We start from the raw sequence: 44,670 nt of genomic DNA on the forward strand, positions 1-44,670 counted from the left end.
GGAGCGATCAACGCCCAAGACTCATCCGTCAGTTCATGTCGCCGCACCACGAACGGAGTAACGAGCGATCGACTTTCCGGACACGGCCTAGGGCCTCGGCTACAGGGTTCGCGCCTACGGGGTTCGCCTACGGGGTGACGGCGGCCGCGGCGCTCCGGCGGTCGGCCGCCGTCGCCGCGGCGTGCTCGACGACGCCGACCAGCACGTCCTTCACGGACTCCTTGTCCCGCGCGTCGCACAGCAGCACGGGGACGGACGGGTCCAGGTCGAGCGCCTGGCGCACCGTGTCGGCCGGATAGCGGGCCGCGCCGTCGAAGCAGTTGACGCCGACGACGAACGGGATCGCGCGCCGTTCGAAGTAGTCGACGGCGGCGAAACAGTCCTCCAGGCGGCGGGTGTCGGCGAGGACGACCGCGCCGAGGGCGCCGGTGGCGAGCTCGTCCCACAGGAACCAGAAGCGGTCCTGTCCGGGCGTGCCGAAGAGGTAGAGGACCAGGTCCTCGCGCAGGGTGATCCGACCGAAGTCCATCGCGACGGTGGTGGTGTGCTTGCCCTCCACACCCTGGATGTCGTCGACGGGCCGGCCCGCCTCGCTCAGCAGTTCCTCGGTGCGCAGCGGCCTGATCTCGCTGACGGCGCCGACGAGGGTGGTCTTGCCGACGCCGAAGCCGCCGGCCACCAGGATCTTGAGCGTGACGGGCTCGACCGGGGCCGCGCCGCGCGCGGAACGCCCGAAGATCATGGGGTGTCTCTCCTGTCGGGGTTGTGTTTCACAGGGCCCGCGTGGCGTTCCGTGGTGTTCACAGCGCGCGCAGACCGTTGATCACGTCGCGCAGAATGCTCTCGTCGGGCAGCTCCGCCGGCGGTACGGGGCGGGTCACATGGACCAGCTCCTCGTCGACGAGGTCGCCTATCAGCACTCTGACAACGCCTATGGGGAGGTCGAGTTCGGCGGCGAGCTCGGCCACCGACTGGGGCCGGTCCCGGCTCAGACGGACGATCTCGACATGCTCGGGCGACAGGGTCTGGTCCGTCGCCGGGTCGTCGGCGCGGGGTTCCGCGACGACGACCGCGATCAGGTCGAGGCGATGCTGGGCCGCGCTGGTGGTGCGGCCTCGTGTCATGGCGTACGGGCGCACCACGGGCCCTGCCTCGTCGTCGAACCAGTGGTGCGTCTCCTGCGTCCCCTGACCGTCTGCACTCATACCGACCCGTTACCCCCCACCGGGCAGATCCGTGCGCGGCGCGGCCCCGAGATGTGCGCCGACCCGCTTGACCAGCAGGGTCATCTCGTACGCGACGAGGCCGACGTCGGAGTCGGCGTCGGACAGGACGGCGAGGCAGCTGCCGTCACCGGCCGCGGTGACGAACAGGAAGGCGTCGTCGAGCTCGACGACCGTCTGCCGGACACCGCCCGCGTCGAAGTGCCGCCCGACGCCCTTGGCGAGGCTGTGGAAGCCGGAGGCGACGGCGGCGAGATGTTCGCTGTCCTCCCGGTCGAGGTCCTTGGAGACCCCGGTCGGCAGCCCGTCCCCGGAGAGCACGAGCGCCTTGCGGATACCGGCGACACGTTCGACCAGGTCGTCGAGGAGCCAGTTGAGCTCCCGCGAGCCACCGTTCGTGGTCGGTGCGGCGGCCTTCGGTGCGGTCATCGACCGTCCCCCTCAGATGTCGTTCCCTGTGCTGTGCCGTCGGAGCCGGCACTCGCGGCGTTCTCCGCCCGGCCCCGCCGCCAGCCGCGCTGGAGCGAGGCCATGCGGCTGCGCACCTCGTCGGCGTCTCGGTCGGCGGGATCGGCGGAGGCGGTCTCCTCGCGGCCGGGGGCGCGGTCGCCGCGCCGGTCCGGTCCGTCCTTCAACTGCGGTGCCAGGCTGGCCTGGCGGACGCGGCGCGGCAGTGACCCGGAGGTCTGCTCCTGCGGGCCCTGCGGGTCCGGCGCCGGGGTCTCCTGGGCCGGTTCGGCGGCGCGGGCCCGGCGGCGGGGCAGGTCGCCGAGCGGGGCCGGCTGCGCCGCGGCGCGGGCGGGCCCGCCGCGCAGGGGCTCCGGGCGGCGCCGGTCGCCGTCGCGGTCGTGCCGCTCCCCCGGGTCGGCGGCGCGCTCGCGGTCGCGGTCGCCCGGACGGTCGTGCGTGACGGGGCGGCCGTGCGAGCTGACGAGCTTGGGGGTGCGGCGGCGGGGCAGCGCCACCAGACCGCCGGGCGCGTCCGCGCGCTCGGCGTCCCCGGCCCGGTCCTGCTCGGGCTCGTCGGCCTTCTGGTGCTGTTCGCCCTTGTGGGGCTGCTCGCCGGAGAGTCCGGCGACGGGGCGGCGCGGGCGGAAGAGGCCGCCGCGCTCGCTGTCCTCGTCGCCGAGGGCGCCGGGGAACTCCGTCATGTCGGCGGTGGCCAGCGGGGCTTCGAGCTCCACGGGCCCGTCGAGGACGGAGGGCGGCAGGCCGGGCAGTCCCTCGCGGCCGGCGGTCCGCTCGCCGCGCTTCACGCTCTGCGCGCGGCGCGCCGCGTCGGGCCGGTCGAGCCGGAAGCCGACGCCCTCGGTGTCCGGGGCGTCGTCCGTGAGCAGCGCGTCAGGAAGGAAGACGACGGCCGTCGTGCCGCCGTACGGGGAGGGCTGGAGGGAGACGCGGACGTTCTGCCGCTGGGCGAGACGGCTGACGACGAAGAGACCGAGCCGGTCGGTGTCGGAGAGCTCGAACTCGGGGGTCTCGGCGAGCCGCAGATTGGCGTCGAGGAGCGCGTCGGCAGGGATGCCGAGGCCGCGGTCGTGGATCTCCAGCGTGAACCCGTTGGCGACGCGCTCGCCGAGGACCTGGACGGCGGTGTGCGGCGGGGAGAACACCGTGGCGTTCTCCAGGAGTTCGGCGATGAGGTGGGTGACGTCGGCGACGGCCGGTCCGGTCACGGCGACGCGGGGCAGCCGGCGGACCTCGATGCGCTCGTAGTCCTCGACCTCGGCGACGGAGGCCCGCACGATGTCCATGAGCTGGACGGGCTTGCGCCACTGGCGGGAGGGGGCGGCGCCGGAGAGGATGACGAGGCCCTCGGCGTGCCGGCGCATGCGCGTGGTGAGGTGGTCGAGGCGGAACAGGTCGGCGAGTTCGTCGGTGTCCTCGGTCCTGCGCTCCATGGTGTCGAGCAGGGTGAGCTGCTTGTGCAGCAGAACCTGGCTGCGGCGGGCGAGGTTGACGAAGACCTCGGAGACGCCGCGGCGCAGTTCGGCCTGCTTGACGGCGGCCTCGACGGCGGACCGCTGGAGGGTGTTGAGGGCCTGGCCGACCTGCCCGATCTCGTCCTTGTCGTACTCCAGGCGCGGAGCCTCGGTCTCGATGTCGACCTCCTCACCGGTGGCGAGCCGGCGCATGACGCTCGGCAGCCGGACGCCGGAGGCCTCGTGGGCCTCCAGGCGCAGGCGGCGCAGGTCGCGGACGAGGCTGCGGCCGATTCGGACCGACAGGAACAGGGAGAAGAGCAGGGCGAGGAGGCCGAGCACCCCGGCGACGCCGGCGAGGAAGAAGATCTTCAGGACGGTGGGGCGGGCGCGTTCCTGGTAGCGGTCGGCGGCGGCCTGGTCCCGGTCGACGAGGTCGCCGAGCACGGTCCCGGCGGCCTGGTCCCAGCTCTGCGCGGTGACCCCGCGCGGGACGCCGGGGGCGCCCTTCACGACGGCGTCCTCGGCGGTGCGCAGGGGGGCGGTGTCGGGGCTCTTCCAGTAGCGCTCGTAGCGGGCGCGCTCGTCGCCGGGCAGGAGGGCGAGGCTGGTGTCGTACAGCAGGGTGCGCTGGGCGGCGAGGTCGGAGACCTGGCGCAGTTCGACGCCGGTCAGACGGCGGGCCACGAGGCCGGAGCCGACCAGGGCGTCTTCCTGGGAGAGGAGTTCGCGGGCCCGCACGAGGCCGGCGAGGGCGCGGCCCTCGCGTTCGAGGACCGCGTCGTCGAGCGCGGTGAGGTCGAGCAGGAAGTCGTAGGTCGGCGCGATGAGGCGGGTGTAGAAGTCGAGGGCCTGGACGCGGGTGACGGTGCCCTCGTCGACGTTGCGGCGCAGGGACTCGATGCCTTCGAAGCCTTCGACGGCGGCGTCGAGGGTGGCGCGGGTCCGGTCGTCGAGGTCGTCGCGGGCGTCGGCGTCACCGGCCCGCTCCTTGAGGTCGGACAGGGCCTCGTCGGACGCGGTGCGCTTGGCGCGCAGGGCGGACTGGGCCTCGGAGGCGCGCGGGTCCGCGAGGTACACGAGGGTCTGGCGCCGTTCGTCCTGGAGGAAGCGGCTGGTGTCGACCAGCGGGATCGCCAGCGAGTCGGTGATCCTGCCCGCCGTGACGAGCTGTACTGCGGCGCGGCCCGTGATGACGGTGGCGAAGGCCCAGACGGCGGTCAGGGACAACAACGGCACCAGCAGCAACGCCACGATCTTCCGGCGGATGGACTTCCCGCGAAAGCGCATGGCCTCCCCCAAGATCGCCCCCGCGGTCAGGGGGCACATATGTGCGTCAACAAACGGCGCGAGCCTACTACTGCGACGGCACCATCTCGAAGGCCTGTCCGGATGGTGTTCGGCCGAACACCCTTGGGGGCATCGGGAGTTGTCCGGGCATTGCGGTAGATTGCGGCCCGTGATCCACTGCGACTGATCGAACAAGATCCGTCCGCTTGTCCGGCCGGTTGGCCGGAATCCTTCGCTCCTCTCGTGTCGAGCAGGCCAGTTGTCCGAATTCGGGAATCTTTCGCGGGCGCCGGTCGTCGTACCTCAGAGATCGCGAACACGGATCACGGGCGCGGGTCACCGGCACAGATCACGCGCGATGCGGGGCAGGGGCCGTCCAGGCGGCGTGAATCGGAGCAAACCGGGCAGTCACTCAGCAGAGCCGATGCGCATCATCGGCTCGGGCGGCGGCGTCCGGACGTGGTGGGGAGTGACGTGGCGATGGGCACGGCAGGGCGCAGGGAGCTGTGGGTCGAGGAGCCGGCGACACGGCGGCGCATGCCCGATCCGGTGCGGACGGCCGCCGTACGGGCCGTGCTCATAGTGGCGCTGACGCTGATCCAGGCCGTGACCGCCGTGCTGTGCACGCTGGCCGACTCGTGGCTCGCCTTCCCCATGGTGCTCAGCAGCGTCGGCAGCACCGTGGTCGCGACCTGGGGCGTCCTGGACGTCTGGGTGACCCGCCAGGTGTGGAACCAGCGGAACGGGGTGGTGTCCGCCCCCGCCAGCACGGCCCGGCAGCTGCGCAGAGAGCGGCGCCAGGCGCGGCGCGCGGCCCGCCGCACCCCGGAGAACATACGGGGGCACGGCGGGGCCGGGCGGCTGAAGCACACCTGACGGCGAGGCGGCCGGGCGGTCAGCCCGCCTGCGGCTCCGGCTTGCGGTACATGCGGGTGGCCGTGATCTCGCCGTGCACGGTCTCGCCCTCCGGGTCCTGCTGCGGCAGTCCGGGACGCAGGTGCTCCTCCACGCTGATGTACTTCAGCCCGGCCCTCAGGTCCGCGTCGTTGCGCAGCCTGATGACGAGGGGGAACTCGGCGAGGGCCGTCGTGTCGAACAGGCCGGTGGTGTAGAGCAGTTGCACACCGAGCGCGTCGGACACGGCCCGCTGGAGCTCCAGCAGGTACGTCGCGTTGGCGCGGCCGATCGGGTTGTCGAGGAACAGCGTGCCTGCGTGCCGGTGCTTGTCGCGCCCCCGGTCGTTCGACCGCAGCGCCGCCATCGTGCAGTACAGGGCGATGGCGGCGGTGAGCAGCTGCCCACCGGAGAACACGTCGCCCATCTGCCCGACCGGCACGCGCTCGGCACGCAGCACCGCGTCCGGCTTGAGGATCTCGACCGCGATGCCCTTGGGCTGGAGGGCGGCGCTGACGCCGCGCAGCAGCAGGGACATGCCGTCGCGGCGCAGGTCCGAGTTCTTCTTGACGGCCGCGCGGGTCGCCTCGTCGATCACCTCGCCGAGCCGCTCGGTGAGCGTGGCCTGGTCCGGCTCCTCGAAGCGGATCCGCAGGAACTCCTGGCCGGACCACTCGCCGAGACCCTCCGGCAGCCGGGACAGGCGCTGGGCGGAGCGCAGGGTGGCCAGCGAGGACTCCACGAGTCCGCGCAGCCGGTCCACGATCGAGTCCCTGTTGCGCTCCAGCTGGGCCAGTTCGTCGGTCAGGACGCGCAGCCGGGGTGCGAACGCGTCGGCCCACTTCTGCGCGTGCTCCGGCAGCGCCACGGCGGGCAGCTCCCGGATCTGCTGCCGCGCGGGCGTGCGCACCTGCTCGTACCGCGTCGAGTTCGCGTGCCGTACGAGGATGTCGCTCGCCTCGCGGACGGCGGCCTCGGCGGTGGACAGGTCGGCGGCGCAGCCGCGCAGCGAGCGCCGGGACTCGGCGGCGGCGCGGCGGGCCTCGTCCAGGGAGCCGGGGTAGGGCTCGGGCTCCTCCTGCTCGTCGCTCTCCGCGGCATGGTCGCGGAGCAGGTCGCGCAGGAGGGCGGCGGTCTCGTCGAAGCCGCCCGCCCCGTCCTCGGCGGCGCGGTGGGCGTCGAGCAGCTCGGCGTGGGCGGCGCGCGCGGCGCTCAACGCCTCGGTGTGCGCCGCCAGTTCGCCCGTCGCCGTCCGCAGCAGGGTCTGGGCGTGCTCGGTGCCGTCCGGCACGAGCTCCTCGGGGAGCTCGGTGTGTGCCTCGGCGTCGCCCTCGGGGGCGTGCCGCTCGGCCTCGCCGCGCAGCCGGCCAAGCTGCTCGCTGGCGCTGGAGGCGCGGGTCTCCAGGAGCTGGACGAGCTCCTCGGCGCGGGCCGCGGCGGCCTGCCGGGACGGCCCGTCCGAGCCCTCGGGCGATTCGAGGAGCGCGGCGGCACGGGTGCGGACCTTGTTGCTCAACCGGTCGAGCTCCGCGAGGGCGGCGGACTCGTCGCTCTCCGCGCGGGCCTGCTCGGCGCGCAGGTCGGCGCCGACCCCGACCTTCTCGTAGACCTGGGACGCGGCCCGGTACGCCTCGCGCAGCGCGGGCAGCGAGGCCTGCGAGGTCTCGCCCTCCGGTACGTCGTCGGGGGCGCCGGCGATCTCGGCGCGCTCGGCGCGCAGGGTGCGGGCGGTGCGGTGGGCGTCGTCGGCGGAGCGCTGGGCAGCGCGGCGGTCCTCGTCGGCGGCGCGGGCGCGCTCCAGGCAGGTCTGGGCGCGGGCCTCGGACTCGACGGCCTCGTCCGCCAGTTCGCGGACCTTGGCCTGCCAGGCGGCGCGCTCGCGCAGCCGGTAGGCGAGTCCGGCGAGCGCGTCGGCGGCGCGGCGGGCCTTCTGCGCGGCCTCCTGACGCTCGTCGCGCACATGGGTCGCCTCGGCGGCGCTCTCGTCGGCCTCGGCGCGCGCGGTGCGGGCCTCGGCGAGCTCGGCTTCGGTCTCCTCGGCGAAGGCACGGGCGTCGCGGGCTGCCGCCGCCAGTTCGGCGAGGCGGCCCGCGGGGCAGCCGGAGCGCCAGGAGGCGAGGCGGGCGGCCAGCTCCCGGTCCTTGCCGAGGCGGGCGGCGAGCACCCGGATGTCCTCGTCGCGCTGCGCGGCGCGCTCGCGCAGTGCCTGTCGCTCCTCGTCGGCGGCGTGCTCGTCGTGCATGGCCGGGTTCGGCGGCACGAGGAAGACGCCGGTGTCGTCGGCGCCGGGCGCGGGCTCGGCCGGGGTCGGGGCGAGCAGCGCGGCGGCGGTGCCGACGGCGACGGCGGAGCGGGGCAGCAGGGCGGCGCCGGCGAGGGTCTCGCGGGCGCGGGCGTGCGAGTCGGGGTCGGTGATGATGACGCCGTCGACGAGCTCGGGCCGGGCGGCGAGCACGCGCGCGTGGTCGGCCGGGTCGACGGCCTGGGCGAGGTAGCGCCAGCCGGGGAGCGCGGGGATGCCGTGCTCGCCCAGGTACTCGACGGTGGCGAGGACGTCGGGGCCCGGCGGCAGGAGGCCGCCGTCGCCGAGGGCGCCGAGGATGCGCGCGTCGTCGGCGGCGGCGGTGCGCAGCTCGAACAGGCGGCGCTCGGCGGAGGCCACCGAGTCGTCGAGCAGCGCCTTGAGGTCGTCGGCGGCGCGGTCGACGTCCTCCGCGGTGAGCCGGCCCTCGGTGCTGGTCGTGCTGTCGGTGCGGGGCTGCGGGACGAGGCCCGCGACCGCGCGGGCGCGGACGGCGCCGGGGAAGCCGCCGCCCGCCGCGCCGAAGTGCTCGTCCTCCGCGAGGGAGGTGCCGCCGGTGCCGAGCAGCGCGGCGAGGCGCTCCTCCTCGGCGAGGGAGGCGGCGGTGCGCTCCTCGTCGCGGTGGGCTCGCTCGGCGGCGCTCGCGGCGTCGGCGGCACGGGCCGCGGTGAGCTCGGCGCGCGCCTCCGCGGCGGCGGCCTCCCGGGCGTGCTCGGTGGCGCGACGGGCGGCCTCGCGTGCGGTGTCCCAGGCGGCGACGGTGGTCTTCTCGGCGTCCGCGGCGGCGAGTGCGGCGCGGGCCGGGTCGACGTCGGGCGCGCTGTCGTCGATCCAGCCGGCGCGGACGGCCTCGGCGGTCTCCTGCTCGACCTCGGCCAGGCGCTGGCGCAGGTGCCCGAGTTCGCTGCGGGCGCGCTGGGCCTCGGTGGCGGCGGCGGTCGCGTCGCGGTGCGCGGTCTCACCGGCCTCCTGGAGGACGGCGGAGCGCGCCTCCTCCTCGTTGGCGTGCTCCTCCGCCTTCCCGGCGGCGCCGTGCAGGGCCCGTACGAGATCGGCGGCGGCCTTGGCGCGGGCGGCGAGGGCGGGGGCCGCGTCGCGCTCGGCCTCGCGGATGGCGACGGCCACGCGCGCGGAGCGGTCGGCGGCGGCGCGGTGGCGCAGCACGGCCTCGGCGGCCTGCCAGGCGGAGTACAGGGTGCGGGCGTCGGCCAGTTCGCGCTTCTGGGCGGCGGCGGCCTTCTCGGCTCCGGCGAGCGCCAGGGAGGCGTGCCGGTAGGCCAGTTCGGCCGCGATCAGGGCGCTGCGCTCGCGGGCGGTGTCGGCGCCGGTGACGGTGTGCGCGGCGGCGGTGACCTGCTGGGCGAGGTCTCCGGCGCGGCCCCGCTCGACGGCGGCGCGGGCGGAGAGGCGGCGGGCGAGGGTGCGGGTGCGGCGCTCTGCGGCGGTGTGGATGTCGCGGGTGCGGGAGCGGGTGTCGGCGGCCTCGACGATGCGGGTGAGCAGGTCGACGGAGCCCGCGGTGAACTCGCGCTCGGCGATCAGCTCGGCCCGCCGCCCCAGCTTGTTCCCGAACCCGCCCACGAGGTCGGCGAGGCCGTCCGTGTCACGGGTGTCGGTGACGGCGCGCAGCAGCAGGTCGGTGAAGTCGGAGTCCTTCTTGACGGCGAACAGGCCGGCGGCCTCGCCCTCGTCCGCGTTCATCTCCCGCTGGTAGCGGAAGAGTTCGGGGTCCAGGCCCAGGTCGCCGAGGTGCTCGTTCCACCGGTCGTGGATCTCCTCCCAGTGCACCTCCAGGTGGGCGTAGGCCTTGCCCGCCTCGGTGAGCGCGTCGCGGAAGCCCTTCATGGTGCGGCGGCGGCCCTGGGCGCCCGAGGCGCCCTCGGCGACGGGGCGCACGGCACTGGCCTCGGCGACGGGCAGCGCGTCCAGGCTCATGCCGGGGCCGGGCCGGAAGGAGTACCAGGCCTCGGCGAACTTCCGCGGGTCGTTGGAGACCTGACGGCCGCGCCATTCGCTGACCTTGCCGACCACGACGAGTTCACCCGTGAGGGTGTGCTGCCATTCCAGGGCGACGTGTCCGCAGTCGTCGGCGAGGAGGAACTTGCGCAGCACGCCGGAGCTCGCGCCGCCCAGCGTGTTCCGGTGGCCCGGGAGCATCACGGAGAAGATCAGCTTGAGCAGGACCGACTTGCCGCCGCCGTTCTCCAGGAAGAGCACGCCGGCGGGTGCGGGGCGGCGCGGCGGGCCGACGGGCTCGTCCTCGAAGAACTCCGCCTGCTGGGGTGCGGGGTCGGGCACCGGCGCGCCCACTCCCCGCAGGTCGAGCACGGTGTCGGCGTAGCGCGCACCGGCAGGCCCGATGGAGTAGAGGCGGACCCGGGACAGCTCGTACATGGCGGACTCTCGTGGTAGGTACGGAAGTTCAGGTGGGGGGACGCCGGGTCAGGAGTGGAAGGGCAGACCGGCGTCGGCGACGAGCCCGGCCGCTTCCTCGTCCATGGGCGGCAGCAGGGTGGCGGAGCCGTCGGTCACCGGGACCACCCCGAGGTCGAGGAGCTCGGCCATGGCGGCGGTGCCGGCCATGTCGCGGACCTGAAGCTGGTAGCGCGCGGTGGTGCGGTAGGTGCCGCCGCCGTCGTCCCCGGTGCGCTGCAGGAAGCCGGAGTCGGTGAGGAAGGCGAGCGCCTTGCCGACGATGCCGGTGGTCGAACCGGCGAGTCTGCGCGCGTCCTTGGTGGCACCGGTGGAGCTGCGCCGGGCCCAGATCCGCCAGGCGGCCTCCAGGCCGGGGGCGTCGGTCGCCGGGTCCGTGTTCTCCCCCTCCTCCTCGGCGCGCTCCTCCAGCTTGGTGCAGGCCTGGCGGACGAACGCGTCCACCCCGTTGACACTCACGCGGCCGATGTAGCCGTCGTCGGCGAGGTCCTCGGGGCGGGGGAAGGCGAGCGCGGCGACGGCGAGGTGGGCGAGGCCGTGCAGGAAGCGGTCGGTGGAGTCGGCGGCGGTGCGGCGCGCGTAGTCGCCCATGCGGACCGCGAACACGGAGTCCTCCGCGGCGGTGACGGCCATCCCCGCGCGCGGGGACACCTCCAGGACGACGAGGCCGAGGCCGGTGGCGACGGCGTCGGCGAGCCGGGCGAACGCGGAGTCCTCCCGGTAGCGGCGCAGCAGTTCGGCGTACTCCTGGTCGCGGGAGGGCTGGAGCTTGGGCTGGAGACCGAAGGAGACCAGGCGGGCCGCGTCGGCGGCGTCGGCCGGGGTGACGGGCGCGGGGGCCCTGACCGGTCCGGTGCCGGGTGCCTCGGGCTCGCCCCACTCGGCGTGCTCTTCGGGGTGCTCGGTCACGGGCGGTGCTCCTCGGTGGTTCCTGCGGTTCCTGCGATTCCTGCGGGGTGGTACGTGGTGGCGGGCCCGGCGGCGCGCGTCATGCGGCCTCCGTCCGGTCGGCGGCCATGCCGGCGGCGTCGAGCAGCGCGGTGCCGACGATGAGGTCGGCGCCGCCGAACTCGGGGTCGTCGAGCTGGGTGCCGTCGTCGACGGCGAAGAGCAGCTTCGGCTCGCCCTGGCGGTAGGCCGTGCCGACCGGCGGGCTCGCCGCGTGCACGGCCAGCAGGGCGACCAGGTACGGCAGTTCGGGATCGCGGGTGCGGGCCTCGGCGAGCAGGCCCGAGAGGCGGCGGGGCGCGTCGGCGGGCAGGTCGAGCAGCTCCATGGCGCTCGCGAGCTGCTCCTCGCTGAACCGGCTGTCGTCCGGGGTGGCGATGAGGTCCGGCTCGGGCATCTCGGCGCCGAGGTGCTCGCGCTCCTGGGGCGGGGTGAGCAGGATGTCGACGAGGTCGCCGACGCGTACGGAGACGGGGGTGCGCAGGCCGGTGCCACGGGCGAAGAACGCGTCGGTCACCTTGATCGCGTTCTCCACGGGGAGCGGCAGCAGCGGGGCGACGAGCTGCCCGTACAGGTCGAGGCCGGTGCGGCTGGTGGGGGCGGCGAAGGCCTGGCGGTCCTGCTCGGCGCGGAAGAGCGGCCCGGCCTCCAGGAGGCGGGACTGGAGCTGGGTGTGGCGGCGGATGCAGTCCTTGACGATGTCGACGAGCTCGGCGGCGCGGCGCTTGTGCTCGGGCTCCTCCGACTCGTCGCGGGCCTTGCGGATGTTCGTCAGGATCGCGTTCTCGTGGCGGTAGCGGTCGGCCACGTGGTCGAGGGCCTCGGCGATCATGTCGGGGACGGCCTGGAGCCAGTCGACCGCCCGCACGTTGCGCCTGGTCGCGTCGAGGGCCTTGCGGAGGGTCTCCGAGTACTGGACCGTCCGGTAGCGGGCCTGCTCGGCGGCGAGCTGGGCGTCGGCGAGGCGACCGCGGCTGATCAGCACCTCGAGCTTCACCTCGGCGGCGATCTGGGCGCTGGTCACGTCCGTGTCGAGGGCGCCCACCAGCACGTTGACCGCTTCGTCGGTGGTGCGCAGGTAGACGCCGCCCCCGTAGCCGGGGACCTCCTCGATGAGCTTGAAGTCGTAGTCCCTGCGGACGTACGTGCCGTCGGGGCCGAAGGTGCCGTAGACGGCGCGGAAGCCGCGGTCCACGCTGCCGACGTTGATCAGGTTCTCCAGGACCCAGCGGGCCACGCGCTCGTGCTCGGCGGCGGGGCGGCCCGGGGCCTGGGCGGCGACGCGGGGCAGCAGGCGAGCCACTATCTGCTCGTGGTCGGCGCCCGTGTCGAAGTCCATGTTCAGTGTGACGAGGTCGATCGCGGAGAGCGCCACCTCGGCCATGCCGTACGTGGAGTACTCGCCCGCGAGATTGGCCTTGCGCACGTCCAGGTCGTGCAGCGGCGCGGTGCAGGCGAGCGCGCGCAGCCGCCGCGCGAGCCCTTCGTCGGCGGCCGGGCCCGGTGCGGGTCGCGGCGCCGCGCTGAGCTGGGGCGGAGCGGAGTCCGTGGTGGCAGGCGAAGTCACGCAGGACAGAGTAGGCGCTGGCTCTGACAACGGTCGAAACGGCGCTAATGCCCTGGGCCGGCGAGCGGCCTCCGCGGGCGGTGCGCGGCGGGCTACACGTCGTGCGGCAGGCGCTGGGTGTAGGCCTCGACCAGGCCGTCGCGGGAGTCGTCGAGGTAGTCGGCGAGCAGCTTCTCCGCGGCGTCCCGGCGGCCCTCGGCGAGGGTGTCGAGGATCTCCTGGTTGCGCACGAGGTAGGGCTCGTGGAGGCGGCGCGGGTCGTCGACGACGTGGAAGGCGAGGCGCAGTTCGGCGAGGACACTGCGCATCAGCTCGTCGGTGCGCTCGCTGCCGGCGAGGGCGACGAGTTCCTGGTGGAAGTGGATGTTGGCGGTGGAGACGACCTTCCACTCGCGCTTCTTCGCGCCGCGCTGCCCTTCGGCGACGGCGGCGGCGACGCGGTCGAGGGCGTAGGGCGGCTGTCCGAGCGCGCGGACGACGGCGCACTCGATCATGCTGCGGGTGCGGTAGATGTCCTGGACGTCGTCGACGCTGAGGACCCGGACGAACACGCCGCGGTTGAGCCGGTGTTCGAGCAGGCGCTCGTGGGTGAGCAGGCGGAAGGACTCGCGCAGGGTGTTGCGCGAGACGCCGAGGGCGCCGCCGATGCTGTCCTCGGAGAGCCGGGTGCCGGGCAGGAAGAAGCCCTCCGCGATCCGGCTCCGGAGGATGTCGGCGACGCGCTCCGCGGTGCTGGTGCGTCCCAGCAGCGCGCGGTCGTCCGCGAGTGCGTGCAGTTCTTCCGTGGCCACGGGCGCATTCAAGCGCAGATCCAGGAACGAGACAACACGCGTATCGCAGGATCGTTGAACGATATTCGCCCGGAAGGAGCCGTGTCCGGAAGAGACCCATAAAAAGGGCCCAAAGGATGCGGCGGGGCGGGCGCCGCTCGCGCAGAGTACCGATCATGACGACGACACCCGCGGACCGGCTCCGCTCCTTCGCCCGCACCCGGGCCTCGCTCGACGGCGCGGAGGTCACCTACTGGTGGTCGGGGGACGTGTACTCCTGGGCCCCGGACGAGCCGTACGAGCGTCTCTTCGGCTTCGAGGGGTTCAATGTGGCACGCCTGGTGGAGGACCCCGAACAGGGGCCGGACGCCTACCAGTTGCTGTCTCGCGAAGCCGCCTTCTACCTGGATCCCGCCACCCGCGAGATCCTGGAGACGTGGCGCGGCCTTCCGGTGGTGCACGTCTGGAACGATCCGGCGAACCAGAGGTGGCGCCCCTTCCCGGTCCCGACGACGGAACTGGGCGCGCAGGTCTGCTTCAGCCTGGAGATCCCGCTCGCCTACCCCTCGCCGCTGCCCGTGGCCGACTATCCGGTCCACTCGTCCGGCGACACCTACCGGGCCCTGGAGCTCTTCCAGTTCTTCGCCGACCACGGGGATCTGGCCGGGTCCGCGCCGGGCGTCCCGGCGACCATGTCGTGGACCCGGCAGTCCCCGTGGCTGCCCTGGATGGAGCGGGGGCAGCGGCCGGGCGGCCTGACCTTCCACTGCCTGGGCCGCAAACTCGGCGCGTACGAGGAGGTTCCCGAGCGCACGCGCGCGTACGTGGCCGCGCGGCACCCGGAGTTCGCCCGCGCCCCGGAGGCATGGAGCGAGCCGAACGAGACCAGCTGGACGTACTTCCGCCGGCTCCACCCGCCCGAGCAGGGCTAGCCGGCCCGCACCCGAGGAGGCTCGGGCCCGGCACCGACGGTCAGGGACGACAGCGCGGAGGCGACCGCGGCCGAGGCGCGCACGTCGAGCCGCGCGCCGGTCCCACGCACCCCGTGCCGTACCTCGTCGGCGGCGAGGGCCAGCAGGTTCGGGAGCAGGTCGGTGCAGCGCCGGGCGACCCAGCCGGTGCCCGCGGTGGCCAGCCACCACAGGCCGGCCGCTCGGGACGGCGCGGGCCGCTCGGGCGCGAGGTCCGGCGCGGGTCCGCGGGCGACCCCGGCGGCGGCCAGCACCGTGTGCGCGCGGGCGGCGAGCAGCCGGTGGCCGCGCTCCCCCGGGTGCAGCCGGTCCGCGCTCCACAGGGCCCGGTCGGCGACCCAGTCGGCGTCGCAGGCGTGCAAATGGAGCGCTCCGTGACGCTCGGAGAGGGCGTGGACCACGGAGTTCACCGCGTCCTGGCGGCGCGCCAGCGGGCGGGCCAGGGCGCCGGGGAGCCCGAGCAGGGCCCCCGGGTCGGGCAGACAGGCGGTGAGCACGATCGTGCCGCGCGCGCCGAACGCCCCGTAGACGGTGTCGAGCCGGGCGGCCACGGCGTGGACGTCGAAGGTGCGGCGCAGGGTGTCGTTGACGCCGACGACCACGGAGGCGAGGTCGGGGGCGAAGGCCAGCGCGGCGGGCAGCTGCCGGGTGAGCACGTCGCCGGTCTGGGCGCCGCTGGAGGCGAGGTTGCGGAATACGACGGGCCGTTCGCCGGGCGCGAGTCCCGCGGCGAGCAGCGCCGCCCACCCCCGTCGGCCGCCGTCGACGGGGTCACCGATGCCTTCGGTGAGCGAGTCGCCGAGCGCCACGTACCGCAGGGCCTTCACGCCGCCCTCCGCTCGGGGACGTCGGCCGGACGCCGCGCGGGCCTGATCACCTCGGGTACCGATCCGGCGCCCCGCACCGGCGCGTCGTGCGCGGCCAGGAACGCGGCCACCGCGGCGTCCCAGCCGAAGGACTCCGCACGCGCGCGGGCCGCCGCCCTGCGCCCCCGCGCGGGGCGTCCGAGCACCTCGCGCACCGCCGCCGCGAACGCGGCCCCGTGGTCGGCCGCGGCGGCGCCCGCCGGGCCGACCACCTCCGGGAGGGCGGAGGAGGCGCTGACGACGACCGGGGTGCCGCAGGCGAGGGCCTCCAGGGCGGCGAGGCCGAAGGTCTCGGCGGGACCCGGCGCCAGGCAGACGTCGGCGCTCGCCTGGAGCGCGGCGAGGGCGGCCCGGTCGGCGAGGTGCCCGAGGAACGTGACGGACAGGCGCCCGGCCGCGGCGCGCTGTTCGAGCCGGGCGCGCAGCGGACCGTCGCCCGCGACGACCAGCCGGGCGGGGACCCCGGCGCTCCCCAGTGCGGCCAGCGCGTCGAGCGCGACGCCGGGGCGTTTCTCGACGGACAGCCGGGTGCACAGCACCAGGAGGATCTCGTCCTCGCGCGCGTACCGGGCCCGGACCCCGGCGTCGTGTCGTTCGGGCCGGCAGTGGACGAGGTCGACGCCGAGGGGGGCCCGCACGACGTTGCGCGCGCCGATCCGGACGAACTCCCGCTCGGCCCACTCGGTCGTGCACACCACGCGCGCGTAGGCGTGCGCCGTACGGGAGTTGAGCGCGTCGGCGGCGCGGCGCGCGGCGGGTTCGGGCAGTCCCCAGGTGCGCAGCACGCCGTGCGCGGTCTCGTGGGAGACCATGACGGCGGGCACGCGCGCGCGGCGGGCCCATTCACCGGTCCAGCGCAGGGTCGTGCGGTCGGACACCTCCAGGCGGTCCGGGCGCAGACCGGCGAGGAGGCGGGCGGTGCGCCGCCGGTCGGTCAGGACGCGGTAGCCGCCGGTGCCGGGCAGCAGGGGGCCGGGCAGGGTGATCACGCGGCCCTGTGCGGTGTCCCGGTCCGTGTGGCGCTCGCCGGGGACGACGAGGACGGGCTCGTGTCCGGCGGCCCGGTATCCGGCGCCCAGTTCGCGCAGCGCGGTGCGCAGGCCGCCCGAGGCGGGGGCGACGAAGTTGGCGAGGCGGACGATCCGCAGGGCGCCGCTCATGCCGCCACCGCCGCGCGGGCGTGGAGCACTTCGGCGTAGTGCTCGACGAGCTGGTCGCCGACGGCCTCCCAGGTGCGTCCGGCGACGGCGGCCCGGCCCGCGCTCCCGTAGGCGGCGCGCAGGGCGGGGTCGGCGGCGAGGGACCACACGGCGTCGCGCACGGCGTCGGCGTCCCCGGGCGGTACGAGGAGTCCGGTGCGGCCGTGCCGGACGAGGTCGAGGGGCCCGCCGGCGGCCGGGGCGACGACCGGGACGCCGGAGGCCATGGCCTCCTGGACGGTCTGGCAGAAGGTCTCGTAGGGGCCGGTGTGCACGAAGACGTCCAACGAGGCGAAGAGGCGGGCGAGTTCGTCGCCGGTGCGGCGGCCGAGGAAGACGGCGCCGGGCAGGGCGGCGCGCAGCGGGGTCTCGCTCGGCCCGTCGCCCACGACGACGACCCGTACGCCGTCGAGGGCGCAGGTGCGGGCGAGGAGTTCGACCTGCTTCTCGGGGGCGAGCCGGCCCACGTAGCCGACGAGCAGTTCCCCGCCGGGGGCGAGCGCGGCCCGCAGTGCCGGGTCACGCCGCTCGGGCCGGAAGCGCACGGAGTCGACGCCGCGCGGCCACAGCCGCACGCGGGGCACGCCGTGGGCCTCCAGGTCGCGCCGGGCGGCGCTGGAGGGGGCCAGGGTGCGGTCGGCGGCGGCGTGCACGCTGCGCAGGCGCCGCCACGCGGTGCCCTCCCCCGCGCCCATGTACGTACGGGCGTAGCCGGCGAGGTCGGTCTGGTAGACGGCGACGGCGGGGACGCGGTGGCGGGCGGCGGCGGCCATGCCGCGCACGCCGAGCACGAACGGTCCGGCCAGGTGGACGAGTTCGGCCCGGTGCGCGACCAGGGCCTGGGCGATGCGGCGGCTGGGGAGGGCGACGCGGACCTGCGGGTAGCCGGGCAGCGGGAGGGACGGGACGCGGACGACGGGGCAGGGGGCTCCGGCGTCCGCCTCGGGCCCGGCGGCGGTGGCCGGGGCGACGACGAGGGGGTCGTGTCCGCGGGCGGCGAGGTGCCGTGCGGTCTGCAGGGCGCAGTGCGCCACACCGTTGAGGTCGGGAGGGAAGGACTCGGTCACGATGACGACACGCATACGGGTGTTGTCGCCGGGCCGGACGTGGTCGCGTCGACGTGGATCTTTCCTGGCGGGGAACGTCCCGTGAGCGTTGCGCGGCCCGGGGAACGCTCCGGGAAACGCCAGGAGGCGGCCCCCCGACCGGCGGGCCACCTCCCGTGTCTCAGCGGCTCACAGGGCCGGTGCGTCGGGGCCGATGCGGCTGCGTACGGCGGTCTGCACCTCGGCCTCCTCGGCCGGGTCGGCGGCGAGGCGGCGCAGCTGGTCGACGACGCGGGCGTCGCCGGTCTCGGCGTGCCGTGCGGCGATCTCGCGGGTGGACTCCTCGCAGTCCCACAGGCATTCGACGGCGAAGCCGGCGGCGAAGGAGGGGTCGGTGGCGGCGAGGGCGCGGGCGGCGCGGCCGCGCAGCTGGGAGGAGCCCGTCTCGCGGTAGACGTGGCGCAGCACGGGGGCGGCGCAGGCGATGCCGAGACGGCCCGCCCCGTCGACGAGGGGCCAGAGGGTGGGGGCGTCGTAGCCGTTGGCGCGGACGGCCTCGCGCAGGGCCCACAGGACGAGCTCGCCGTCCTGGGCGGCGCCTCTGCAGGCGAGGACGCGGCCGGCGGCGGCGCCGAGGGCGTCGGGCCGGCGGGCCCACTGCCGGGCGCGCTCGACGGCGGCGACGCTGCGCATCCGTTCGAAGGCGTCGAGGGCGGCGTCCACCACCGTGCGGGAGGGGCTCTCCACGGCGGCGGCGACGAGGTCGAGCACCTCGGGATCGTGCGCGTCGGCGAGGTAGCGCAGGGCGGTGCAGCGGGCGCCGTCGTGGCCGTGGAGCGCGGCCCGCACGATCTCGGGCCGGTCCTCGGGCCCGGCGACGGCGGTCAGGCAGCGGGCGGCGGGCACATGGAGCAGTGCGCCGCGCTCGAGGCCTTCCTGCGCCCAGTCGAAGACGGCCTGGACGCTCCACCCGGGGCGGGGTCCGGCGGGCCGCATCTGGCGCTGCCAGCGGTCGAAGGAGCCGGCCTCCTGGGCGGCCCGCACGCGGGCGCCGACCTCTGGGCGCGGGTCGTCGGCCCACAGCCGCCAGGGCCGTGGCTCGAAGGCGTCGCGCACGGCGGTCACGAGCTCGGCCTCGGCGTGCTCGGGGAAGCGCGCGAGGACGGGCAGGGCGAGGGCGCGCAGGCCCGCATCGTCGTCCCGCAGGGCGAGCTCGTCGAGCGCCCACGTCCAGTTGCCGCCGAACGCCGCGTACCTGCGGAGCAGTTCGAGGGCGTCCCACCTGCCGTAGGAGGCGAGGTGGCCGAGGACGGCGAGGGCGAGCCCCGTGCGGGACTCGTCGGTGTCGACGAGGTCCTCGGGGTCGAAGAGGTGTCGCTCGATCTCCCCGAGCTCGCCGTGGAGGTCGAGGTAGAGACGGGCGTAGTAGAGCGAGCGGTTCTCCACCTGCCAGTCGTGGCGTGGATCGCTCAGCACACAGTGATTGAGAGCCGCGAGCGCCTCGTCCCGCGGTGCCGTCAGCGCGTGCAGGGTGCCGTCGCCGCGGCCCCTCTGCAGCAGGCCGAGCAGCGTACCGCTGGGCGCTATGACCGGTTCGAACATGGGAAACAGCCTCACATCAAGCGTCGACGCAACCGGGAACCTGCAACTACCTGGTCACGCGACAACACGTCGGAGCGCCCGCCGTCTCTTGCTTGCTGTAGACCATCTCTCTGCCTCTCGTCCAAGGCCCGGAACCGGGCCGGTTACGGGCCGCGCGGCACGTGGGCACCACCTGCCCCGCCGTCGCGTCCGTAAATCACGCCGTCATCATGACCCAGCGGTTCCACCCACCGCGACCACATTTCCTGCACCCCCGTCGTGCCTGGTCAAAGCCGGTGCGTCAGGACGCTCCGAACAGCTCCAGGAGCTCCGCCTTACCGAACATCCGGGCCGTGTCGAGGGCCGAAGGAGTGCCGGCGGCGGGGTCGGCGCCGCCGTCCAGGAGAGCCCGGATCACGGCGTCGGCGCCCTTGAAGACGGCGCCCGCGAGCGGGGTCTGGCCCTTGTCGTTGGCGCGGTTCACATCGGCGCCGCGCGCGACGAGGGCCCGTACGGCGTCCTCGTGCCCGTGATAGGCGGCGAGCATGACGAGCGTGTCGCCCCGGTCGTTCGTCAGGTTCGCCGGAACGCCCGCGTCCACGTACTTCGCGAGCGCGTCGGCGTCACCGCGGCGCGCGAGGTCGAAGATCTTGCCGGCCAGCTCCACGACCTCGGGGTCGGGGGCTTCGCTCATCTGCCGGACCGCCTTTCGTCATTCGTGCCTGGTACGGCCCTGCGGCCGTACGGGTGAATCGCCAGGGTACTGCCCGTCCGGGCACATGACCCGACCCCGTCGAGGCAAAGATCAACCAGTCCCCACACCCCGGTCCCGTCTCACCCCCCGAGGCATCGAACGGGTGAAATGAATAAATTTCCACCCGTTTGCACCTTTTGTCGTATAGATACATGCTGTGAGCCTGGAAGTACTCATGGTGACTGTCCCCACCAACCAGGAGATCCCTCATGATCCTGTCCATCTCGGGCGTCGTGCTGCTCGGCATCATCGTCTTCCTGTTCTTCCGCAAGGACGGACTGAAGGCCTCACACGCGTTCGTCTGCGCCCTCTTCGGCTTCTACCTGGCGGGCACGGCCATCGCCCCGAGCATCAAGGCGGGCGGGCAGAGCCTCGCCAGCCTGCTCGGCGGGATCAAGTTCTGACGGCCCACCCACCCGCACTCACCTTCAGGAGACCGACGTGGCCAGGCGTCCACTCCCCCGCATTCTGAGCACCGGCAGCGCCTCGATCGCCCGGAGCCGGGAAATGGCACGGACGGCCGCCGACGGCGCCACCGACGTCCTCCATCCCCTCATCACGGTCACCCGTGGACTGCGCCGGCTGGCAGCCGCCGGGCGGCGCAAGTGGGTCGAGACCCCCAAGGACAAGCGCGGACCGCTGCTGTTCCTGGTGGGGGCCGTGATCCTGGTCGTGGTGTTCATCCCGTACGGGCCGCTGCTCGCGCTCATCGCGCTCATGGCGGCCGCCGGCTGGAAGGGCCGCGACCCGAAGCCGCCGGTGCAGACCGGCCCCGACGCCTCGCAGGTGCAGCGCCTGAGCGCGGTCTACGAGGCACTCGTCCCGTACTTCTCGGTCCCCGAGGACCCGAGCCCCCTGTACGCCCACGGCGGCGCCTGGGAGCAGGCCTTCGAGACGTACGACTTCGACGGGGACGGTCGCTTCGACCGGCTCTCGATCCGCTACCCCGCCTACTTCACGGACGGCGAGGCGGAGTCCCGCGCCCGGATCGAGCAGCTGCTCCACGCGAAGCTGGGCCGCGGCCGTGAGTACCACTTCCAGTGGGACGAGGAGGCCAACCACCTCACGGTGACCGTCCTCGCCCCGCTCACCACCACGATCGCCGCCCAGCGCTTCGTCACGTCCCCCGGCGAGACGGTGCTCGGCTTCACCGACGGGACCGCCGTGCAGCGCACGCTGCCCGTCATGGACGGCGACGAGCAGCACGACGTGCCGCCCGTCGTCTGGCGCACCGGGCCGCGCTCCACCGAGCCGCACCTGCTGATCGCCGGCCGGCCCGGCAGCGGCACCACCTCCCTAATGCGCTCCGTGGCGCTCCAGGCGCTGCGCCACGGCGACGTGCTGGTCGTCGAGGGCGGCGGCACCGGCGACTACGCGTGCCTGGTCGGGCGCGCCGGGGTGCTCGCGGTGGAGTGCGGCCTCGCGGGCGCGCTCGCCAGCCTCGAATGGGCCGCGCACGAGACGGAGCGCCGGCTCATCGCGGCGAACCGGGCGCGGCAGGCCGGTCACCCGGTGCCGGACGACGTGCGGCGCCCGCTGTGGATCCTGCTCGACCGCCCCGGCGCCCTCGGGCACCTCGCGGCGGCCGACGGACGCACGGACCCGCAGACGCTGCTCCAGGTCCCGCTGCGCCACGGCCGGGCTGCCGGGGTCACGGTGGTGGTCGCGGAGCAGCTCGACAGCCTCGACGCCCTGAGCGAGCCCGTGCGGCAGCACACCCGCGCGCGCGTGCTGCTCGGCCCGGCCTGCGACGAGGAGATGCGCGAGGTCCTCGGCACGCTGCCGCGAACCACGCCCGCGGACGACGTCCCGGCCGGCCGCGGGTACGCCCGTCTCGGCACGGGCCCGGTCCACCGCCTCCAGGTGCCGGCCACCTCGGACCCGTACGACGAGTCGACGAGCGAGACGCACCGGCAGGCGGTTCTCGCGCTGCTGCCGGAACGGGTCACACCCGGCGACAGCGCCGTCGAGGCAGTGCCAGAGCCCAGCACCGCGGACGAGGCCGAGGCCCTGGCCGAGCGCTAGAGAAAGCCGCTAGGCGATCAGGGTGCGCGGCACGTCCCCGCCCGCGCCCTGACCGTCGCGGACCAGCCGGGCCGCCGCCGCGAGCCTGAGCGCCGCCTCGTCGGCCACCGCCCCGCCGACCGTGAACGGCAGCCGTACGTACCCCTCGAAGGCGCCGTCGACCCCGAACCGGGGCCCCGACGGCACCCGCACCCCGACCCGCTCCCCCAGCGCGGCCAGGCGTGAGCCCGACAGGCCGCCGGCCTTCACCCAGAGCGTGAGTCCTCCGTCGGGCACGTCGAACTCCCAGTCGGGCAGCTCCCGGCGCACGGCCGCCACCAGAGCGTCCCGGTTCTCCCGGGCCTGGCCGCGGCGCAGCTCGACGGCCTCCTCCCAGCCCCCGGTGTGCATCAGCCAGTTCACGGCCAGCTGTTCCAGGACCGGGGTGCCCAGGTCCGCGTAGGCGCGCGCGGCGACGAGGCTGCGGATGACGTCCGGGGCCGCCCGCACCCAGCCGATGCGCATGCCCGCCCAGAACGCCTTGCTGGCGGAGCCGACCGTGATCACCGTGGAGCCCGCCGGATCGAAGGCGCACACCCGGCGCGGCATCTCCAGCTCCGGGTCGAAGTACAGCTCGGTCATGGTCTCGTCGACGACGAGCACGGTGCCGGCCGACCGGGCGGCGTCCACCAGGGAGCGGCGCCGCTCCTCGTCGGCGAGCGCCCCGGTGGGGTTGTGGAAGTCGGCCACCACGTAGGCGAGGCGCGGGGCGGCGTCGCGCAGGACCTGGCGCCACCGGTCGAGGTCCCAGCCGCCGAGCCCGTCCGCCATGGCGACGGGCACGAGCCGCAGGCCGGCCTCCTTCATGAGCTGCAGGATGTTCGCGTACGAGGGCGACTCGACGGCGACACGTTCGCCGCGGCCCGCGAACAGGTGGCAGATCGCGTCCATGGCGCCCATCGCGCCGGTGGTGACCATGATCTGCTCGGGCATGGTCGGGATGCCGTGCGCCGTGTAGCGGTCGGCGATCATCGAGCGGAGCGCGGGCAGCCCGGCCGGGTAGTCGCCGTGCGTGTGCGCGTACGGGGGCAGCTCCTCCAGGGCGCCCTGGACGGCGCGGGTGAGCCACGGTTCGGGGGCGGGCAGGGCCGCGGTGCCCAGGTCGATCATCGAGCCGAGGGCCTCCGGGGGCAGCGGCTCCAGGCCGCGCGCGGGCAGCGGGTTGCCCGCGGGCACGGCGGTCCAGCTGCCGGCTCCCCTGCGGGACTCCAGGAAGCCTTCGCCGCGCAGCGCCTCGTAGGCGGCGGCCACGGTCGTGCGGCTCACCGAGAGCGCGGCGGCGAGCTCGCGCTCGGCGGGCAACCGGGTGGCCACGGTGACCCGGCCCTCCAGCAGGAGCAGCCGGATGCCGTCGGCGAGGGCGCGATAGGCGGGCGGGCGCTTGGTGCCGGTGCCGGCCGGCCTCGGCTGTTGCGAGGTGAGCAGGCGGGCGAGCTGGGCCGACCCGATCGCCGAAGTCCACTGGGCCATGACGTCCAGTCCACCTTCCCGGAATTGGCCATGGTTGGCATCCACTTCCGAGCCACAGAGTGTCATGAGCCAGTCCACCACCACTACAGGGGGCACTTCTTGTCCGGCACTCCCGGCACTCCCGGCACTCCCGCTTCTTCGGGTTCCTCCGGTTCTTCCGGTTCTTCCGTGTCGTCCGGCGGCTCACTGGTCCGCCGACTCGTCCAGCTCTACGTGGGCCTGGTCCTGTACGGCGTCAGCTCGGCGCTGCTCGTGGAGGCGGGGCTCGGCCTGGAGCCGTGGGGCGTGCTGCACCAGGGGCTGACCGAACTGACCGGCATCTCCATCGGCGTCATCTCCATCATCGTCGGCGCGATCGTGCTGCTGCTCTGGGTGCCGCTGCGCCAGCGGCCCGGCCTCGGCACGGTCTCGAACGTCTTCGTGGTGGGCCTGGCCATCGACGGCACACTCGCGCTGGTGCCCGACGTGCACGCCCTCGCGCTGCGGATCCCGCTCCTCGTGGCCGCGATCGTGCTGAACGGCGTGGCGACGGGCCTCTACATCGCGGCCCGGTTCGGCCCCGGCCCGCGCGACGGCCTGATGACGGGCCTGCACCGGCGCACCGGCCGCTCGATCCGCCTGATGCGCACGGTCGTCGAGATCACCGTCGTCGTGACGGGCTTCGCCCTGGGCGGCACGATCGGCGTCGGCACGGTCGCCTACGCCCTGGCGATCGGCCCGCTGGCCCAGTTCTTCCTGCGCGTCTTCGCCGGCCCCACGTCCCCCGGCGGTTCCGGAGTGGTCGCCGGCTCGTCATCCGTTCGGGCGATACTGCGCAAGTGACCGCGCCCGTACGCCATCCCTATCTCGACCACCCCGGCCCGCTCGCCCTCGCCCATCGCGGCGGGGCGGCGGACGGCCTGGAGAACACGGTCGCCGCGTTCCGCCGCGCCGTCGACCTCGGCTACCGCTACATCGAGACGGATGTGCACGCCACCGCCGACGGGCGGCTCGTCGCGTTCCACGACGCGACGCTGGACCGGGTGACCGACGGGCACGGCCGGATCGCGAAGCTGCCGTGGGACGACGTGCGCCACGCGCGCGTGGCGGGCCATGAGCCGGTACCGCTCTTCGAGGAACTCCTGGAGACCTTCCCCGACGTCCGCTGGAACGTGGACGTGAAGGCGGAGCCCGCGCTGGCCCCGCTCCTCGACCTGATCGCGCGCACGCGCGCGTGGGACCGCGTCTGCGTCGGCTCCTTCTCGGAGTCCCGCGTCGCCCGCGCCCGCACCCTGGCGGGCCCCCGCCTGGCCACCTCGTACGGCACCGCGGGCATCGCGGGCCTGCGGCTGCGCTCCTACGGGATACCGGCGCCGCTGGACCGCGCGGCGGTGTGCGCGCAGGTGCCGGTCGCGCAGTACGGGGTGCGCGTGGTGGACCGGCGCTTCGTCCGTGCGGCCCACGCGCGCGGGCTGGCGGTGCACGTGTGGACGGTGAACGAGGAGAGCGAGATGCGACGCCTTCTCGCGCTCGGGGTCGATGGCATAGTTTCCGATCACATCGAGACGCTGCGCGACGTCCTGAAGGACCTGGGCACCTGGGCCTGACGCCGGCGGCGCTCCGGGAACACGGGGACTGCGAGGGGGGCACGGGTGGGGACCGAGACCGTGCGGGACACGGGGACGGGCGCCGAGGCGCCCGCCGCACGCCGGCGCGAACAGCGCGGCTGGTACTTCTACGACTGGGCCTGCTCGGTGTACTCCACCAGCGTCCTGACGGTGTTCCTGGGGCCGTATCTCACCGCGGTCGCCAAGGCCGCGGCGGACGCCGACGGCTATGTGCATCCGCTCGGGATCCCCGTCCGCGCGGGCTCGTTCTTCGCCTACTCCGTCTCGCTCTCGGTGATCCTCTCGATCTTCGTGATGCCGCTGGCGGGCGCGGCCGCCGACCGTTCGGGCCGCAAGAAGCCGCTGCTCGCGGTCTCCGCGTACACGGGAGCGGCGGCGACGACCGGGATGTTCTTCCTGGACGGCCACCGCTATCTGCTGGGCGGCGCCCTCCTGGTGGTGGCGAACGCCTCGCTCGCCGTCTCGATGGTGCTCTACAACGCCTACCTGCCGCAGATCGCGCCCCCGGAGGAGCGCGACGCGGTCTCCACGCGCGGGTGGGCCTTCGGCTACGCCTCGGGCGCGCTCGTGCTCGTGCTCGATCTGGTGCTGTACCTGAACCACGACGCCTTCGGTGTCTCGGAGTCGGCGGCGGTACGGATCTGCCTGGCCACGGCGGGACTGTGGTGGGGCGCTTTCACCTTGGTCCCGCTGCGCCGTCTGCGTGACCGGGGCGCCGCGGCGGACGCGCCCGCGCGCACGGTACCGGGGCTGCGCCAGTTGAAGGCCACGGTGAAGGACATGCGCCGCCATCCTCTGACGCTGTCCTTCCTGCTCGCCTATCTGGTCTACAACGACGGCGTGCAGACGGTGATCTCGCAGGCCTCCGTCTACGGCTCCGAGGAGCTGGGGCTGGAGCAGTCCACGCTCATCGTGGCGGTGCTGCTCGTGCAGGTCCTGGCCGTGGCGGGCGCCCTCGCGATGGGCCGGCTGGCCCGCAGGTACGGCGGCAAGCGCACAATTCTGGGCTCGCTCGTGGCGTGGACGGTGACGATCGGCGCGGGCTACTTCCTCCCGGCGGCCGCACCCGTGTGGTTCTTCGCACTCGCGGTCGGGATCGGCCTGGTCCTGGGCGGCACGCAGGCCCTGTCGCGCTCCCTGTTCTCGCACCTGGTGCCGGCGGGCAAGGAGGCCGAGTACTTCTCCGCGTACGAGATGAGCGACCGGGGCATGTCCTGGCTGGGCCCCCTGGTGTTCGGGCTCGCCTACCAGCTGACGGGCAGCTACCGGGACGCGATCGTGTCCCTGGTGGCGTTCTTCGCGCTCGGGTTCGTCCTGCTCGCGCGGGTGCCGATGCGGCAGGCCGTGCGCGACGCGGGCAATCCTGTACCCAGCAGGATTTAGCGCCGGGCGGCAAAGGCCGGTAGTGTACGCGGTTGGCCTGCCAGGCGTACCGTTACTGCACGTCAAGTCTGACAAACGCTAGGTGACATCTGGTGTCAGATGTGACAAACCGGGCGCAGGTGGGTACAACAAGGGGCGGCTACGACGGCGACGCATGACCCGGAACGGGAATCTTTACCGCCGACCGGACGTTGACCGGATGACGACGACAGCGACACCTGTCCTGTGGGCGACAAGCCCGGGAGGCACGATTCATGAGTGAGCGAGCTCTTCGCGGCACACGCCTCGTGGTGACCAGCTACGAGACGGACCGCGGCATCGACCTGGCCCCGCGCCAGGCCGTGGAGTACGCATGCGAGAAGGGGCATCGCTTTGAGATGCCCTTCTCGGTGGAGGCCGAAATTCCGCCGGAGTGGGAGTGCAAGGTCTGCGGGGCCCAGGCACTTCTGGTCGACGGTGACGGCCCTGAGGAGAAGAAGGCGAAGCCCGCCCGCACGCATTGGGACATGCTGATGGAGCGGCGCACCCGCGAGGAGCTCGAAGAGGTCCTCGAGGAGCGCTTGGCGGTGCTGCGCTCGGGCGCGATGAACATCGCGGTTCACCCGAGGGACAGCCGCAAGTCCGCGTGACCCTGCGGGATCCCGCAAGCAGTTCGTTCAACGGCCTGGGGCCGGACACACACCGTGTGTCCGGCCCCAGGCCGTTTCCGCGTGCGCCTGCACCCCGAGGCGTCACACAGTGAAGACGCGTTCGACCTCGTCGCGCCGCGTGTGCAGGTCCCAGTAGAGGGGGGCGACCTCCTCGGCCGAGGCCGCCGGCACTCCGGGCGGGCCGTCCGTGCCGATCCACACGCCGATCGCGACGTGCGCGGCCTGGACGCCGGTGTCGGCCAGTTCCTTGTGCAGGCCGAGCACCCAGTTGCGCAGCGCGGCCTGGGCGGCGTTGAGGTTGCCGAGCATCGGACGGGGGTCGACCGAGCCGGCTCCGTTGGTGTAGAGCAGGGTGCCGGCGCCGGCCTCGCGCATGACGGGCAGCACGGCCCGTGTGGCGGCGATGGCCCCGTAGAGGAGGAAGTCCATCGCCCACTGCACATCGGACGGGTCGGTCTCGGACGGAGCGGTGAGCGGCGTGGATTCGAGGCTCCCGCCCGGGGAGTACTCCAGGACGTCGATGCCGCCGAAGCGGGTGGCGGCGTCCTTGAGCGCCTGGGTGAGTGCGTCATGGTCGAGTACGTCCGCGGGGAACGCGGCGGCGGTGATGCCTTCGGCGTCGAGCCGGCCGACCAGGTCGTCGAGCTTGTCGCGGTTGCGGGCGATGAGAGCGACGTCGAAGCCTTGGGAGCCGAAGGTACGGGCGACGGCCAGGCCCATACCGGGTCCGGCTCCGACGATGGCGATGCTGGGCACAGTGAATCCTTTGCTGGGAAGCCGTGGGGAAAGGGTGGATCAGGCCAGGGTGAGCGCGGCCGGTGCCCTCACCGCCCGTGGTCGTCGACGAAATGGTTGTCGTGGGCTTCGTGAAGTCGGCTCAGGTCACACTCGTTCACCGTGGCGAGCTGTGCGAAGTACTCCTCACGCGGGACCCCTGGCGAGAGTGCCATCAGGAGGGTGGCGCGTTCGGCGCGCTCCTTCCGGAGAGCGTGGACGTCACCCACCGCGGCATGCGCGGTGTCGCCGGGCAGCAGTGTGCGCCAGGCCTGCCCGTCGAAGTAGTCGACTTCACCTTCTTCGACGATGAAGGTCTCGCTGAAGGTCGTGTGAAAGTGCGGGGCAGGTCCCCGGCTGGAGGGCGACATGCGCCACCGGTAGAGGCTCACGTTCCCGCTGGTCTCCGCCGGACCCGCGAGGACTTCGATGGTCGATCCGCCGGCGCCCAGCCGGATCGTCCGCGTCTTTTGGGCTCGCTCGGGCTCCTCGGAACACCCGGCGAGCGACTCCGTGTCGGTCATGACCCGAGTCTCTGCGCTTCGCCCTTCTGCCCGCTCTCACTTCGGCGGTGGCCTAACAATGGTGGAGTGATCCGCTACCGATTGGGCGTCGGCGCCGCGAGCGTGCGGTGGGCGATGTCGCCGATGCACGAAGTGGTCAGTCTTGCCCAGCTCCTGACCGAACCGCAGCGTCACCCGATGTTCCACCCGTGGCTCCGCCGTCGCCGCCACCGTCTCTCGCTCCCGGACCTGAGTGCGCTCACGGTCTTCATGGCCGACGGCGCGTATCGACCCGACTTCCTCGACCCCTCGCCGATGTCCAGTGAGCCGACGTTCGAGGAAGGCCTGGATGCCCTCCTCGCCGCGCCGGCGGACCAGACGTACGCCGAGCTGGTCGACGCCACGAGGGGGCGCGGGGCAGAAATAGGCCGCCGATTGCTCGACGACCCCGATCGAGCCAGGTCCGAGGCCGCCGCTGCGCTGCGCCGCCTCTGGAAGGCAGTGGTCGAACCGGAATGGCCGTCCATGCGGCAGGCGTTGCGTGCCGAGATGCTGGACCGGGCCCTCCAGGTCAACCGCGAGGGGTTGCGCGCGGTCCTTCCGCGCCTGCACCCTTCCGCTGCGTGCGAGGGCGACACCATCACCGTCGAGAAGACCGTCGACGTCGACGTCGACTGCCCTGAGGGACTCATTCTCGTTCCGTCGCTGTTCATCACCGACCGGATGCAGTGCACCACCTCGGACCACTGGACACCGGCGATCTATTACCCGGCATCCGGGCGGTACCTCTGGGCGGCGCCTCCCACTCCGAGGTCGCTCGACCGGCTTCTGGGGGTGACTCGATCGAGGATCCTGGCCGCGCTCGCCACTCCGCTGCAGACGACCGTCGTGGCCAGGCTGGTGAGCGTCACTCCCCCGACGGCCAGCGAACACCTGGCCATCCTGCGGGACGCCGGGTTGATCGACAGCAGCCGGGCCGGTCGCACGGCCACGCACGAGCTCACCCAGGCCGGACGTGCTCTCCTTGACGCGGCCTCTTCGCGGTCATGACAGGTCGGGGAGCCGCTGCGCTCGAAGCCCGCTCGCGCCCGGCCTGAAGGTGCGCGTCTCAGGACGGCATGATCGGCGGGCGCGGCTCCGAGTCGTCGCGATGGGCGCCCGGGCGCTCGTCCTCGCGGACCACCTCGCCCTGGATCACGGTCGTGCCCGGCTGACGCATCCGCGCCTGCTGGAAGGCGCTGCCCAGCGTGCCCTCGGCCGCCGTGCTCATCCGGCGCTCCACCGCCCGCTCCGTGTACCGGCTCAGGGCGCCCCGCACCGGGGGCACGAGGAGCAGCAGGCCGAGGGCGTCGGTGAGCAGGCCGGGGATCATCAGGAGGAGTCCGGCGAGCATCAGCAGCCCGTTGCCCTGTGAGCGCGGCTCGGCGGGCTCCGCCGCCGGGTTCGTCTGCGCGCGCTGGATCGTCTCGCTCAGGTTCTGGAACGCGCGGCGGCCCGCCGCCTTGATCACGACGGCGCCGAGGACGAGACCGGCCACGAGGACCAGGAAGACGGTGAAACCGCCGGCCGCCCCGGCCACCAGCATGAGCAGCCAGACCTCGAGGACCGCCCAGGCCGCGACGCCGAGCGGGAGGAACCTGCGGACCCGGGAGCGCCGGGGCGGAGTGCCAGTGGTCATGCCCCCAGTGTGCCTGGGGCGGCGTCCAAGTGGCGTAAGCGGGGGATCAAGATCGCCGAGCGCGAAGAAAGGCCCAGAAGGCACTCAGCGGCTCTTCAGCGGCTCTGGGGGCGCCGCCCGACCACCTTGCCCACGCGCTCCCCCAGTCCCCACGCCGTGACCCGCCACAGGGCCTCCACGACGATGTCCTTGCTCATCTTGGAGTCGCCCAGCTCGCGCTCCACGAACGTGATGGGCACCTCGACCACGTGATAGCCGGCCTTGATCGACCGTCGGGCCAGGTCGACCTGGAAGCAGTAGCCCTGCGAGGCCACGTCGTCGAGGCCGAGGCCTTCGAGGGTCTCGCGGCGGAAGGCGCGGAAGCCTCCGGTGACGTCCCGGATCGGCACGTCGAGCACCAGCCGGGAGTACGTGGAGCCGCCGCGCGAGAGGAACTCGCGGGACTTCGGCCAGTTCACGACCCGCCCGCCGGGCACCCAGCGCGAGCCGAGCACGAGGTCGGCGCCCTTGAGCGCGGTGAGCAGCCGGGGCAGTTCCTCGGGCTGGTGCGAGCCGTCCGCGTCCATCTCGACGAGGACCCCGTAGTCGTGCTCCAGGCCCCAGGCGAAGCCCGCGAGGTAGGCGGCGCCGAGGCCCTCCTTGCCGGTGCGGTGCAGGACGTGGACCTGATCGTCGTCGGCCGCGAGCTCGTCGGCGAGCTTGCCGGTCCCGTCGGGGCTGTTGTCGTCGGCGACGAGCACGTGGGCCGCGGGCACGGCGGCCCGGACGCGGCCCACGACGGTCTTGATGTTCTCCGCCTCGTTGTAGGTCGGAATGATCACCAAGGCCGTACCCAGAGGGCCGAACGTGCGCCCACCGCCGTCGTTCACAGATTCCCCTTCACTTCGTTCACAAGGGGACCACCATAGCGAGCGCGCTTCACTGCGGATCGGGGCCGGGCGTCCTTCGGGCCGACCTGGGACCCGCTGGCTGCGGATCGACCGAGAGCCGTTGTCTACTGAACGCCCGGGCCCCACCCGGGTCACACCTGGCCGACCGGCCGGAACGTTCCGGCGCCCCGTGGCGCGGGCGCCGGGCCTGGGCCTCGCCGGTGGTGCGCCGGTGGGCGCACCACCCCGTGATCCAGCTGCGTTCGACGACTGCGCGGAATTCCCCGGTCGTACCTGGAGGTGGTGGACCCGGCAGAACCTACCGGCCGACCTCCGCGTCCTGTCAACAGCCGATTGACCTGCGGCTCTTCCCGAACTCGCCTGGTCAGGGCCGAGGATGCGCAGGTCGTGCGGGACGGTGCCGATCCGGAGCGGGTCGCACACCGCCCGCGCACATCACTCTTCCGGCCGTACGAAGACGGTCTGGCCGGAGACCACCGTCCGCAGGCAGACCGGCAGTTGGGCGCCCGGCGTGAGGTCGGGCAGGCCGGGCGTGCCGGAGCGCGGGTCGGTGGACCAGCGGGCCACCCGGTCGTCGGGCGCCTGCACGATCAGCTCGTCGGTGCGCCAGACGGCGTAGTCGGCGGGGGCGCCGGGCACGAGCATGCCCGCGTCGTCGCGGCCGACGGCGCGCCAGCCACCCCGGGTGTGCGCGGTGAAGGCCGCGCGCACGGAGACCCGGTGCTCGGGCGTCCGGTGGAAGGCGGCGGCGCGGATGGTGCCCCACGGGTCCAGCGGGGTGACGGGGCTGTCGGAGCCGAAGGCGAGCGGCACACCGGCCCGCAGCAGGGCCGCGTACGGGTTGAGGGCGCGGGCGCGCTCGGCGCCGAGCCGGTCGGCGTACATGCCGTCCGCGCCGCCCCACAGGGCGTCGAAGGCGGGCTGCACGGAAGCGGTGAGGCCGAACTCGGCGAAGGCGGCGACGCTTTCGGGGCTGAGCATCTCGGCGTGCTCGACGCGGTGCCGGGCGGCCCGTACGCGGGCGAGGCCCACCTTGTCGACGGCGGCGCGCACCCCGTCGACGACGGCGGTGACCGCGGCGTCGCCGATGGCGTGGAAGCCGGCCTGGAGTCCGGCCTCGGTGCAGGCGACGACGTGGGCGGCCACGTCCTCGGCGCTCAGGTAGGCGGTGCCGGTGTGGGCGGCGTCGGCGTACGGCTCGTGCAGGCAGGCCGTGTGCGAGCCGAGGGCGCCGTCCACGAAGAGGTCGCCGGCGGCGCCGAGCGCGCCGAGGCCGCGGGCGCGCTCGATGTCCCGGTCGGCCCAGTAGCCGACGACGCGCGGGCCCGGCTCGGAGCGGGCGAGGTCGAGAAGCCCGGTGAAGTCGTCCTCGGAGGAGATGTCGGGGCCGCCGCACTCGTGGACGGAGCCGATGCCGAGGGAGGCGGCCCGGCGCAGGGCGGCGCGCTGGGCCTCGGTGCGCTGCCGGGAGCCGACCGCGCCGAGGGCGGCGGCCCGGACGGCGTGGTGGGCGTCGCGGGTGAGCGGTCCGTCGGGGCTGAAGCCGGGGCGGTCCGCGATGCCGGGCACCAGGTCGAGCAGGGCGGTGGTGACGACGGCGGAGTGCACGTCGATGCGGGACAGGTACAGGGGGCGGCCGCCGGTGGCCTCGTCGAGCTCCCCGCGCGAGGGCGGGCGGTCCTCGGGCCAGCGCGCGGCGTCCCAGCCGTGACCGAGCAGCACGCGGTCCTCGGGGTGGTCGTCCGCGTGCCGCCGGACGAGGGCGAGGGCCTCGGTGCGGGAGCGGGCGCCGGTCAGGTCGAGACCGGTCAGGGCCAGTCCGGTCGAGGTGATGTGCACATGGGCGTCGGTGAACGCCGGGGTGACGAGCGCGCCGTCGAGGTCGACGACCTCGTCGACCCCGTCCGCGAACGCGTCCGCCGCGCCTTCCGAGCCGACCCAGGCGACGTGCCCGGCCTCCACGACCATGGCGGTGGCGAAGGGATCGGCGGGACTGTGGACCTCACCGCGGCGCAGGAGGACGGTACGGGTGCTGGGGGGCGTGCTCATGGGGACAGTCTCCCGCGCGGGGTGCCCGGCTCCGGTGCCGGGGTCCCATATGTCGGGGTGCGGGGTCAGATGCGGGGCGGACGGGCCTCGTAGGGGGTGGAGAGGACGACCGTGGTGCGGGTGGAGACACCGGCGAGGGAGCGGACCCGGGTGAGCAGGTTCTCCAGGTCCAGAGGGGTCTCGACGCGGACCTTGAGGATGTAGTTCTCGTCCCCGGCGACGCTGTGGCAGGCCTCGATCTCGGGGACGCCGGCGAGGCGCTCCGCGATGTCGTCGGGGGCGCTCGGGTCGAACGGCTTCACCGAGATGAACGCCGTGAGCGGAAGCCCGACCGCCTCGGGGTCCACGATCGCCCCGTAGCCCCGGATCACGCCGCGCTGTTCGAGCCGGCGCACGCGCTGGTGCACCGCCGAGGTGGACAGGCCCGTGGCCTTGCCCAGGTCGGTGTAGCTCATCCGCCCGTCCTTGACGAGCAGCTGCACAATCTGTCGGTCGAGCTCCTCCATGGCGACGAACCTACCGGTCACTTGATCCCGCCGGATACCGGAGCGACGCGGCGAGGCGCCCGGAAAGGGGTGAAGCGGGCCTCTCGCCTACCTCGCATCCGGCACGCCCACACGGCATGTGACCAAGACCACACGCCTGGAGCCGTGTCCGTGGGCATGGCGCGATTACCCCGGGTACCGGGCGGGAAGTGCTTGCTGTGGCCGAGGCCCGCGACTCAAGGACATCCGCGGCCGGCCCACCCGAGGGGGAGATTCCCATGCAGAGTGTGAAGCGTCCTGGACGCACTGCCGCACGCGGCCGCAAGCAGGCGGTCGTCGAGCCCCAGCCGGAGGGCGTCGAACCCGACGTCTTCGACGGGGACGACCTCGACGCGTACGACACCTTCGAGATGTACCGGGTGATCTGCCCGGACTGCTCGCAGCCCATCGCCCTTCTGGCCGACGAGGACGTGCTGCCCGAGCACGCGCACGTCACCTCGGCGTGGAACCCGTTCGGGCTCACCGTGTGCGCGGGCACCGGTCGCGCGGCGGCGGACGCGGCTCCGGCGGACGAGCTGAGCGGTACTCAGGAGCAGGACACCGCGCTGCTGTTGACGCTCCCTCAGGGGCTCGACTGGCGCACGCAGCCCTTCTCGCACGTGGGCGGCCCCGGCTCGCGCCCGATCCAGGTGCCGCGGCAGCGGGACCGCCGCGCGGCCTGACGCGCGCTCAGTCCCGCCCGTTCCAGTAACTGCCCTGCACCATGGCCCGCAGACTGTCGTGGTGCAGGATCAGTGTGTCCGGGTCCGCGGGCACGGCGGCCTCGCCGAAGTGCACCTGCCGGTAGGCGACGCGGAGCATGACGACGGCGTGCCGCAGGGCCGCGTAGAGCGTGTAGAAGTCCATGTCGCGCGGGGTGTGCCCGGTCAGGCGCGCATAGCGGGCCTCGACGCGGTCGCGCCGCAGGAAGCCGGGCAGTCCGGGCTGGCCGAAGCTCTCGGTGAGGTCCTGGAAGAAGCGGTGCAGATAGACCGTCCAGCCGAGGTCGACCTCGCGCGGGGCGAGCGCCGCCATCTCCCAGTCGAGGACCGCGGCCGGGGTGAAGCCGTCGTAGATGACATTGCCGATGCGGGCGTCGCCCCAGTTGAGCACCGCCTCGCCCTCCTCGTCCGGCCACAGCTGCGCGAGCCGGTCGAAGGCGCTCTCGATCAGCGGTGAGCGGGGCCGGCCGTCCACCACCCAGGCGTAGTAGGCGCGTTGGGCGTCGACGTGGCGGCGCAGCGGGCTGCCCTCGCCGGGCAGTTCGAGGAAATCGGCCTCCTTGGCGGGGATGCCGTCGTGCAGCCGGGCGAGCAGGCGGACGCTGGCGTCCTCCAGTTCCTCCCGCTCGGCGTCGGTGGCGGCGTGCAGCCAGTTTCCCTCGTACGTGTAGGGCATGACGTCGGGCGGTACGCGGCCGGCGACGCGCTCCATGACGAAGAAGGGCGCGCCGAGCGGTTCGGGGTCCTCCTCCAGCCAGAGCACGGCGGGCACGGGCAGCCCGGTGCGGGCGGCGAGCCGCATGGTGCGGTACTGCCGCGGCATGTCGTACTCGGGGAAGATCGTGTACGCGGACGGGTCCGCGGCGAGCCTGAGGGCGCACGGCCGCACGGGCCGGCCCGGCTGCTCGATGTCGAAGAGGAGGGTCTCGCTCGACATGCCGTTGGACTCGGGGACGGTGACGTTCACCGGGCGGGCGCCGGGGAGCCGCCGCTCCAGCCAGGCGCCGAGCCGCCGGGCGAGCTCCTCGGGGTCGCGGGTGGAGGTGCGGGGGCGCGGTGCCGTGGCCATGGCCGGACTCCCTCTGTGTGTACCGGTGTTCAGATGTCGGTGCGGCCCGGTCGGGGCTCAGGGACGGTCGGGACCTCAGGGACGGGCGGGGGCCGTCGAGTCGAAGCCGGTGAAGCCGCTGGGGTCGTGCCGTCCGAAGCTGCCGTGCTCGAAGATGCCGTGGCCCACCTGGCCGTCGAGGGTGAAGCGGGCCGCGTGGTCGATGACGCCGTAGGCGGCGAGCGGGTGCGCGGCGGGGTCGGCGAGGTCGTAGGCGCGGCGGTCGGTCCAGTCGCGGCCCTGCCAGGTGCCGTGCTGCCAGTCGTCGGCCGGCGGGTAGCCCGCGCCGACGGCGAGCGGTGAGGACGCGAGGACCTCGACGCCGAGCTCCAGGGGTTTGCGGTCGACGGGGTCGGTGAGGTGGATGACGGCCTGCTCGGGGTGGCGGGTGCCGGGGCGGTAGGTGATGTCGGCCTGGGGCCAGCCGAGTTGGCGGTCGCGGTGTCCCGGGCGCACGAGGGTGGCGTCGTTCAGGGTGCGGAAGCCGTCGGCGTCCTCCTGGAGGACGACCATGAGGAAGCGGTCGGCGAAGCGGACGGGCGCCCAGATCCAGTGGAACCCTTCGGCGGGGTTCTCCTGCGCGAGCCGGCCGCCTTCCTCGCCGGGGATCGGCCGCACGCCCCAGCTGCGGTCACGGGTGCCGGTCCAGCCCCGTACGTCGATGTCGCGGCCTCCGATACGCAGCCGGCCGTCGCAGTGTCCGGCCTGCACGAAGCGCCGGCCCTCCAGAGTGAGGCGACCGCCGCGGCGCTGGAGGTGGTGGGGTTCCCACAGGGCGGGGAAGTCGGCGCTCCAGTTGATCTCGTACGCGAGCCCGTCGGGGTCGTCCGGGTCCGCGGCGCAGGTCAGGACGAAGTCGTGGAGCGGCCGCTCGACCTGGATCCGCAGCGGTCCGACGCTCAGCTCCATCCGGGTCTCGTCGCTCAGCGCGTCCGAGGCGCGGACGGCGTGCAGGGTGTCGCCGACGCGCAGGGTGGCGTAGGCGTCGATGACACCCAGGTTGGGGTAGACGCCGAGCCCGAGAATGAGCAGGAACTCGCCCGTGGGGTCCACGAGGTGGAAGATGCAGCGGTCGTAGGCGTTGCGGTCGCTCGTGGCGACGTGCTTCATCGACAGCGGCGCCTGGTGGATCGGGTACTCGTCGAGAGCCACGGGACGGTCGTCTTCGGCCACGGCAATTCTCCTCCGGCGCACGGCAGTTGACGTCGCCCGGAGGGGTACGGCCTGCCCGGCGGCGGAGATGACGGTACGTCAGATCCAGGGCGGGCACCAGATGCGGACCAGCCGCACATGGGCGCGACCCCGCGCCCCTGAAGGCGTGCACCGTGCGCATGCCCTCCCCCTCGGACCGGGCACGCGCACGGTTATGTCACGAACTCACGCTCGATTGATGTCGGAGGTGACTCCGCCGCCGCCCCGCCGTTGACCTGGCATGACCCCGACGCAGACCGTCGCCCCCGCGCCCACCGGACGCCGTAGGCGCACCCTCGTCCCGGCCCGCGCAGAATCGGTTCAGCAGCAGGCCCCCCGGAAGGCGCGGACGGGGCCGCCCGAACCGCAGGACCCGCCGATCTACCGTCAGCTGCTCGCCGACTGGACCGAGCGCGGGCGGACGCTGCCGGGGCGGCCGGACCCGGAGTGGGCGCGGCTGACCGCGCCCACCGTGCGCACCGGGGAGTTCAGCGAGGAGTTCAGCGGGTCTCCGGACCCGCGAGATGACGAGCGATGACCATCCGCTGGATCTGGTTGGTCCCCTCGACGATCTGCAGCACCTTCGCCTCGCGCATGTAGCGCTCGACCGGGAAGTCGGCCGTGTAGCCGTACCCGCCGAAGACCTGCACGGCGTCCGTGGTGACCTTCATCGCCGCGTCCGTGCACAGGAGCTTGGCCATGGCGGCCTGCTTGGAGAACGGCAGTCCGGCGTCGCGCAGCCGGGCCGCCGCGAGGTACAGGGCGCGGCCCGCCTCGATCTGCGTCGCCATGTCGGCGAGCATGAAGCGCAGGCCCTGGAAGTCGGCGATGGGCCGGCCGAACTGCGAGCGCCCCTTCGCGTACTCGACCGCGGCGTCCAGCGCGGCCTGGGCGACGCCGATCGCGCAGGCGGCGATGCCGAGCCGGCCGGAGTCGAGCGCGGCCAGGGCGATCTGGAAGCCCTGCCCCTCGTCCCCGATGCGGCGGGCGTCGGGGATCCGTACCCCGTCGAAGTGGATCTGGGCGGTGGGCGAGCCCTTCATGCCCATCTTCTTCTCCGGTGCGGCGGCGCTCAGCCCCTCGGCGTCACCGGGCACCAGGTACGCGGTGATCCCCCGGGCACCCTCACCGCCGCTGCGGGCCAGGACGGTGTAGAAGTCGGCGACGCCGCCGTGGGTGATCCAGGCCTTGGTGCCGTCGAGCACCCAGTCGTCGCCCTCGCGGACCGCCTTGGTGCGCAGCGACGCCGCGTCGGACCCGGAGGCCGGCTCGGACAGGCAGTACGCGCCGAGCAGGCCGCCGCCGAGCATGTCGGGCAGGTGCTCCGAGCGCTGCTGCTTGGTGCCGAAGTTCGCCAGGGCGTGGCAGGCCAGCGAGTGCACGCTGACGCCGAGGCCCACGGTGAGGCGGGCCGCCGCAAGCTCTTCGAGGACCTGGAGGTAGACCTCGTAGGGTTGGTCGCCGCCTCCGAACTCGGAGTCGTAGGGCAGGCCGAGCAGTCCCGACGAGGACAGGAGGGCGAAGGTGTCGCGCGGGAACTGCCCCGCTTCCTCCTCCTCGGCGGCGCGCGGGGCGATCTCCCGCTGGGCGATGTCGCGGACCAGCCGCAACAGGTCGCGGGCTTCGTCCGTCGGCAGCTGCCGCTCGACTCCTGACTCCGACATAACGACGCTCTCCTCTGGGCGGGCGCTGCGGTGACGGCCGCTGGGTTGGGCGGCGCCACCGGGGTGGTCACTACCGGAACCACTGCTGCCGTTCTGGGTCTCAGAAGCGGCTGACCAGCGGTTGCGGCGTGTTGAGTATTCCCGATCCGGAAGCCCGCGTCACTAGTTAACGACCGCTTACTGGAAGTTTTTCGCGCCCACCGGAACCACGCAAGGCCGCAGCGCGGCGAGGGGTCACAAACCCGGCAGATTGGTTCGGACCATTGACGCACTGGTCTAGTCCTTCTAGTGTCCTGCCCGCAGGTCCAGCACCACTTCCCCCACGCTCCCCTCCCCCACGAGGAGACACGATGCTCCGACCGCACCTCCCGCGCGCCTCGTTCAAGGCGCTCGTCTCCGCCGCGTGCTGCGCCGTCCTCGGCGCCGGGCTGCTCGCCTCCGCGGGCACCGCCACCGCACGCGAGACCGCCGACTCCCCCCGGGCGGCGGCCGGCTCGAAAGTCGTCGGCTACTTCACGGAGTGGGGTGTCTACGACCGGAACTACCACGTCAAGAACATCGAGACCTCCGGCTCGGCCGACAAGCTCACCCACATCAACTACGCCTTCGGCAACGTCCAGGGCGGCAAGTGCACGATGGGCGACGCCTACGCCGCGACCGACAAGGCGTACACCGCGGACCAGTCCGTGGACGGCGTCGCCGACACCTGGGACCAGGAGCTGCGCGGCAACTTCAACCAACTGCGCAAGCTCAAGAAGCTCCACCCGGACCTCAAGATCCTCTGGTCCTTCGGCGGCTGGACCTGGTCCGGCGGGTTCACGGAGGCGGCCAAGAACCCGTCCGCGTTCGCCCAGTCCTGCTACGACCTCGTCGAGAAGTCCAAGTGGGCCGATGTCTTCGACGGCATCGACATCGACTGGGAGTACCCGAACGCCTGCGGACTGACCTGCGACACCAGCGGGCGGGCGGCGTACAAGGACCTGATGGCGGCGCTGCGCGCGAAGTTCGGCGCCGACTACCTGATCACGTCCGCCATCCCGGCCGACGCCTCCGAGGGCGGCAAGCTCGACGCCGCCGACTACGCGGGCGCCGCCCAGTACGTCGACTGGTACAACCCGATGACGTACGACTTCTTCGGCGCCTGGGACGCGCAGGGCCCCACCACCCCGCACTCCCCGCTCACCGCGTACGACGGCATCCCAAAGGCCGGGTACAACACGGACGCGACCGTCACCAAGCTCAAGGCGATGGGCGTCCCCGCCTCCAAGCTGCTGCTCGGCATCGGGTTCTACGGACGCGGCTGGACCGGTGTGACGCAGGAGAAGCCCGGCGGCACGGCGACCGGGCCCGCGCCGGGCAAGTACGAGCAGGGCATCGACGACTACAAGGAGCTCAAGACCAAGTGCCCGGCCACGGGGACGGTCGGCGGCACGGCGTACGCGTACTGCGGGAACAACTGGTGGTCCTACGACACCCCGGCCACCATCGCCGGGAAGATGGACTACAAGAATCAGCAGGGCCTCGGCGGCACCTTCTTCTGGGAGCTGTCCGGTGACACGGCCAACGGCGAGCTGATCAGGGCCATCAGCTGACAGGACGGACGAGGGGCGGGATCCGGGTGCACCGGGTCCCGCCCCGCGTCAGGTCCCGCTCACTCTCCACGCTCACATCCAGCCGAGCTGGGTCACGAGCATCGCGAGCACGACCACGAAGGTCCAGCCGAGGACGTGCTCGAGGATCTTCGGGCCGTCCTCCCGCGGGCCACCCGTGCGGGTGCGTGCGGCGGCGGGGGCGGTGGCGGAGCTCGCGGTCATGGCAGTCTCGCTGTTCGTGGACGTGAAGGTGCTTCCCCGGGAGCCGATCTCCCCGGCGACTCCCCCACCACCATGCCACCGCCTCGGCCGGGCGCGGCCGAGACGTTGGTCACGCGGCGGCGGGCCCGCCCGTCAGCGCACGCCCACGGCGGCGAGCGCCTTGCGCTGGCGGGACGAGGGCTTGGCCGGGAAGTACAGGTAGCAGACGCCGCCCGTGCCGGAGACGACCTTGCCGGTGGAGTTGTAGCGCTTGGTCCGCAGCCAGATGTTCTCCCACTCACGCCGCTTGTAGACGTGGCGGACCGCCGGGTCGTTCGGCGAGGCCGGGTCGTTGGCGATCACGTCGCCGTCGGCGGTGAAGCCGATGACCGTCATCAGATGGCCCGATGTGCCGTAGCCGGCCCCGGTCAGCTCCTCCTTGAGGAACGACTGTGACGTTATGGCCGGGATGCCCGCGGAGATCAGCGTCTCCAGGTCCGTGAGGGAGGAGAGCCGCGTGACGACACCTTGCAGGTCCTTGTACGTGGCGGCGTACGCGGCGTTGAACGGCCAGTTCCCGCAGCCCTCGTACTGGTAGTCGTACGTGAAACGCGCGGCGTGGCAGACCTGCGGGTCCGCGTAGTCCGGGTTCACCCAGGCCAGGTCGTCGGCGCTCGGCTCGCGGCCCCAGTACTCGATGATCATCTGCGAGGAGGTGGGGCTGCACCAGGCCTCTCCGCCGTTGTCGTACTCGGGGTACTGGCCCGCGTGGATGTTCTGCGAGTAGCGCGGGACCTTCAGTTCGGCGGCCAGACCCGGGGCGGAGGCCGGGACGGTGAAGCGGTCCGGGACGTCGGAGCCCATCGCGCCGAGCCGCCACACGGTCGGCGCGGTGTCGGTGCCCGGGGTGCGCAGCAGGGTCAGCCGCAGCCGGTAGGAGACGAGGCGCAGCCCGGAGGCCGCGTCGTCGATCGAGAAGGTGTCGGTCCAGATGCTGGACTTCCCGTCGCTCTGGTCGTCGACGGAGGTGCGGCGGATGTCGGCGTCCTTGTCGTCCCCGGCGGTCCAGCGGCCCATCACGTACCAGGGGGTCTTCGCGCCGTCGCTGTACGTGCCCTGCAGCTCGACCTCGATCCAGGTGCCGGCCGGGGTGCGCGCGTTCCAGGAGGCGATGACCTCGGTGGCGGGGACGGAGAGGGTGTGGACCGGCGAGGTCCAGGTCGCGTACTCCCAGTCGGCCGTCCGGTTCAGATGCGGGTCGGTGTACGAGCGGGTGCCCGCGGGCCGGTCGAGCGTCAGGCCCGGGCGGGCGCCGGCGACGGTGCGGGTGCCGCGGCCGGTGCCGGAGAGCCAGTCGGCGAGGGTCGTCCACGCGTGGTTGTCCACGGCGCGGGGCGCCGCCTTCGCTCCGGCGGAGAGGGGCGCGGCGGTCGCGGCACCGGCCGCCGTGGCGGCGAGGGCGACGCCCGCGGCCGCCGCGAGCAGGCTTCTGCGGGACAGGTGGGACGCGGGGTGCTCGACGGTGTCGGGATCGGGTCGGGTCATCAGGTGGTTCCCCCAGTCGACGGGTCGGACGGACGGTACGGACGGGGCGGACGGCACGCACGCGGGGTGTGCTTCCTGGTGGAACAGTGCGCCAACTATGGCCGCCGGAGCGGGATTTCCACCAGCGTTTCGCCTCCGGTCACCCCATCAATATTGGTCTCCACCACTGGCATGACCTGCGGTGCCACCCGGCGGACCGGTGTACGCGGGCACGTACCCTGACCGCTGTGGACCACCTGCACACGCCCCTCGCCCCGTACGCCGACCGGCTGCGCCGGCTGCCGCCCTCCTGCGGCCCCGTGCGCCTGATCGGCATCGACGGGCACGCGGGTTCCGGCAAGTCGACGTTCGCGACCCGGCTCGCGGCGGCGCTCGGCGGGGCGCCCGTGCTGCGCCTCGACGACATCGCGAGCCATGACGCACTGTTCGCGTGGACGGAGCGGCTGCGTACCCAGGTGCTCGCGCCGCTCTCCCGGGGCGAGACGGCGCACTACGAGACGTACGACTGGAACGCGCGCCGGTTCGGCGCCGTGCGCGCCCTGCCGGCCGCCGACGTGGTGCTGATCGAGGGGGTCGGCGCGGGACGGCGCGCGATCCGGCCGTTCCTGGCGCGGCTCCTGTGGCTGGATCTGCCCTCCGAGGCGTCCTGGGCGCGAGGGCGGGCCCGGGACGGTGAGCCCCAACGCGCCTTCTGGGACGGCTGGATCCCGGCCGAGCGCGCGCACTTCGCCCTCGACCCGTCCTGGCCGTTCGCGGACGAATTGGTGCGCGAGTGTCGGGAGAAGCCGGAGGGGTACACGATGCGCGAAGGGCCCTCCGTGACCCCGCCGGAGCACCGTTCCGTCACTCACCGTGAAGGTCCGCCAGCGGTGCGCTGACCCCCCGGAAAGCGCCTTCCACGAGTTTCCCGGAGTGCCTCAACTCCGCTTGACCGAGGGGCCGTACAGGACTTACGTTCTGAATGTGCGGCCTTCGGAGGCCGCCCCGCAGTCGCGAAGCCCCCGGTTGTTCCCCCGTGATCGGGGGCTTCGTTCTGCCCTCAAAGCCGCAAACCGGTCTCGGCGCGGCGCCCCCTGTTCACCCAGGGTCACCATCGGGCACCGCCCCCACCTGCACCGGATCCTCGTCGATCGCCCCGATCCGACCCCTTCGCGCCCTACGGTCCACCCTGCCCGCGCGGGTACGATGCCTCTCGGTGCGGCCTGGGACGGCTCGCTGTCCGCATCGTGGCAACTCCCGTCCAAGACAGAGCGGTTCATCGGGGGCACGGCATGTGGGGGACGTGATGGACTTCGGCACCGGCACGCCGACGGGCCCGGCCGATCTCGCCTGGCTGCGCGGCGTCGACGCCTACACGATGGGCGCCTATCCGCAGGCCGAGGAGGAGTTCCAGGCCGCCGTCCGGATCGATCCGGGCATGGCCGACGGCTGGCTCGGGCTGCACGCGCTGCGGGTCGACACGACGACGGCCCTGCTGCGGATGTTCCGGCACCGGGACCGCTTCGGCGAGCAGCGCACACGGCACCGCAGGACGCTCAACTCCTGGTACTGGCTGGGCTGGTGGGTGCAGCCGGTGCTGGAGCAGCCCCGTGATCTCTTACTCGCGCACGCCTCGCACTGGCTCGACGGCCGGCACGTGCCCGAGCTCGACCGGGCCCTGGCCACGCTGCCGCCGGTCGACGCGGACCGGCACGTCCGCTTCCTGCACGCCTGCCGGGCCTACCTGGTCAAGGACTGGGAGCAGCTGGTCCGGCACACCGAGGCGCTGATCGACGACCCGCTCCTGGGCATCGAGGCCGGCCTGTTCGGCGGGATGGCCCGGGTGCGTCTTGAGATGTACGGGCAGGCGGAGCCGCTGCTCTCGGCCGCGCTGATGCGCTGCCGCAGCGAGCAGCCGCAGCGCAAGGAACTGCGGTACTGGCTGGCGCGGGCGCACGAGGGCACGGGCCGGTCGGCCGCCGCGCTGCCGCTGTACCGGGCGGTCCACCGGGTCGACCCCGCGTTCATGGACACCTCGGCGCGGCTCGCCGCGATCTCCGAGGGCGACGGCCTGGCCGATCTCGCGGACGGCTCCGATCTCGCGCCGCTGCTCACCGGCTACCAGGACGGCCTCGACGGGTCGGAGTCCGGGGACCCCCTCTACGAGAGCGACGGCCGCGATCTGCTGGTCTCCGGCCCCGATCTGCCGCCGCCGGGCGCGAGCTCCGGTCCCCCGCCCGAGGAGACGGACATCGTGCGGGAGAAGGCCCTCGTACCGGTGCCGCCGCCGCTGCCCACGGGGCCCGCGGACCCCGCCCTGCTGGAGGAGGCGCTCGCCGAGCTGGAGCGGATGGTCGGCCTGGAGCCGGTCAAACGCCAGGTCAAGGCGCTCTCCGCGCAGTTGAACATGGCGCGGCTCCGGGCGGGTCAGGGCCTGCCCGTCCAGCCGCCGAAGCGGCACTTCGTCTTCTCCGGCCCCTCGGGCACCGGCAAGACGACCGTGGCCCGCATCCTCGGCCGGGTCTTCTACGCGCTCGGGCTGCTCGGCGGCGATCACCTCGTCGAGGCCCAGCGGGCCGACCTGGTGGGCGAGTATCTGGGCCAGACCGCCGTGAAGGCCAACGAGCTGATCGACTCGGCGCTCGGCGGTGTCCTCTTCGTCGACGAGGCGTACGCGCTGTCCAACTCGGGTTACGGGAAGGGGGACGCGTACGGGGACGAGGCGCTGCAGGTGCTTCTGAAGCGGGCCGAGGACAACCGGGACCATCTGGTGGTGATCCTCGCGGGATATCCCGAGGGGATGGACCGGCTGCTCGCCGCCAACCCCGGACTGTCGTCCCGGTTCACGACCCGGGTCGACTTCCCCTCGTACCGGCCGCTCGAGCTCACGTCCATCGGGGAGGTGCTCGCGGGGGAGAACGGGGACGTGTGGGACGAGGAGGCACTGGAGGAGCTGCGCTCGATCGCCGGGCACGTGGTCGATCAGGGGTGGATCGACGAGCTCGGGAACGGGCGGTTTCTGCGGACGCTCTACGAGAAGTCCTGTGCGTATCGGGACCTTCGGCTGACCGGGTATCTGGTCGAGCCCACGCGGGACGACCTGGCGACGCTTCGGCTGGCGGATCTCATGCAGGCGTACGGGGAGGTCCTCTCGGGGCGGGGGCCTCGCGGGGGTGCCGGGTTCTAGGGGCGGGTCACGCCGTGGGTTCACCGGTTCGTCGCCGGGTGCGGGCCGGTGGGGCTTCTCGCGCAGTTCCCCGCGCCCCTGAAATGCAGACGCTTCGCGTCGCATTTCCCCGATGAGGCGCAG

39 protein-coding genes are annotated in these 44,670 nt (G+C 73.4%); 14 read left to right on the forward strand and 25 right to left on the reverse strand.

What is annotated here, in order from left to right; translation table 11 throughout:
* Positions 1 to 127: 127 nt before the first annotated feature.
* From ACZ4E1_RS38530 to ACZ4E1_RS38545, 4 genes are read right to left on the reverse strand one after another with little or no spacing between them, the layout of a single operon-like run.
* Positions 128 to 742: a GTP-binding protein gene (locus ACZ4E1_RS38530; protein ID WP_467548400.1), complete on the reverse strand. Its 615-nt coding sequence runs from the start codon at positions 740 to 742 to the stop codon at positions 128 to 130.
* Between the two features lie 58 nt (positions 743 to 800).
* Positions 801 to 1,205: a DUF742 domain-containing protein gene (locus ACZ4E1_RS38535; protein ID WP_467548402.1), complete on the reverse strand. Its 405-nt coding sequence runs from the start codon at positions 1,203 to 1,205 to the stop codon at positions 801 to 803.
* 9 nt (positions 1,206 to 1,214) lie between these two features.
* Positions 1,215 to 1,652, reverse strand: coding sequence for a roadblock/LC7 domain-containing protein (locus tag ACZ4E1_RS38540; RefSeq protein ID WP_467548404.1), 438 nt, complete (start codon positions 1,650 to 1,652; stop codon positions 1,215 to 1,217).
* Entirely contained in the window at positions 1,649 to 4,435 is a 2,787-nt protein-coding gene (locus ACZ4E1_RS38545) for a nitrate- and nitrite sensing domain-containing protein (protein WP_467548406.1), read from the reverse strand. The genes ACZ4E1_RS38540 and ACZ4E1_RS38545 overlap by 4 nt, the downstream gene beginning before the upstream one ends.
* A gap of 309 nt (positions 4,436 to 4,744) precedes the next feature.
* On the opposite strand from ACZ4E1_RS38545, the gene ACZ4E1_RS38550 reads away from it, so the two are divergent.
* Positions 4,745 to 5,311, forward strand: coding sequence for a hypothetical protein (locus ACZ4E1_RS38550; protein WP_467548463.1), 567 nt, complete (start codon positions 4,745 to 4,747; stop codon positions 5,309 to 5,311).
* A gap of 19 nt (positions 5,312 to 5,330) precedes the next feature.
* On the opposite strand, the gene ACZ4E1_RS38555 is transcribed toward ACZ4E1_RS38550, so the two are convergent.
* From ACZ4E1_RS38555 to ACZ4E1_RS38570, 4 genes are all read right to left on the reverse strand, one after another.
* On the reverse strand, positions 5,331 to 10,025 hold the full coding sequence (locus ACZ4E1_RS38555; protein WP_467548407.1) for a coiled-coil domain-containing protein: 4,695 nt from the start codon (positions 10,023 to 10,025) through the stop codon (positions 5,331 to 5,333).
* Between the two features lie 48 nt (positions 10,026 to 10,073).
* Positions 10,074 to 10,973, reverse strand: coding sequence for a hypothetical protein (locus tag ACZ4E1_RS38560; RefSeq protein ID WP_467548409.1), 900 nt, complete (start codon positions 10,971 to 10,973; stop codon positions 10,074 to 10,076).
* 79 nt (positions 10,974 to 11,052) lie between these two features.
* Positions 11,053 to 12,579, reverse strand: a complete 1,527-nt coding sequence (locus ACZ4E1_RS38565) for a hypothetical protein (protein ID WP_467548411.1) — start codon at positions 12,577 to 12,579, stop codon at positions 11,053 to 11,055.
* A 92-nt stretch (positions 12,580 to 12,671) separates the two neighbouring features.
* Positions 12,672 to 13,370, reverse strand: coding sequence for a GntR family transcriptional regulator (locus ACZ4E1_RS38570; protein ID WP_467548413.1), 699 nt, complete (start codon positions 13,368 to 13,370; stop codon positions 12,672 to 12,674).
* A 155-nt stretch (positions 13,371 to 13,525) separates the two neighbouring features.
* Between ACZ4E1_RS38570 and ACZ4E1_RS38575 the strand changes: the two genes are divergently transcribed.
* Positions 13,526 to 14,281: a DUF1838 family protein gene (locus ACZ4E1_RS38575; protein ID WP_467548414.1), complete on the forward strand. Its 756-nt coding sequence runs from the start codon at positions 13,526 to 13,528 to the stop codon at positions 14,279 to 14,281.
* Here the strand turns inward: ACZ4E1_RS38575 and ACZ4E1_RS38580 are convergent.
* The 5 genes from ACZ4E1_RS38580 to ACZ4E1_RS38600 all read right to left on the reverse strand — a co-directional run bounded on the left by ACZ4E1_RS38580 (position 14,278) and on the right by ACZ4E1_RS38600 (position 19,706).
* Positions 14,278 to 15,147, reverse strand: coding sequence for an SGNH/GDSL hydrolase family protein (locus ACZ4E1_RS38580; protein ID WP_467548416.1), 870 nt, complete (start codon positions 15,145 to 15,147; stop codon positions 14,278 to 14,280). The genes ACZ4E1_RS38575 and ACZ4E1_RS38580 overlap by 4 nt on opposite strands.
* Positions 15,144 to 16,346 (reverse strand): glycosyltransferase, encoded by a 1,203-nt coding sequence (locus tag ACZ4E1_RS38585; RefSeq protein ID WP_467548418.1) that lies wholly within the window; start codon positions 16,344 to 16,346, stop codon positions 15,144 to 15,146. The genes ACZ4E1_RS38580 and ACZ4E1_RS38585 overlap by 4 nt, the downstream gene beginning before the upstream one ends.
* Positions 16,343 to 17,467 (reverse strand): glycosyltransferase family 4 protein, encoded by a 1,125-nt coding sequence (locus ACZ4E1_RS38590; RefSeq protein ID WP_399128635.1) that lies wholly within the window; start codon positions 17,465 to 17,467, stop codon positions 16,343 to 16,345. The genes ACZ4E1_RS38585 and ACZ4E1_RS38590 overlap by 4 nt, the downstream gene beginning before the upstream one ends.
* 153 nt (positions 17,468 to 17,620) lie before the next feature.
* Complete coding sequence (locus tag ACZ4E1_RS38595) at positions 17,621 to 19,033, reverse strand: HEAT repeat domain-containing protein (RefSeq protein WP_467548420.1); 1,413 nt, start codon at positions 19,031 to 19,033, stop codon at positions 17,621 to 17,623.
* A gap of 280 nt (positions 19,034 to 19,313) precedes the next feature.
* Positions 19,314 to 19,706, reverse strand: a complete 393-nt coding sequence (locus ACZ4E1_RS38600; protein WP_188340085.1) for an ankyrin repeat domain-containing protein — start codon at positions 19,704 to 19,706, stop codon at positions 19,314 to 19,316.
* A 269-nt stretch (positions 19,707 to 19,975) separates the two neighbouring features.
* Here ACZ4E1_RS38600 and ACZ4E1_RS38605 point away from each other — a divergent pair, with 269 nt between their 5' ends.
* Positions 19,976 to 20,170, forward strand: coding sequence for a hypothetical protein (locus tag ACZ4E1_RS38605; protein ID WP_188340084.1), 195 nt, complete (start codon positions 19,976 to 19,978; stop codon positions 20,168 to 20,170).
* A gap of 37 nt (positions 20,171 to 20,207) precedes the next feature.
* On the forward strand, positions 20,208 to 21,791 hold the full coding sequence (locus ACZ4E1_RS38610; RefSeq protein WP_467548423.1) for a hypothetical protein: 1,584 nt from the start codon (positions 20,208 to 20,210) through the stop codon (positions 21,789 to 21,791).
* A gap of 9 nt (positions 21,792 to 21,800) precedes the next feature.
* On the opposite strand, the gene ACZ4E1_RS38615 is transcribed toward ACZ4E1_RS38610, so the two are convergent.
* Positions 21,801 to 23,300 (reverse strand): SCO1417 family PLP biosynthesis transcription factor, encoded by a 1,500-nt coding sequence (locus tag ACZ4E1_RS38615; protein WP_467548425.1) that lies wholly within the window; start codon positions 23,298 to 23,300, stop codon positions 21,801 to 21,803.
* Between the two features lie 168 nt (positions 23,301 to 23,468).
* On the opposite strand from ACZ4E1_RS38615, the gene yczE reads away from it, so the two are divergent.
* From yczE to ACZ4E1_RS38635, 4 genes are all read left to right on the forward strand, one after another.
* A complete protein-coding gene (gene yczE, locus ACZ4E1_RS38620) occupies positions 23,469 to 24,122 on the forward strand; it encodes a membrane protein YczE (RefSeq protein WP_467548427.1) in 654 nt (217 codons plus the stop codon).
* A complete protein-coding gene (locus ACZ4E1_RS38625; protein WP_467548429.1) occupies positions 24,119 to 24,886 on the forward strand; it encodes a glycerophosphodiester phosphodiesterase in 768 nt (255 codons plus the stop codon). Before yczE ends, ACZ4E1_RS38625 begins: the two co-directional genes overlap by 4 nt.
* A 45-nt stretch (positions 24,887 to 24,931) precedes the next feature.
* The gene (locus ACZ4E1_RS38630; RefSeq protein ID WP_467548431.1) at positions 24,932 to 26,290 is read left to right on the forward strand and encodes an MFS transporter; all 1,359 of its coding nucleotides are present in this window, start codon (positions 24,932 to 24,934) and stop codon (positions 26,288 to 26,290) included.
* 254 nt (positions 26,291 to 26,544) lie between these two features.
* A complete protein-coding gene (locus ACZ4E1_RS38635) occupies positions 26,545 to 26,919 on the forward strand; it encodes an RNA polymerase-binding protein RbpA (RefSeq protein WP_003977404.1) in 375 nt (124 codons plus the stop codon).
* A gap of 102 nt (positions 26,920 to 27,021) precedes the next feature.
* On the opposite strand, the gene ACZ4E1_RS38640 is transcribed toward ACZ4E1_RS38635, so the two are convergent.
* Entirely contained in the window at positions 27,022 to 27,696 is a 675-nt protein-coding gene (locus ACZ4E1_RS38640; RefSeq protein ID WP_467548433.1) for an SDR family NAD(P)-dependent oxidoreductase, read from the reverse strand.
* A gap of 68 nt (positions 27,697 to 27,764) precedes the next feature.
* Entirely contained in the window at positions 27,765 to 28,238 is a 474-nt protein-coding gene (locus ACZ4E1_RS38645; protein WP_467548435.1) for a cupin domain-containing protein, read from the reverse strand.
* A 66-nt stretch (positions 28,239 to 28,304) separates the two neighbouring features.
* Between ACZ4E1_RS38645 and ACZ4E1_RS38650 the strand changes: the two genes are divergently transcribed.
* The gene (locus ACZ4E1_RS38650; protein ID WP_467548437.1) at positions 28,305 to 29,267 is read left to right on the forward strand and encodes an ArsR/SmtB family transcription factor; all 963 of its coding nucleotides are present in this window, start codon (positions 28,305 to 28,307) and stop codon (positions 29,265 to 29,267) included.
* Between the two features lie 58 nt (positions 29,268 to 29,325).
* Here the strand turns inward: ACZ4E1_RS38650 and fxsA are convergent, their stop codons facing one another.
* The 4 genes from fxsA to ACZ4E1_RS38670 all read right to left on the reverse strand — a co-directional run bounded on the left by fxsA (position 29,326) and on the right by ACZ4E1_RS38670 (position 33,340).
* On the reverse strand, positions 29,326 to 29,895 hold the full coding sequence (gene fxsA / locus ACZ4E1_RS38655; protein WP_467548439.1) for an FxsA family membrane protein: 570 nt from the start codon (positions 29,893 to 29,895) through the stop codon (positions 29,326 to 29,328).
* Between the two features lie 95 nt (positions 29,896 to 29,990).
* A complete protein-coding gene (locus tag ACZ4E1_RS38660) occupies positions 29,991 to 30,764 on the reverse strand; it encodes a polyprenol monophosphomannose synthase (protein ID WP_467548441.1) in 774 nt (257 codons plus the stop codon).
* Positions 30,765 to 31,220: 456 nt separating this feature from the next.
* Positions 31,221 to 32,834 carry an amidohydrolase gene (locus ACZ4E1_RS38665; protein WP_467548443.1) on the reverse strand — a complete coding sequence of 538 codons (1,614 nt, stop codon included), beginning with the start codon at positions 32,832 to 32,834 and terminating at the stop codon, positions 31,221 to 31,223.
* A gap of 65 nt (positions 32,835 to 32,899) precedes the next feature.
* Positions 32,900 to 33,340 (reverse strand): Lrp/AsnC family transcriptional regulator, encoded by a 441-nt coding sequence (locus tag ACZ4E1_RS38670; protein WP_467548445.1) that lies wholly within the window; start codon positions 33,338 to 33,340, stop codon positions 32,900 to 32,902.
* A gap of 257 nt (positions 33,341 to 33,597) precedes the next feature.
* Between ACZ4E1_RS38670 and ACZ4E1_RS38675 the strand changes: the two genes are divergently transcribed.
* Positions 33,598 to 34,041, forward strand: coding sequence for a hypothetical protein (locus ACZ4E1_RS38675; RefSeq protein WP_467548447.1), 444 nt, complete (start codon positions 33,598 to 33,600; stop codon positions 34,039 to 34,041).
* Between the two features lie 7 nt (positions 34,042 to 34,048).
* On the opposite strand, the gene ACZ4E1_RS38680 is transcribed toward ACZ4E1_RS38675, so the two are convergent.
* Together ACZ4E1_RS38680 and ACZ4E1_RS38685 are read right to left on the reverse strand one after the other, a co-directional pair.
* A complete protein-coding gene (locus ACZ4E1_RS38680) occupies positions 34,049 to 35,149 on the reverse strand; it encodes a phosphotransferase family protein (protein ID WP_467548448.1) in 1,101 nt (366 codons plus the stop codon).
* Positions 35,150 to 35,224: 75 nt separating this feature from the next.
* Complete coding sequence (locus ACZ4E1_RS38685; protein ID WP_467548450.1) at positions 35,225 to 36,361, reverse strand: Rv3169 family protein; 1,137 nt, start codon at positions 36,359 to 36,361, stop codon at positions 35,225 to 35,227.
* A gap of 259 nt (positions 36,362 to 36,620) precedes the next feature.
* Here ACZ4E1_RS38685 and ACZ4E1_RS38690 point away from each other — a divergent pair, with 259 nt between their 5' ends.
* On the forward strand, positions 36,621 to 36,917 hold the full coding sequence (locus tag ACZ4E1_RS38690) for a hypothetical protein (RefSeq protein WP_467548452.1): 297 nt from the start codon (positions 36,621 to 36,623) through the stop codon (positions 36,915 to 36,917).
* Here ACZ4E1_RS38690 and ACZ4E1_RS38695 read toward each other — a convergent pair.
* The gene (locus ACZ4E1_RS38695; RefSeq protein WP_467548454.1) at positions 36,880 to 38,043 is read right to left on the reverse strand and encodes an acyl-CoA dehydrogenase family protein; all 1,164 of its coding nucleotides are present in this window, start codon (positions 38,041 to 38,043) and stop codon (positions 36,880 to 36,882) included. The genes ACZ4E1_RS38690 and ACZ4E1_RS38695 overlap by 38 nt on opposite strands.
* 350 nt (positions 38,044 to 38,393) lie before the next feature.
* Between ACZ4E1_RS38695 and ACZ4E1_RS38700 the strand changes: the two genes are divergently transcribed.
* Entirely contained in the window at positions 38,394 to 39,635 is a 1,242-nt protein-coding gene (locus tag ACZ4E1_RS38700) for a glycoside hydrolase family 18 protein (protein ID WP_467548456.1), read from the forward strand.
* A 72-nt stretch (positions 39,636 to 39,707) separates the two neighbouring features.
* Here the strand turns inward: ACZ4E1_RS38700 and ACZ4E1_RS38705 are convergent, their stop codons facing one another.
* Entirely contained in the window at positions 39,708 to 39,857 is a 150-nt protein-coding gene (locus ACZ4E1_RS38705; protein ID WP_384627172.1) for an SCO1431 family membrane protein, read from the reverse strand.
* 132 nt (positions 39,858 to 39,989) lie between these two features.
* Complete coding sequence (locus ACZ4E1_RS38710) at positions 39,990 to 41,381, reverse strand: peptidase C39 family protein (protein ID WP_467548459.1); 1,392 nt, start codon at positions 41,379 to 41,381, stop codon at positions 39,990 to 39,992.
* 236 nt (positions 41,382 to 41,617) lie between these two features.
* Between ACZ4E1_RS38710 and ACZ4E1_RS38715 the strand changes: the two genes are divergently transcribed.
* A complete protein-coding gene (locus ACZ4E1_RS38715) occupies positions 41,618 to 42,259 on the forward strand; it encodes a uridine kinase family protein (protein ID WP_467548464.1) in 642 nt (213 codons plus the stop codon).
* Positions 42,260 to 42,666: 407 nt separating this feature from the next.
* Positions 42,667 to 44,547, forward strand: coding sequence for an AAA family ATPase (locus tag ACZ4E1_RS38720; RefSeq protein ID WP_467548461.1), 1,881 nt, complete (start codon positions 42,667 to 42,669; stop codon positions 44,545 to 44,547).
* Positions 44,548 to 44,670: the final 123 nt, after the last annotated feature.

It is taken from the genome of Streptomyces sp. NPDC025806 (genome assembly GCF_055558275.1).

What these genes read in the sequence shown, in the direction of transcription:
- ACZ4E1_RS38615 (WP_467548425.1), bottom strand. Translation starts at nt 23,300, where the DNA reads ATGGCCCAGTGGACTTCGGCGATCGGGTCGGCCCAGCTCGCCCGCCTG.
- ACZ4E1_RS38590 (WP_399128635.1), bottom strand. Translation starts at nt 17,467, where the DNA reads ATGCGTGTCGTCATCGTGACCGAGTCCTTCCCTCCCGACCTCAACGGT.
- ACZ4E1_RS38635 (WP_003977404.1), top strand. Translation starts at nt 26,545, where the DNA reads ATGAGTGAGCGAGCTCTTCGCGGCACACGCCTCGTGGTGACCAGCTAC.
- ACZ4E1_RS38555 (WP_467548407.1), bottom strand. Translation starts at nt 10,025, where the DNA reads ATGTACGAGCTGTCCCGGGTCCGCCTCTACTCCATCGGGCCTGCCGGT.
- ACZ4E1_RS38680 (WP_467548448.1), bottom strand. Translation starts at nt 35,149, where the DNA reads ATGGCCACGGCACCGCGCCCCCGCACCTCCACCCGCGACCCCGAGGAG.
- ACZ4E1_RS38710 (WP_467548459.1), bottom strand. Translation starts at nt 41,381, where the DNA reads ATGACCCGACCCGATCCCGACACCGTCGAGCACCCCGCGTCCCACCTG.
- ACZ4E1_RS38595 (WP_467548420.1), bottom strand. Translation starts at nt 19,033, where the DNA reads ATGTTCGAACCGGTCATAGCGCCCAGCGGTACGCTGCTCGGCCTGCTG.
- ACZ4E1_RS38530 (WP_467548400.1), bottom strand. Translation starts at nt 742, where the DNA reads ATGATCTTCGGGCGTTCCGCGCGCGGCGCGGCCCCGGTCGAGCCCGTC.
- ACZ4E1_RS38665 (WP_467548443.1), bottom strand. Translation starts at nt 32,834, where the DNA reads ATGAGCACGCCCCCCAGCACCCGTACCGTCCTCCTGCGCCGCGGTGAG.
- ACZ4E1_RS38695 (WP_467548454.1), bottom strand. Translation starts at nt 38,043, where the DNA reads ATGTCGGAGTCAGGAGTCGAGCGGCAGCTGCCGACGGACGAAGCCCGC.
- ACZ4E1_RS38645 (WP_467548435.1), bottom strand. Translation starts at nt 28,238, where the DNA reads ATGACCGACACGGAGTCGCTCGCCGGGTGTTCCGAGGAGCCCGAGCGA.
- ACZ4E1_RS38670 (WP_467548445.1), bottom strand. Translation starts at nt 33,340, where the DNA reads ATGGAGGAGCTCGACCGACAGATTGTGCAGCTGCTCGTCAAGGACGGG.
- ACZ4E1_RS38605 (WP_188340084.1), top strand. Translation starts at nt 19,976, where the DNA reads ATGATCCTGTCCATCTCGGGCGTCGTGCTGCTCGGCATCATCGTCTTC.
- ACZ4E1_RS38705 (WP_384627172.1), bottom strand. Translation starts at nt 39,857, where the DNA reads ATGACCGCGAGCTCCGCCACCGCCCCCGCCGCCGCACGCACCCGCACG.
- ACZ4E1_RS38700 (WP_467548456.1), top strand. Translation starts at nt 38,394, where the DNA reads ATGCTCCGACCGCACCTCCCGCGCGCCTCGTTCAAGGCGCTCGTCTCC.
- ACZ4E1_RS38720 (WP_467548461.1), top strand. Translation starts at nt 42,667, where the DNA reads ATGGACTTCGGCACCGGCACGCCGACGGGCCCGGCCGATCTCGCCTGG.
- ACZ4E1_RS38600 (WP_188340085.1), bottom strand. Translation starts at nt 19,706, where the DNA reads ATGAGCGAAGCCCCCGACCCCGAGGTCGTGGAGCTGGCCGGCAAGATC.
- ACZ4E1_RS38535 (WP_467548402.1), bottom strand. Translation starts at nt 1,205, where the DNA reads ATGAGTGCAGACGGTCAGGGGACGCAGGAGACGCACCACTGGTTCGAC.
- ACZ4E1_RS38575 (WP_467548414.1), top strand. Translation starts at nt 13,526, where the DNA reads ATGACGACGACACCCGCGGACCGGCTCCGCTCCTTCGCCCGCACCCGG.
- ACZ4E1_RS38675 (WP_467548447.1), top strand. Translation starts at nt 33,598, where the DNA reads ATGCAGAGTGTGAAGCGTCCTGGACGCACTGCCGCACGCGGCCGCAAG.
- ACZ4E1_RS38690 (WP_467548452.1), top strand. Translation starts at nt 36,621, where the DNA reads ATGACCCCGACGCAGACCGTCGCCCCCGCGCCCACCGGACGCCGTAGG.
- fxsA (WP_467548439.1), bottom strand. Translation starts at nt 29,895, where the DNA reads ATGACCACTGGCACTCCGCCCCGGCGCTCCCGGGTCCGCAGGTTCCTC.
- ACZ4E1_RS38545 (WP_467548406.1), bottom strand. Translation starts at nt 4,435, where the DNA reads ATGCGCTTTCGCGGGAAGTCCATCCGCCGGAAGATCGTGGCGTTGCTG.
- ACZ4E1_RS38540 (WP_467548404.1), bottom strand. Translation starts at nt 1,652, where the DNA reads ATGACCGCACCGAAGGCCGCCGCACCGACCACGAACGGTGGCTCGCGG.
- ACZ4E1_RS38585 (WP_467548418.1), bottom strand. Translation starts at nt 16,346, where the DNA reads ATGAGCGGCGCCCTGCGGATCGTCCGCCTCGCCAACTTCGTCGCCCCC.